The organism is Citrobacter sp. GW821-FHT02E08, assembly GCF_059421685.1.
In genome coordinates, this window is record NZ_JBWKVL010000014.1 from 57,672 (window position 1) to 115,342 (window position 57,671).

Annotated in this window: 52 protein-coding genes, 2 tRNA genes, 1 other RNA gene and 1 other annotated feature (2 of these 56 cut by a window edge); of the genes, 24 read left to right on the forward strand and 31 right to left on the reverse strand. The window is 52.5% G+C overall.

Features of this window, described 5'->3' with window-relative positions:
- The 3 genes from rluB to rnm all read right to left on the reverse strand — a co-directional run.
- A protein-coding gene (rluB, locus tag AC07UY_RS17025; RefSeq protein WP_192612393.1) for a 23S rRNA pseudouridine(2605) synthase RluB crosses the window boundary here: on the reverse strand, positions 1–737 show its 5' portion. Its footprint begins 139 nt before the window's first position; only the first 737 of its 876 coding nucleotides appear in the window; it begins with the start codon at positions 735–737; its stop codon lies off the left edge, out of view.
- Between the two features lie 100 nt (positions 738–837).
- Positions 838–1,458 carry an L-threonylcarbamoyladenylate synthase gene (locus AC07UY_RS17030; RefSeq protein ID WP_203361022.1) on the reverse strand — a complete coding sequence of 207 codons (621 nt, stop codon included), beginning with the start codon at positions 1,456–1,458 and terminating at the stop codon, positions 838–840.
- A complete protein-coding gene (rnm, locus tag AC07UY_RS17035; protein ID WP_494660583.1) occupies positions 1,455–2,336 on the reverse strand; it encodes an RNase RNM in 882 nt (293 codons plus the stop codon). The genes AC07UY_RS17030 and rnm overlap by 4 nt, the downstream gene beginning before the upstream one ends.
- A 157-nt stretch (positions 2,337–2,493) precedes the next feature.
- Positions 2,494–2,587: a sequence feature (Trp leader region), on the forward strand.
- A gap of 23 nt (positions 2,588–2,610) precedes the next feature.
- Here rnm and AC07UY_RS17040 point away from each other — a divergent pair.
- The 5 genes from AC07UY_RS17040 to trpA are packed head-to-tail and all read left to right on the forward strand — an operon-like array spanning position 2,611 to position 9,141.
- Positions 2,611–4,173: an anthranilate synthase component 1 gene (locus tag AC07UY_RS17040; protein ID WP_494660584.1), complete on the forward strand. Its 1,563-nt coding sequence runs from the start codon at positions 2,611–2,613 to the stop codon at positions 4,171–4,173.
- Positions 4,173–5,768 (forward strand): bifunctional anthranilate synthase glutamate amidotransferase component TrpG/anthranilate phosphoribosyltransferase TrpD, encoded by a 1,596-nt coding sequence (gene trpD, locus AC07UY_RS17045; protein ID WP_203361019.1) that lies wholly within the window; start codon positions 4,173–4,175, stop codon positions 5,766–5,768. The genes AC07UY_RS17040 and trpD overlap by 1 nt, the downstream gene beginning before the upstream one ends.
- A 3-nt stretch (positions 5,769–5,771) precedes the next feature.
- Positions 5,772–7,130, forward strand: coding sequence for a bifunctional indole-3-glycerol-phosphate synthase TrpC/phosphoribosylanthranilate isomerase TrpF (gene trpCF, locus AC07UY_RS17050; protein WP_494701631.1), 1,359 nt, complete (start codon positions 5,772–5,774; stop codon positions 7,128–7,130).
- A gap of 11 nt (positions 7,131–7,141) precedes the next feature.
- The gene (gene trpB / locus AC07UY_RS17055; protein WP_192612398.1) at positions 7,142–8,335 is read left to right on the forward strand and encodes a tryptophan synthase subunit beta; all 1,194 of its coding nucleotides are present in this window, start codon (positions 7,142–7,144) and stop codon (positions 8,333–8,335) included.
- On the forward strand, positions 8,335–9,141 hold the full coding sequence (trpA, locus tag AC07UY_RS17060; RefSeq protein WP_494701632.1) for a tryptophan synthase subunit alpha: 807 nt from the start codon (positions 8,335–8,337) through the stop codon (positions 9,139–9,141). Before trpB ends, trpA begins: the two co-directional genes overlap by 1 nt.
- Positions 9,142–9,173: 32 nt before the next feature.
- Here the strand turns inward: trpA and AC07UY_RS17065 are convergent, their stop codons facing one another.
- Both AC07UY_RS17065 and ompW read right to left on the reverse strand, forming a co-directional pair.
- A complete protein-coding gene (locus AC07UY_RS17065; RefSeq protein WP_494660588.1) occupies positions 9,174–10,643 on the reverse strand; it encodes a GGDEF domain-containing protein in 1,470 nt (489 codons plus the stop codon).
- Between the two features lie 216 nt (positions 10,644–10,859).
- Positions 10,860–11,498, reverse strand: a complete 639-nt coding sequence (gene ompW / locus AC07UY_RS17070) for an outer membrane protein OmpW (protein ID WP_192612401.1) — start codon at positions 11,496–11,498, stop codon at positions 10,860–10,862.
- Positions 11,499–11,780: 282 nt separating this feature from the next.
- On the opposite strand from ompW, the gene AC07UY_RS17075 reads away from it, so the two are divergent.
- The 4 genes from AC07UY_RS17075 (at position 11,781) to yciA (ending at position 14,170) form a co-directional block, all read left to right on the forward strand.
- Positions 11,781–12,185, forward strand: a complete 405-nt coding sequence (locus tag AC07UY_RS17075; RefSeq protein WP_494660590.1) for a YkgJ family cysteine cluster protein — start codon at positions 11,781–11,783, stop codon at positions 12,183–12,185.
- Between the two features lie 25 nt (positions 12,186–12,210).
- The gene (locus AC07UY_RS17080) at positions 12,211–12,954 is read left to right on the forward strand and encodes a YciC family protein (protein ID WP_494701633.1); all 744 of its coding nucleotides are present in this window, start codon (positions 12,211–12,213) and stop codon (positions 12,952–12,954) included.
- A 54-nt stretch (positions 12,955–13,008) separates the two neighbouring features.
- Complete coding sequence (locus AC07UY_RS17085) at positions 13,009–13,548, forward strand: septation protein A (RefSeq protein ID WP_192612404.1); 540 nt, start codon at positions 13,009–13,011, stop codon at positions 13,546–13,548.
- Positions 13,549–13,768: 220 nt separating this feature from the next.
- Entirely contained in the window at positions 13,769–14,170 is a 402-nt protein-coding gene (gene yciA, locus AC07UY_RS17090) for an acyl-CoA thioester hydrolase YciA (protein WP_203361013.1), read from the forward strand.
- Positions 14,171–14,214: 44 nt separating this feature from the next.
- Here the strand turns inward: yciA and tonB are convergent, their stop codons facing one another.
- Entirely contained in the window at positions 14,215–14,940 is a 726-nt protein-coding gene (gene tonB, locus AC07UY_RS17095) for a TonB system transport protein TonB (RefSeq protein WP_494701634.1), read from the reverse strand.
- Positions 14,941–15,154: 214 nt separating this feature from the next.
- Here tonB and AC07UY_RS17100 point away from each other — a divergent pair, with 214 nt between their 5' ends.
- Entirely contained in the window at positions 15,155–15,451 is a 297-nt protein-coding gene (locus AC07UY_RS17100; RefSeq protein ID WP_181630875.1) for a YciI family protein, read from the forward strand.
- A gap of 56 nt (positions 15,452–15,507) precedes the next feature.
- Here AC07UY_RS17100 and AC07UY_RS17105 read toward each other — a convergent pair whose 3' ends face one another.
- On the reverse strand, positions 15,508–15,681 hold the full coding sequence (locus AC07UY_RS17105) for a YciY family protein (protein WP_192612408.1): 174 nt from the start codon (positions 15,679–15,681) through the stop codon (positions 15,508–15,510).
- A gap of 143 nt (positions 15,682–15,824) precedes the next feature.
- Here AC07UY_RS17105 and cls point away from each other — a divergent pair, with 143 nt between their 5' ends.
- Both cls and AC07UY_RS17115 read left to right on the forward strand, forming a co-directional pair.
- Positions 15,825–17,285, forward strand: coding sequence for a cardiolipin synthase (cls, locus tag AC07UY_RS17110; RefSeq protein ID WP_494660592.1), 1,461 nt, complete (start codon positions 15,825–15,827; stop codon positions 17,283–17,285).
- A 34-nt stretch (positions 17,286–17,319) separates the two neighbouring features.
- Positions 17,320–17,649: an HI1450 family dsDNA-mimic protein gene (locus AC07UY_RS17115; RefSeq protein ID WP_162383145.1), complete on the forward strand. Its 330-nt coding sequence runs from the start codon at positions 17,320–17,322 to the stop codon at positions 17,647–17,649.
- Between the two features lie 32 nt (positions 17,650–17,681).
- Here the strand turns inward: AC07UY_RS17115 and AC07UY_RS17120 are convergent, their stop codons facing one another.
- The 7 genes from AC07UY_RS17120 to AC07UY_RS17150 form a co-directional block, all read right to left on the reverse strand.
- Positions 17,682–18,518: an ion transporter gene (locus AC07UY_RS17120; protein WP_494701635.1), complete on the reverse strand. Its 837-nt coding sequence runs from the start codon at positions 18,516–18,518 to the stop codon at positions 17,682–17,684.
- A gap of 46 nt (positions 18,519–18,564) precedes the next feature.
- Positions 18,565–19,569 carry a murein tripeptide/oligopeptide ABC transporter ATP-binding protein OppF gene (gene oppF, locus AC07UY_RS17125; protein ID WP_203361009.1) on the reverse strand — a complete coding sequence of 335 codons (1,005 nt, stop codon included), beginning with the start codon at positions 19,567–19,569 and terminating at the stop codon, positions 18,565–18,567.
- On the reverse strand, positions 19,566–20,579 hold the full coding sequence (oppD, locus tag AC07UY_RS17130) for a murein tripeptide/oligopeptide ABC transporter ATP-binding protein OppD (RefSeq protein ID WP_192612412.1): 1,014 nt from the start codon (positions 20,577–20,579) through the stop codon (positions 19,566–19,568). Before oppD ends, oppF begins: the two co-directional genes overlap by 4 nt.
- Positions 20,580–20,590: 11 nt before the next feature.
- On the reverse strand, positions 20,591–21,499 hold the full coding sequence (gene oppC / locus AC07UY_RS17135; RefSeq protein ID WP_203361008.1) for an oligopeptide ABC transporter permease OppC: 909 nt from the start codon (positions 21,497–21,499) through the stop codon (positions 20,591–20,593).
- Between the two features lie 14 nt (positions 21,500–21,513).
- Complete coding sequence (gene oppB / locus AC07UY_RS17140; protein ID WP_203361007.1) at positions 21,514–22,434, reverse strand: oligopeptide ABC transporter permease OppB; 921 nt, start codon at positions 22,432–22,434, stop codon at positions 21,514–21,516.
- A 121-nt stretch (positions 22,435–22,555) separates the two neighbouring features.
- Positions 22,556–24,187: an oligopeptide ABC transporter substrate-binding protein OppA gene (oppA, locus tag AC07UY_RS17145; protein ID WP_203361006.1), complete on the reverse strand. Its 1,632-nt coding sequence runs from the start codon at positions 24,185–24,187 to the stop codon at positions 22,556–22,558.
- A gap of 763 nt (positions 24,188–24,950) precedes the next feature.
- Entirely contained in the window at positions 24,951–25,598 is a 648-nt protein-coding gene (locus tag AC07UY_RS17150) for a YchE family NAAT transporter (protein ID WP_494660595.1), read from the reverse strand.
- 477 nt (positions 25,599–26,075) lie between these two features.
- On the opposite strand from AC07UY_RS17150, the gene adhE reads away from it, so the two are divergent.
- The gene (gene adhE, locus AC07UY_RS17155) at positions 26,076–28,754 is read left to right on the forward strand and encodes a bifunctional acetaldehyde-CoA/alcohol dehydrogenase (RefSeq protein WP_203361004.1); all 2,679 of its coding nucleotides are present in this window, start codon (positions 26,076–26,078) and stop codon (positions 28,752–28,754) included.
- 244 nt (positions 28,755–28,998) lie between these two features.
- Here adhE and tdk read toward each other — a convergent pair whose 3' ends face one another.
- Complete coding sequence (gene tdk / locus AC07UY_RS17160) at positions 28,999–29,616, reverse strand: thymidine kinase (protein ID WP_203361003.1); 618 nt, start codon at positions 29,614–29,616, stop codon at positions 28,999–29,001.
- A gap of 860 nt (positions 29,617–30,476) precedes the next feature.
- Between tdk and hns the strand changes: the two genes are divergently transcribed.
- Complete coding sequence (gene hns / locus AC07UY_RS17165) at positions 30,477–30,890, forward strand: histone-like nucleoid-structuring protein H-NS (protein WP_192612418.1); 414 nt, start codon at positions 30,477–30,479, stop codon at positions 30,888–30,890.
- 136 nt (positions 30,891–31,026) lie between these two features.
- Here the strand turns inward: hns and galU are convergent, their stop codons facing one another.
- The 3 genes from galU to rssA form a co-directional block, all read right to left on the reverse strand.
- Positions 31,027–31,935, reverse strand: coding sequence for a UTP--glucose-1-phosphate uridylyltransferase GalU (gene galU / locus AC07UY_RS17170; RefSeq protein ID WP_203361002.1), 909 nt, complete (start codon positions 31,933–31,935; stop codon positions 31,027–31,029).
- A 201-nt stretch (positions 31,936–32,136) separates the two neighbouring features.
- A complete protein-coding gene (gene rssB, locus AC07UY_RS17175) occupies positions 32,137–33,150 on the reverse strand; it encodes a two-component system response regulator RssB (protein ID WP_203361001.1) in 1,014 nt (337 codons plus the stop codon).
- A 90-nt stretch (positions 33,151–33,240) separates the two neighbouring features.
- A complete protein-coding gene (gene rssA, locus AC07UY_RS17180) occupies positions 33,241–34,146 on the reverse strand; it encodes a patatin-like phospholipase RssA (protein ID WP_192614357.1) in 906 nt (301 codons plus the stop codon).
- A gap of 111 nt (positions 34,147–34,257) precedes the next feature.
- Here rssA and AC07UY_RS17185 point away from each other — a divergent pair, with 111 nt between their 5' ends.
- The 5 genes from AC07UY_RS17185 (at position 34,258) to AC07UY_RS17205 (ending at position 36,128) form a co-directional block, all read left to right on the forward strand.
- Positions 34,258–34,713 (forward strand): YchJ family protein, encoded by a 456-nt coding sequence (locus AC07UY_RS17185; protein ID WP_494660517.1) that lies wholly within the window; start codon positions 34,258–34,260, stop codon positions 34,711–34,713.
- A gap of 53 nt (positions 34,714–34,766) precedes the next feature.
- Positions 34,767–35,609, forward strand: coding sequence for a formyltetrahydrofolate deformylase (purU, locus tag AC07UY_RS17190; protein ID WP_203361000.1), 843 nt, complete (start codon positions 34,767–34,769; stop codon positions 35,607–35,609).
- 158 nt (positions 35,610–35,767) lie between these two features.
- Positions 35,768–35,852: transfer RNA gene (locus AC07UY_RS17195), tRNA-Tyr, on the forward strand.
- 26 nt (positions 35,853–35,878) lie between these two features.
- Positions 35,879–35,963 (forward strand) — tRNA-Tyr (locus AC07UY_RS17200).
- 41 nt (positions 35,964–36,004) lie between these two features.
- A non-coding RNA gene (locus AC07UY_RS17205) (RtT sRNA) lies at positions 36,005–36,128 on the forward strand.
- 181 nt (positions 36,129–36,309) lie between these two features.
- Here the strand turns inward: AC07UY_RS17205 and narI are convergent.
- From narI to AC07UY_RS17230, 5 genes are all read right to left on the reverse strand, one after another.
- On the reverse strand, positions 36,310–36,987 hold the full coding sequence (gene narI / locus AC07UY_RS17210) for a respiratory nitrate reductase subunit gamma (protein ID WP_494660516.1): 678 nt from the start codon (positions 36,985–36,987) through the stop codon (positions 36,310–36,312).
- Positions 36,987–37,697, reverse strand: coding sequence for a nitrate reductase molybdenum cofactor assembly chaperone (narJ, locus tag AC07UY_RS17215; protein ID WP_494701636.1), 711 nt, complete (start codon positions 37,695–37,697; stop codon positions 36,987–36,989). The genes narI and narJ overlap by 1 nt, the downstream gene beginning before the upstream one ends.
- Entirely contained in the window at positions 37,694–39,229 is a 1,536-nt protein-coding gene (gene narH / locus AC07UY_RS17220; RefSeq protein ID WP_494701637.1) for a nitrate reductase subunit beta, read from the reverse strand. Before narH ends, narJ begins: the two co-directional genes overlap by 4 nt.
- On the reverse strand, positions 39,226–42,969 hold the full coding sequence (locus AC07UY_RS17225; RefSeq protein ID WP_494701638.1) for a nitrate reductase subunit alpha: 3,744 nt from the start codon (positions 42,967–42,969) through the stop codon (positions 39,226–39,228). The genes narH and AC07UY_RS17225 overlap by 4 nt, the downstream gene beginning before the upstream one ends.
- 391 nt (positions 42,970–43,360) lie before the next feature.
- Entirely contained in the window at positions 43,361–44,752 is a 1,392-nt protein-coding gene (locus AC07UY_RS17230; protein WP_276294888.1) for a NarK family nitrate/nitrite MFS transporter, read from the reverse strand.
- A 353-nt stretch (positions 44,753–45,105) separates the two neighbouring features.
- Here AC07UY_RS17230 and narX point away from each other — a divergent pair, with 353 nt between their 5' ends.
- The gene (gene narX / locus AC07UY_RS17235; protein WP_494701639.1) at positions 45,106–46,902 is read left to right on the forward strand and encodes a nitrate/nitrite two-component system sensor histidine kinase NarX; all 1,797 of its coding nucleotides are present in this window, start codon (positions 45,106–45,108) and stop codon (positions 46,900–46,902) included.
- On the forward strand, positions 46,895–47,545 hold the full coding sequence (gene narL / locus AC07UY_RS17240; protein ID WP_079804583.1) for a two-component system response regulator NarL: 651 nt from the start codon (positions 46,895–46,897) through the stop codon (positions 47,543–47,545). The genes narX and narL overlap by 8 nt, the downstream gene beginning before the upstream one ends.
- On the opposite strand, the gene AC07UY_RS17245 is transcribed toward narL, so the two are convergent.
- Positions 47,546–48,952 (reverse strand): YchO/YchP family invasin, encoded by a 1,407-nt coding sequence (locus AC07UY_RS17245; protein WP_494701640.1) that lies wholly within the window; start codon positions 48,950–48,952, stop codon positions 47,546–47,548.
- Positions 48,953–49,165: 213 nt separating this feature from the next.
- Here AC07UY_RS17245 and AC07UY_RS17250 point away from each other — a divergent pair, with 213 nt between their 5' ends.
- Together AC07UY_RS17250 and AC07UY_RS17255 are read left to right on the forward strand one after the other, a co-directional pair.
- Positions 49,166–49,519 (forward strand): DsrE/DsrF/TusD sulfur relay family protein, encoded by a 354-nt coding sequence (locus AC07UY_RS17250; protein ID WP_162382828.1) that lies wholly within the window; start codon positions 49,166–49,168, stop codon positions 49,517–49,519.
- 324 nt (positions 49,520–49,843) lie between these two features.
- On the forward strand, positions 49,844–50,089 hold the full coding sequence (locus tag AC07UY_RS17255; RefSeq protein WP_276294884.1) for a DUF1883 domain-containing protein: 246 nt from the start codon (positions 49,844–49,846) through the stop codon (positions 50,087–50,089).
- Between the two features lie 30 nt (positions 50,090–50,119).
- On the opposite strand, the gene AC07UY_RS17260 is transcribed toward AC07UY_RS17255, so the two are convergent.
- Positions 50,120–50,815, reverse strand: coding sequence for a gamma-glutamylcyclotransferase (locus AC07UY_RS17260; RefSeq protein ID WP_494701641.1), 696 nt, complete (start codon positions 50,813–50,815; stop codon positions 50,120–50,122).
- A 531-nt stretch (positions 50,816–51,346) separates the two neighbouring features.
- Here AC07UY_RS17260 and chaA point away from each other — a divergent pair.
- Positions 51,347–52,447 (forward strand): sodium-potassium/proton antiporter ChaA, encoded by a 1,101-nt coding sequence (gene chaA / locus AC07UY_RS17265; RefSeq protein WP_494701642.1) that lies wholly within the window; start codon positions 51,347–51,349, stop codon positions 52,445–52,447.
- Positions 52,448–52,536: 89 nt separating this feature from the next.
- Here the strand turns inward: chaA and kdsA are convergent, their stop codons facing one another.
- The 6 genes in view from kdsA to hemA are tightly spaced (at most 40 nt apart) and all read right to left on the reverse strand, a layout consistent with a single transcriptional unit that may run on beyond the window.
- Entirely contained in the window at positions 52,537–53,391 is an 855-nt protein-coding gene (kdsA, locus tag AC07UY_RS17270) for a 3-deoxy-8-phosphooctulonate synthase (RefSeq protein ID WP_003020772.1), read from the reverse strand.
- Between the two features lie 36 nt (positions 53,392–53,427).
- Entirely contained in the window at positions 53,428–54,237 is an 810-nt protein-coding gene (gene sirB1, locus AC07UY_RS17275) for an invasion regulator SirB1 (RefSeq protein ID WP_494701643.1), read from the reverse strand.
- A gap of 3 nt (positions 54,238–54,240) precedes the next feature.
- The gene (gene sirB2, locus AC07UY_RS17280) at positions 54,241–54,633 is read right to left on the reverse strand and encodes an invasion regulator SirB2 (protein WP_494701644.1); all 393 of its coding nucleotides are present in this window, start codon (positions 54,631–54,633) and stop codon (positions 54,241–54,243) included.
- Positions 54,630–55,463: a peptide chain release factor N(5)-glutamine methyltransferase gene (gene prmC, locus AC07UY_RS17285; protein WP_494660506.1), complete on the reverse strand. Its 834-nt coding sequence runs from the start codon at positions 55,461–55,463 to the stop codon at positions 54,630–54,632. The genes sirB2 and prmC overlap by 4 nt, the downstream gene beginning before the upstream one ends.
- Positions 55,463–56,545, reverse strand: coding sequence for a peptide chain release factor 1 (gene prfA, locus AC07UY_RS17290; RefSeq protein ID WP_276294878.1), 1,083 nt, complete (start codon positions 56,543–56,545; stop codon positions 55,463–55,465). Before prfA ends, prmC begins: the two co-directional genes overlap by 1 nt.
- Positions 56,546–56,585: 40 nt before the next feature.
- A protein-coding gene (gene hemA / locus AC07UY_RS17295) for a glutamyl-tRNA reductase (protein WP_203360984.1) crosses the window boundary here: on the reverse strand, positions 56,586–57,671 show its 3' portion. The gene runs 171 nt beyond the window's last position; only the last 1,086 of its 1,257 coding nucleotides appear in the window; its start codon lies off the right edge, out of view — the gene reads right to left on this strand; its stop codon occupies positions 56,586–56,588.

The window sequence follows — 57,671 nt, forward strand, 5'->3', positions numbered from 1 at the left end:
AACTCCACCAGTTCACGCAAATAGTTAGTCTGCGCGAGATCCAGCTCAGTCCAGCCGCCACGCGGAAGACCTTTTGGCAGCGGAATGTCACCGTAACGTACGCGAATCAAACGACTCACCTGCACGCCTACGGCTTCCCACAGGCGGCGTACTTCACGGTTACGCCCTTCGGTCAACGTCACGTTGTACCACTGGTTAATCCCTTCACCGCCGCTGAACTTAATGGTTTTAAAGGCCGCAGGGCCATCTTCCAGCTGCACGCCACGGCTCAGATCGCGCAGTTTGGTCTCATCGACCTGACCAAAGACACGCACAGCGTATTCGCGCTCAACTTCACGGCTCGGGTGCATCAGACGGTTTGCCAGTTCGCCATCCGTCGTAAACAGCAGCAAACCGCAGGTGTTAACGTCCAGACGCCCTACCGCAATCCAGCGTGCGCCACGCAGTTTTGGTAAACGATCAAAAACCGTAGGACGACCTTCCGGGTCGTTACGGGTACACAGTTCGCCTTCAGGCTTGTAATAGGCCAGAACACGACAAATTTGTTCCGCAGACTCTTTCACCGAGATCAGGTGACCGTCGATACGAATTTTCAGACCCGGAGTCACTTCAACGCGATCGCCAAGCGTGGCAATTTTGCCGTCTACGCTCACACGACCTGCTTCAATAATCGATTCGATTTCACGGCGAGAGCCGTGGCCAGCGCGAGCCAGCACTTTCTGTAACTTTTCGCTCATAGAGCTTCCTTTAGGTGTCGCCTTCACAGGCGTCGAACAGGAGAATCAACGGCGCTGTACAGCGCCATTTTAAGGCCGCGTAGTATACAGAGTTGCGCCCTTATAAGAAAGGTTTAACGTCGCCGACGCCTTCGCGCAAGACCACCGGAGAATCATCGGTTAAATCAATGACCGTTGTGGGTTGTTGACCGAGATAGCCCCCGTGGATAATCAAATCAACCAGCTTCTCAAGCCTGTCTTTGATCTCTTCCGGATCCGACTCGGTAAAATCACTGCCCGGTAACATCAACGATGTCGACAGCATCGGTTCACCCAGTGCGGCCAGCAACGCCAGCGCAATCGGGTTTGATGGCACGCGCAGACCGATGGTTTTGCGTTTTTCCTGCAACAGGCGACGCGGCACTTCTTTGGTTCCTTTCAGGATAAAGGTGTAGTTGCCCGGCGTGTTGTTTTTAATTAAACGAAACGCGACGTTATCCACGAAGGAATAGGTCGACAGTTCCGACAGATCCCGACACATCAGCGTAAAGTTATGCCCGTCTGGCAGATGACGAATACGGCAAATGCGCTCCATGGCGCCTTTATCTTCGATTTTGCAGCCAAGCGCATAACCGGAATCGGTTGGATAAACGATCACCCCGCCTTTACGCACAATCTCGACAGCCTGGTTAATCAGGCGTGGCTGCGGGTTTTCCGGATGAATATAAAAAAACTGGCTCATACTTCCCTCACTGTAGTGTCTTCGGGCTGCTCCCATAACTGCCATACGCCTTCGACGCCTGCTGGCAGCCAGAGCTTACGACCCAACTCAATCCACGGGCACGGTTGATGAAAATCAGACCCTTGCGATGCCCATAATTGATTCTGGCGCGCCAATGTCGCCAGTTGAGTACGTTCATTGGGAGATTGCTGGCATTGCGCGACTTCCATCGCGTCACCGCGGTGTTCAGCAAAATGCGCAACCAATCTTTTCAGCCACTTAGCGCTAAGGTCGTATCGCCCAGGATGGGCCAGCACCGCCTTACCGCCAGAATGATGAATCACATCAATAGCTTGTTCTATTGTACACCACTGTGGGGGAACGTATCCGGTTTTCCCACGCGCAAGATACTTTTTGAACACATCCGCCATGGTGGTTGCTTTACCGCATTCCACCAAAAAGCGGGCAAAATGCCCGCGTGTCACCGCCCCGCCGTCCGCAAGGCGTAACGCCCCTTCCCACGCGCCGGGAATATGGGCCTTGTCCAGTCGCTCAGCAATCAAACGCGCACGCTGCTGGCGACGCTCCGTTTGTTCGGCCAGGAAATCACACATCGCCGGATCGGCAATATCGATATTCAGCCCCACGATATGGATTTCGTGATTTTCCCAGACCGTCGAGATTTCGACGCCGGCAATCAAATTCAGGGCTAACCCGGAACGTGAAATTTCTTCTCTTGCCGCCGGAATAGCGGCTGTGGTGTCATGATCGGTGATCGCCAGCGTGCCGACTCGCATCTCAACTGCACGGTGTACCAACGCTTCTGGCGTCAACCGTCCATCGGACGCCGTTGTATGACTGTGCAGGTCATAAATCACTGCGTAATTCGTGTCGCTCAAGGCGAGCTCCCGTCTTAATAATGGCTCTTTCACAGACATCATAGCGTTTCCGGCAAATATACTGAAATCAGGTGTTGACAAAAATCCATCGAACTAGTTAACTAGTACGAAAGTTCACATGAAGAAGGTATCTGAAATGAAAGCTCAATTCGTACTGCAAAGTTGGTGGCGCACTTCCTGATTTCGGGCAGTGTCTTCGCAGCTATATGCAACCAGATACCCGGCCCGCCAATTTGAGCGGGCTTTTTTTTGAACAGAATGAATGAGAAGAACAATGCAAATACAAAAACCGACACTCGAACTGCTCTCCTGTGATGCCGCTTACCGCGAAAATCCGACGGCACTGTTCCATCAGGTCTGCGGCGATCGCCCTGCCACACTGTTACTGGAATCCGCCGACATCGACAGTAAAGATGACCTCAAAAGTCTGCTGCTGGTCGATAGCGCGTTGCGCATTACCGCATTAGGTGACACCGTCACTATTCAGGCGTTATCAGATAACGGTGCTTCCTTACTGCCACTGCTGGATGCCGCACTGCCTGCCGGGATCGACAACGAGCAACTTGCATCAGGTCGCGTTCTCCATTTTCCTCCGGTTAGCCCGCTGCTGGATGAAGACGCCCGCCTGTGTTCACTCTCCGTGTTTGATGCGTTCCGTCTGCTGCAAAATCTGGTGAATGTGCCCGCACAGGAGCGGGAAGCGATGTTCTTCGGCGGCCTGTTTGCCTATGACCTGGTGGCCGGTTTTGAAGACTTACCGCAGCTCGAAGCCGGTAATCGTTGCCCGGACTACTGCTTCTACCTGGCCGAAACGCTGATGGTGATTGACCATCAAAAGAAAAGCACCCGCATTCAGGCCAGCATCTTTACCGCGGATGCGGCTGAACGCCAGCGTCTGGCGCAGCGTCTGGCACAATTAACCCAGCAGTTGACCGAGACCGCGCCGCCGTTACCTGTCACCGCCGTTCCGCATATGCGTTGCGAATGCAATCAGAACGATGAAGAGTTCGGCGCCGTTGTACGCAATATGCAAAAAGCCATTCGTGCAGGTGAGATTTTTCAGGTGGTCCCGTCCCGCCGTTTCTCGCTTCCCTGCCCGTCGCCGCTCGCGGCCTATGATGTACTGAAAAAGAGCAACCCCAGCCCGTATATGTTCTTTATGCAGGACAATGAATTCACGCTGTTTGGCGCATCGCCAGAAAGCTCGCTGAAATACGATGCCACCAGCCGTCAAATTGAGATCTACCCCATCGCCGGAACGCGCCCGCGCGGCCGTCGCGCGGATGGTTCTCTGGATCGGGATCTGGACAGCCGTATTGAACTGGAGATGCGTACCGATCACAAAGAGATGTCCGAACATCTGATGCTGGTTGACCTTGCCCGCAATGATTTGGCGCGGATCTGTACGCCAGGCAGTCGCTACGTCGCCGACCTGACGAAAGTTGACCGTTACTCCTTTGTAATGCACCTGGTCTCCCGCGTGGTGGGAGAACTACGCAGCGATCTGGATGTCCTGCACGCCTACCGCGCCTGCATGAATATGGGCACCCTTAGCGGTGCGCCAAAAGTCCGCGCCATGCAGCTCATCGCGAATGCCGAAGGGCGTCGTCGCGGCAGCTATGGCGGCGCCGTCGGCTATTTCACCGCCCACGGCGATCTGGATACCTGCATTGTGATTCGCTCCGCCCTTGTCGAAGACGGCATTGCCACCGTGCAAGCTGGCGCCGGGGTTGTTCTCGATTCTGTTCCGCAGTCTGAAGCCGATGAAACCCGTAACAAAGCGCGCGCCGTGTTGCGCGCTATCGCCACCGCGCATCATGCACAGGAGACTTTCTAATGGCTGACATTCTGCTGCTCGATAACATCGACTCTTTTACGTACAACCTGGCAGATCAGCTACGGACCAACGGTCATCATGTGGTGATTTACCGTAACCACATCCCTGCCCAGACGCTGATTGACCGTCTTGCGACGATGAAAAACCCGGTGCTGATGCTCTCTCCGGGCCCCGGCGCGCCAAGCGAAGCCGGTTGCATGCCGGAGCTGTTGACCCGTCTGCGCGGAAAACTGCCGATTATCGGTATCTGCCTCGGTCATCAGGCGATTGTTGAAGCCTACGGTGGCTACGTCGGTCAGGCGGGCGAAATTCTGCATGGCAAAGCGTCAAGCATTGAGCATGACGGCCAGGCGATGTTTGCCGGTCTGGCAAATCCGCTGCCCGTCGCGCGTTATCACTCTCTGGTGGGCAGCAATGTGCCTGCCGGACTGACCATCAACGCCCATTTTAACGGGATGGTGATGGCGGTACGTCACGATGCGGATCGCGTCTGCGGCTTCCAGTTTCATCCGGAATCCATTCTGACTACGCAGGGTGCCCGCTTACTGGAACAAACGCTGGCGTGGGCGCAACAGAAGCTGGAGCAGACCAACACGCTGCAGCCCATTCTGGAAAAACTGTACCAGGCACAAACGCTTTCTCAGCAAGAGAGCCATCAGTTGTTCTCTGCCGTGGTGCGCGGCGAACTGAAGCCGGAGCAACTGGCGGCGGCGCTGGTCAGCATGAAAATTCGTGGCGAACATCCTAACGAGATTGCCGGGGCAGCCACCGCTTTGCTGGAAAACGCGGCGCCATTTCCACGCCCGGACTATCTCTTCGCCGATATCGTCGGTACTGGCGGTGACGGCAGCAACAGCATCAATATTTCCACCGCCAGCGCCTTCGTTGCGGCGGCGTGCGGCATGAAAGTGGCGAAACACGGCAACCGTAGTGTTTCCAGTAAATCCGGCTCTTCCGATTTGCTGGCGGCTTTCGGTATTAATCTGGATATGAATGCCGACAAGTCGCGCCAGGCGCTGGACGACCTCGGTGTCTGCTTCCTGTTTGCACCGAAGTACCATACCGGTTTTCGCCATGCAATGCCGGTGCGCCAGCAGTTAAAAACGCGCACGCTGTTCAACGTGCTGGGACCGTTGATTAACCCGGCACACCCGCCGCTGGCTCTGATTGGCGTCTACAGCGCTGAACTGGTGCTGCCGATTGCCGAGACATTGCGCGTCCTGGGATACCAGCGCGCCGCGGTGGTCCACAGCGGCGGAATGGATGAAGTTTCCTTGCACGCGCCGACTATCGTTGCCGAGTTAAACGAGGGTGAAATCAAAAGCTATACGTTGACGGCGGATGACTTTGGCCTCACTCCTTATCATCAGGAACAGCTGGCAGGTGGTACGCCAGAAGAAAACCGTGACATTCTGACACGCTTACTACAAGGTAAAGGTGAAGCCGCCCACGAGGCTGCTGTCGCTGCGAATGTCGCTATGTTAATGCGCCTGCATGGCGAGGAAGATTTGAAAGCCAATGTGCAAACCGTGATCACCGTTCTGCGCAGCGGCGCAGCGTATGACCGGGTCACCGCACTGGCGGCAAGAGGGTAAATAATGCAAACCGTTTTAGCGAAAATCGTCGCAGATAAGGTGATTTGGGTAGAAGCCCGTAAGCAGCAGCAACCGCTGGCCAGTTTCCAGAACGACATCCAGCCGAGTTCGCGACACTTTTATGATGCCCTGCAGGGCGCGCGTACCGCGTTTATCCTGGAGTGCAAAAAGGCCTCCCCCTCGAAAGGCGTAATTCGGGAGAATTTCAACCCTGCGCAGATTGCGGGCGTCTACAAGCACTATGCGTCGGCGATTTCCGTACTGACCGACGAGAAATATTTTCAGGGCAGTTTTGACTTTCTGCCGGTGGTCAGCGCCATCGCGCCGCAGCCGATTCTGTGTAAGGATTTCATTATTGATCCTTACCAAATCTACCTGGCGCGCCATTATCAGGCGGATGCCTGCCTGCTAATGCTTTCGGTGCTGGATGACGAGCAGTATCGCCAGCTTGCTACCGTAGCGCACAGCTTAAAAATGGGCGTGTTGACCGAGGTGAGCAATGAAGAAGAGCTGGAGCGCGCCATTGCGCTGGGCGCAAAAGTGGTCGGTATCAATAACCGCGACCTGCGCGACCTGTCGATTGATTTGAATCGCACCCGACAGCTTGCGCCACGACTGGGTCATGGCGTGACCGTGATCAGCGAATCCGGGATCAACACCTACGGTCAGGTGCGTGAACTGAGCCACTTCGCCAACGGTTTCCTTATCGGCTCTGCGCTGATGTCCGAAGACAATCTCCACGCCGCCGTGCGCCGGGTGTTGCTGGGTGAGAATAAAGTGTGCGGCCTGACGCGTCCCCAGGATGCAAAGGCGGCGTATGACGCTGGCGCCGTTTATGGCGGTTTGATTTTTGCGGCTACCTCTCCTCGTGCCGTGAGCACTGAGCAGGCACGGGACGTTATGGCGGCCGCACCACTGCAGTATGTTGGCGTCTTTCGTGATGCACAGATTGCAGAGGTTTGCGAGAAAGCCACCACCCTGTCGCTAGCCGCGGTGCAACTGCACGGTCACGAAGATCAGACTTATGTGAATGCGCTACGCGCTGCACTGCCTGAACAGGTGCAAATCTGGAAAGCGTTGAGCGTCGGCGACACGCTCCCTGCCCGCGATTATCAGCAGGTCGATAAGTACCTTCTGGATAACGGCCAGGGCGGTACAGGCCAACGTTTTGACTGGTCCTTATTGCAGGGTCAGACGCTCGACAATGTTTTTCTGGCTGGCGGATTAAGCGCAGACAACTGCGTAGACGCGGCTAAAACCGGCTGTGCCGGCCTCGATTTTAATTCTGGTGTAGAGTCGCAGCCGGGCATCAAAGATGCGCGTCTTCTGGCCTCGGTCTTTCAGACACTGCGCGCTTATTAAGGAAGAAACACATGACAACATTACTGAATCCGTACTTTGGTGAATTTGGCGGCATGTATGTGCCACAAATTCTGATGCCTGCATTGCGTCAACTGGAAGAAGCGTTCGTCAGCGCGCAGAAAGATCCAGAGTTTCAGGCCCAGTTTACCGACCTGCTCAAAAACTACGCCGGTCGCCCGACCGCGCTCACCAAATGCCAGAACATCACGGCGGGTACCAAAACCACCCTTTACCTGAAGCGTGAAGATCTGCTGCACGGCGGCGCGCACAAAACCAACCAGGTGTTGGGTCAGGCGCTGCTGGCCAAGCGGATGGGCAAAACCGAAATTATTGCCGAAACCGGTGCGGGTCAACACGGCGTAGCCTCCGCGCTTGCCAGTGCGCTGCTGGGTCTGAAATGCCGCATTTATATGGGCGCGAAAGATGTTGAACGCCAGTCGCCTAACGTGTTCCGTATGCGTTTGATGGGGGCTGAAGTAATCCCGGTTCACAGCGGTTCCGCAACCCTGAAAGATGCCTGTAACGAGGCGCTGCGCGACTGGTCTGGCAGCTATGACACCGCGCACTATATGCTCGGTACTGCCGCGGGTCCGCATCCGTTCCCGACCATTGTGCGTGAGTTCCAGCGCATGATTGGGGAAGAAACCAAAGCCCAGATCCTGGAAAAAGAAGGTCGTTTGCCCGACGCGGTTATCGCCTGTGTCGGTGGCGGTTCAAATGCGATCGGTATGTTTGCTGATTTCATTGACGAAACCAGCGTCGGACTGATTGGCGTAGAACCTGGCGGTCACGGGATCGAAACTGGTGAGCATGGCGCGCCGCTCAAACACGGTCGCGTCGGCATCTACTTCGGTATGAAAGCACCGATGATGCAGACGGAAGAAGGCCAGATTGAAGAGTCTTACTCGATTTCTGCCGGGCTGGATTTCCCGTCCGTCGGACCGCAACACGCGTACCTGAACAGTATCGGTCGTGCCGATTACGTGTCGATCACCGATGACGAGGCGCTCGAAGCGTTCAAAACCCTGTGCCTGCATGAAGGTATTATCCCGGCGCTGGAGTCATCCCACGCCCTGGCGCATGCGTTAAAAATGATGCGCGACAACCCGGAAAAAGAGCAACTGCTGGTGGTTAACCTTTCCGGTCGCGGCGACAAAGACATTTTCACCGTACACGATATTCTGAAAGCGCGAGGGGAAATCTGATGGAACGCTACGACAATTTATTTGCACAGTTGAAGGATCGTAAAGAAGGCGCATTTGTTCCCTTTGTCACGCTGGGCGACCCTTCGGTTGAGCAATCGCTGAAGATTATTGATACGCTGATCGCGGCCGGTGCCGATGCCCTTGAACTCGGGATACCGTTCTCCGACCCGCTGGCTGACGGCCCGACGATTCAGGAGGCCACGCTGCGCGCGTTTGCCTCGGGCGTTACCCCAACGCAATGTTTTGAAATGCTGGCGTTAATTCGCCAGAAGCACCCTGACATTCCTGTGGGCCTGCTGATGTACGCCAACCTGGTCTTCAGCAAAGGGATCGACGCATTTTACGCCCAGTGCGAAAAGGTCGGCGTCGATTCCGTGCTGATTGCCGACGTACCGGTGGAAGAGTCTGCGCCTTTCCATCAGGCGGCACTGCGCCACAATGTCGCGCCGATTTTCATCTGCCCACCGAATGCCGATGATGAGCTTCTGCGCCAGATTGCCTCCCGGGGCCGGGGTTATACCTATTTGCTCTCCCGGGCGGGGGTGACGGGTGCGGAAAATCGTGCCGCGCTACCGTTACACCATTTGGTCGAAAAACTGAAAGAGTACAATGCGGCCCCGCCGTTGCAGGGGTTCGGGATCTCTTCACCGGAACAGGTCACCGGGGCAGTTGAAGCCGGTGCGGCAGGAGCCATTTCCGGTTCAGCGATTGTTAAAATCATCGAGAAAAACCTCGATAAACCCGAACAGATGCTGGCCGAGCTAAAAACGTTCGTCACGGCAATGAAAGCGGCAACGCGCGCGTAATGTCCGGCAACCGCCAGAGCACGTCTGGCGGTTTACCCTTTCGCCTGTTTCATTTTGTACATTTCATTATCCGCAACCTGGATCGCCGCATCCAGGGCGCCGTTCACTTCCGCAATTCCCCATGACACCGACAACGGTACCTGATTACCGCCAACCCAAAACGCATATCCCTGCACCTGGCTGGCAATGCGTTCTGCAACCGCAATAGCATCACTGGCTTTTGCCCGGTAAAGCAGAATCACAAATTCATCACCGCCCGTGCGTATCACCATGTCATTGCTGGTTCGGGTATTGGAAAGCATACGGTTCGCGATAACCTGGAGCGCCCTGTCGCCAGCCACATGTCCCCAGATATCGTTGATCGCTTTGAATTTATTGCAATCCAGCAGAATCACAGCGCAACGCGAGAGATCACGGCGTTTAATAATATCGAGGATCTTGCGGTTAAAGCAGCCGGTCAAAGAGTCGATATAAATCTTGAGGTCACTTTCGTTGAGCCATCCCTTCAGCCCCAGACTGATCATAATAAAAAAGAACGGCGCCAACAGAATCGCAATACCCGCCTGGATGTCATGCGTGACAAAACGCCCAAGTGAGATGGTGTATTTGAACACATACTTTTCAGACACTATTTTGACGATGCTTTTCCCCATCGACGAGCAGTTCCCGGTTAGGCACAACGACTCTTTGTTGGTGACATTCACCAGCGCCACATTAAGCCCATGGGGTATCTGGTTATCAAAAGCTTTAGCCAGGGCTTCCTGCAACTCTGGCCTGGCGTGGTCGTAGACAAGATAGGCCACAATATGGTCGGAGATCTCTTTTCCGGAAAGGTCGTAAATATAGCTCACCACGCTAAAGGCTTTTTCGCCGGTGATTTTATCGGTATAGAAATTGGTTGAGCTCAGCGCCTTGGTTTTGACGTTTTTTTCCAGCAGACGGGTATAAAAATCAACGGGGGGGTAAAAAAAGCTGCGAATATCTCTCGCCATCTCCGAGTCAGAGAAATGAAACATCCGGGAATCTGCGGGCGTAAACCAATAAAAGTAATCGGCATCTTTGGCGATGATATACCGGTGCGCGTCATAATTTCCGGGATTGAGGGCATTGACCCTGTCGCGGATAAATTCTGCCGCGGTAAACATACATAGCGCGTTAACACCGGTATGTTTTGCCACCATCGCGCCTGTCGCCGAATGGATTCGTTTTTTGTCGGCATTGATTCCCCAGGCGTCGTTATCTCTGGGAATAAAGAGCGAAGTATCGCCACACATGCCGGCATTTTTAATCTGGTGATAACGTTCACCCGTCGCATCGGCGATCAGTTCGTTGTCATTAAAAATGTCTACCATCCGCGTCTGCAGACGATTCATGCCATCACTGGCCGCCGCCAGTCGCTGTTCATAAATCACAAAAATGAACAGTGAGGTAAAAAGCAAGGTGATAAGCCCTGATATGAACAATGCCTGCCGGTTTCTCAGCCCGTCCTGCACAATCTTCACGCGTCCACCCAGATCATTAACAGTACTGCAAAACCGGTCGCCCGTTTATGTTGTTGCATAGCATCCCTGAAATCTGCTTGCCAGAGACGGCGATAATTTTACTAATGTTAGCATTTCAGAGAGTTAAGCGAGGGGAAAAATAAAAATAGCCGTTGCAAGAGACGAAAAAAAAGCCGGTAGCAATGCAACCAGCCTTTTTCGATAGCGATGAGGATTTTAGAAGCGATAACCCGCAGAGAACATAAACACCCACGGATCGAGGCGAACGCTGTCATGCTGCTGAGCGCCGCCAAGTTTATAGTTCGCGGTCGTGTCGATATCCATATACCAAACCGACATGTTGATCAGCCAGTCACGGTCGATCAGGTAATCCATACCCACTTGCCCTGCTGCGCCCCAGGAGTCTTTCAGGCTCAGGTCAGACAATCCAGTCTCTTTTCCTTTGTCGTTAAAGCCCGTGTCAAAGAAGGTGGTGTAGTTAATACCGGCTCCAACGTACGGACGCAGTTTGCTGCTGGAATCACCAAAGTACCATTGCGCCATCAGCGTCGGCGGCAAATGGTGAACGGTAGCGATATCACCGGTTGATGAGGTTCCAATCTTATGACGGAACGGCGTCGCGCCCAGCAGTTCGATACCGATATTGTCCGTTGCCATATAGGTGAATGTCAGGCCAAGTTGCGTATTGTTGCTAACATCAAATCCGCCCAGGCTGCCTAACGTACCACCCGCCCCTTCGGTCGGGCGAACGGTTGCCGAACCTGCACGAATGAAGAACTCGCCCGCTTCATGCGCATAAACCCCGCCAGAGAGAAGAGTACTTACTGCCAACGCCGCCACTGTTAATTTTTTCATGTCCGCTCCATCGTTATGGTTATAAAAGCGTGACGAATATACCTACAATGGAGTAAAAAGTGATCTAACACAGATCACATTACATCTTGTAATTTAACATTTATTGATCTGGATTAATTTAGAACTTGCATTCAAAATCCTAGTTAAACTGATACAGATCAAATTCGATATATTTTCGAACTGAAAATATTCAGATGCTTCCCTCTTGCCCTTCCTGAAACTGGGCGCTAATTTAGCTTTCTCACAATTGAATTGATGCGTTATCTTGTTGCAGGTGAAATCATGAGCGATCTCAACCCGTGCATGACGTGCGGTGCCTGTTGTGCGTTTTTTCGTGTCTCTTTTTATTGGGCGGAAGCCAGTGATGCTGGCGGCCCTGTCCCGGTTCATCTGACGGAACCGGTGAGTCCCTTTCTACGTTGTATGGCGGGCACCAACCAAAAACAGTCCCGCTGCGTGGCGCTTTCCGGTTCTCCCGGCGAAAATGTCAGCTGTACGATCTATGAAAACCGCCCCTCCGCCTGCCGGGAATTTGCCATGTCAGGGGAAGATGGCGAGGTCAACGAAGCCTGTAACCGCGCCCGCGCCCGATACGGATTACCTCCGCTTTACAAAGATATGCTTTTCCATACAAGCCTTGATGCTGCCACTCACGGGTTATCCAGGGTACAATTGCCCGCTAATTAACACCTGCAGAACTCAAGGAGAGTGCATGTCTATCACGGCGAAGTCCGTATACCGTGACACGGGGAATTTTTTCCGTAATCAATTTGTTACCATCTTACTGGTATCGTTGCTGTGCGCGTTTATCACGGTGGTTTTAGGTCATGCCTTTTCCCCCAGCGACGCGCAAATTGCACAACTCAGCGAAGGCGACCATCTGGCGGGTAGCGTTGGATTGTTCGACCTGGTGCAAAACATGACGCCGGAACAGCAGCAAATCTTGTTACGTGCTTCTGCAGCCTCGACGTTTTCAGGTCTCATTGGCAATGCCATTCTGGCAGGCGGCGTCATGCTGATGATTCAATTGATTTCGGCCGGTCATCGGGTAAGTGCATTACGCGCCATTGGCGCCAGCGCCCCTGTTTTGCCTAAGCTGTTTATTCTGATTTTCCTGACGACGCTGCTGGTGCAGATTGGCATTATGCTGGTGGTGGTTCCTGGTATTCTCATGGCCATCCTCCTCGCACTTGCGCCAGTCATGCTGGTTCAGGACAAAATGGGTGTTTTTGCTGCAATGCGCAACAGCATGCGTCTTGCGTGGTCTAATATGCGATTGGTCGCGCCCGCTGTGATCGGTTGGTTGCTGGCAAAAACGTTGCTTCTGCTCTTTGCACCTAACTTTGCTGTACTGACCCCGAACGTGGGCGCGGTGGTGGCGAATACGCTGAGCAATTTGATCTCTGCCGTTTTGCTCATCTATTTATTCCGCCTGTATATGTTGATTCGCCAATAACCCTATGTGCGTCGGCGCTTTCCGGCCGATGCATGTTAATTACGGAATCGAAGAATGAAGCAGTTTCTTGATTTTTTACCGCTGGTTGTCTTTTTTGCCTTTTACAAGCTTTATGACATCTATGCGGCAACCTCAGCCCTGATCGTCGCCACCGCAATTGTCCTGATTTACAGTTGGGTACGCTATCGCAAGGTTGAGAAGATGGCGTTGATCACCTTTATTCTGGTTGCAGTGTTTGGCGGCCTGACCATTTTCTTCCATAACGATGAATTTATTAAATGGAAGGTGACGGTGATTTACGGCTTGTTTGCGGGCGCCTTGCTGGTAAGCCAGTGGATTATGAAAAAGCCATTAATTCAGCGCATGCTTGGGAAAGAACTTACGCTCCCTCAACCTGTGTGGTCGAAGTTAAATCTGGCGTGGGCGGTCTTTTTCATCCTGTGCGGCCTTGCGAATATCTACATCGCGTTCTGGCTGCCGCAAAATATTTGGGTCAATTTTAAAGTCTTTGGCCTGACCGCATTAACGTTGATTTTCACCCTGTTGAGCGGCGTTTATATTTACCGCCATCTCCCCCAGGAAGACAAATCGTAATCTTAACAGCGCCAGACCTTTTCTCTGGCGCTTCTCTTTTCTGCGTTGTTCCCCGTATTTCGCTGCACAGATTGTATGAATCATAAAGCGATGGTGGAAATGTCACCCTTTCCTTCTGAGCTGCCGGGGCACCCGCGGTGCGCGGCGTATCTCCTCTGTTCTCAATCTGCAAATCATAGTAGCATCGCGCCTGTAATTTTTTTCTATAGTCGGTTCTACAATGACAACAACGAATAATGTCCCCCAGGGCGAACTTGTTTTACGCACGCTGGCCATGCCTGCTGATACGAATGCCAATGGCGATATTTTTGGCGGCTGGCTAATGTCGCAAATGGATATTGGCGGTGCCATTCAGGCCAAAGAAATTGCCCATGGCCGCGTGGTGACCGTGCGCGTCGAGGGAATGACGTTTTTACGCCCTGTCGCGGTGGGAGATGTGGTGTGCTGTTACGCTCGCTGTATAAGACGCGGAACAACCTCTGTCAGCATCAACATTGAAGTGTGGGTTAAAAAGGTGGCCTCTGAGCCGATTGGGCAGCGTTACAAAGCGACCGAGGCGCTGTTTATTTATGTTGCGGTAGACAAAGACGGTAAACCCCGCGCTCTGCCAGTTCAGAAGTAAAAAAAAGCCTCCGGATGTGGAGGCTTTTTTAATCATCATCACGCTTATTCTATCTGCGTTGTGCCATTGAGGCGGAAAACAATATTCACCACCAGCCCGGTACCTGGCTTCCCGGCTTCATAGCGCCATTTACGCATCGCGTTTTTCACTTCCCGTTCAAACATGTTAGCCGGTTGTGCTGAGAGTATTTCAACATCGTCAACACGTCCGTCGGACGTCACGTTGAATTTCACCTTGACCCGCCCTTCGATACGCAACGCTTGCGCACGCGGCGGATACTGCGGTTGATTACGGCTCAGGGCGCGAGGGCCCGCAGGCGCACTGACCACGGGTTTGCTGGTCGCGGGTGCGGTACTGGTCGTCGGACGCGCAGGCGCGGTGTTTTCAGATGGCGTCAATGGACGCGACTCGACCGGCTTCACATCACGCTTCGGCTGCTCCTGAACCTTCTTCACAGGTTTAGGTTTGGGTTTCGGTTTTGGCTTCGGTTTCTCAATCACTACCGGCGCTTCTTTTGGCGGTTCCGGGATCGGCTCAGGCTCGGGTTCAGGCTCAACAACAGGTTGTGGCGGCGGCTGAACAGCCTGGGGGGGATCAAGATCGGCAGGCGCGACCATGGTGACGGAGATCGGCTGCGCAGGCGCAGGCAGTTCAATAACCTGATGTACCGAGGTATACAGCAGTCCCGCCACTACAGCACCATGAACGCCAACGGAAAGTAACGTCGGCCAGGGAAAGCGACGAGGTAGATCAAGGGTCATTGAAGTCATAATCGTTTCAGTTAAAAAACCAGGCCCTGATTTTAAATGCAAATAGCAATCATATTCAATAAGACATCACAATGAGGTGCATTTAAAACGCAATATTATCCTAAAAAAGCCCTGCAAAGTGTACGTCTTAACAAAGCCGTCATCTTTGCGTTGCAGTTGAGAGTCCTTTCCAATAACGTAATTAACGACTTTTACCTATTAAGGAGCTCTACCCGTGCTGTATGTCATCTACGCTCAGGATATCGCCGACTCTCTCGAAAAGCGCCTTTCGGTTCGCCCCGCACATCTGGCGCGTCTGCAACTTCTGCACGATGAAGGCCGCCTGCTCACGGCGGGTCCAATGCCTGCCGTTGACAGCAACGATCCCGGTGCAGCAGGTTTTACCGGCTCAACGGTCATTGCTGAATTTGAATCTCTGGAAGCTGCGCAATCCTGGGCAGAAGCGGACCCGTATGTTGCCGCGGGTGTCTACGCACAGGTTTCCGTCAAGCCCTACAAAAAAGTATTCTAAGTCCGATTGGACACCACTGAAGTCGTTGGGCACCGGATGCGGTGCCCTTATTTTAATCAGATGCTGTGGATCGCAAACAGCAACGAGTTACGTTGATGATTGAGAACACACTTTCTGATTGAGTGGATACGCATATTGCGACGCGACTGCCCTTCAAGCCAACGCGCTTTACGGCGGCTAGCCTGACGTAACATACGCCAGCGTCCCACTTCCGTTCTACTACGTTTCATGTTAACGACTCTTACAGTGCTGGAGGCGAGCATTATACGCCCTCACCAAACTCAGACCAGCGCTTTTCCTGTGTTTTTATTTGCCAGATGAATCCTGATGCGTAAACTCATAACAATACGCTTTCAAAAGGATTTTTAATGTTATGACAACCTTCTACACAGTGGTGAGTTGGCTGGTCATTCTCGGATACTGGGTTCTGATTGCCGGCGTGACGTTGCGCATTTTGATGAAACGACGTGCAGTGCCTTCCGCGATGGCATGGCTGCTGATTATCTATATTCTGCCGCTGGTAGGGATTATTGCTTATCTCTCGTTTGGTGAACTCCACCTGGGGAAACGTCGGGCCGAACGCGCCAGAGCCATGTGGCCGTCGACCGCCAAATGGCTGAACGATCTCAAGGCCTGCAAACATATTTTCGCGCAGGAAAACAGTAGCGTTGCTTCATCATTGTTTAAACTTTGTGAGCGTCGTCAGGGAATTGCGGGCGTTAAAGGAAACCAACTTCAGCTACTGACCGATTCCGACGATGTGATGCAGGCGCTGATCCGCGATATCCAACTCGCGCGCCATAATATTGAGATGGTGTTCTACATCTGGCAGCCAGGCGGGATGGCCGATCAGGTCGCGGAGTCTTTGATGGCCGCTGCCCGCCGCGGTATTCACTGCCGTCTGATGCTGGATTCCGCTGGCAGCGTCGCCTTCTTTCGCAGCCCGTGGGCAGCCATGATGCGTAATGCAGGCATTGAGGTCGTCGAAGCGCTCAAAGTCAATCTGATGCGTGTTTTTTTACGCCGTATGGATTTACGCCAGCATCGCAAAATGGTGATGATCGACAATTACATTGCGTATACCGGCAGCATGAATATGGTCGACCCGCGTTTTTTCAAACAGGATGCGGGCGTCGGGCAATGGGTCGATTTGATGGCAAGGATGGAAGGTCCCGTCGCGACGGCAATGGGTATCGTCTACTCCTGCGACTGGGAAATCGAGACCGGTAAACGCATCCTGCCTCCCCCGCCGGATCAGAATATTATGCCGTTTGAAGAGGCCAGCGGGCATACCATTCATACTATCGCGTCCGGGCCTGGCTTCCCTGAAGACCTGATCCACCAGGCGCTGCTGACCGCCGCCTACTCTGCACGCGAATATTTGATTATGACCACCCCGTACTTCGTCCCCAGCGACGATCTGCTGCACGCGATTTGCACCGCGGCGCAACGCGGAGTGGATGTCAGTATTATTCTTCCGCGTAAAAATGATTCCGTGCTGGTCGGCTGGGCGAGCCGCGCCTTTTTCAGCGAACTGCTGGCAGCCGGGGTCAAAATTTACCAGTTTGAAGGGGGCCTGTTACACACCAAGAGTGTACTGGTTGACGGCGAATTGAGTCTGGTCGGCACCGTGAATCTGGATATGCGCAGTTTATGGCTCAACTTTGAGATAACGCTGGTCATTGACGATGCGGGATTCGGCGGCGATCTCGCCGCCGTTCAGGATGATTACATCTCGCGTTCACGCCTGCTTGATGCGCGGTTGTGGGTAAAACGCCCGCTGTGGCAACGAATCACCGAGCGACTGTTTTACTTCTTCAGCCCGTTGCTGTAAAACGTGCGCAAGCGACGATAAACAGGTAGTCATTATGGATATGGATCTGAACAATCGCCTGACCGAGGATGAAACCCTTGAGCAGGCTTACGATATTTTTCTCGAGCTGGCTGCGGATAACCTCGACCCGGCAGACATTATTCTGTTCAACCTGCAGTTCGAAGAACGCGGCGGCGCAGAACTGTTTGACCCGGCAGAAGACTGGCAGGAACACGTTGATTTTGACCTGAATCCTGACTTTTTTGCCGAAGTGGTGATTGGTCTGGCAGACAGCGAAGACGGTGAAATTAACGACATCTTTGCCCGCGTGCTGCTGTGTCGCGAGAAAGATCACAAGCTCTGCCATATTCTCTGGCGTGAGTAAGTGAAAAGCCGCTAACGCGGCTTTTTTTTCATCTACTCCGGGAGCTTACTCCCGCAGCGGTTACAATACTGCGCGCTGTATTCGTGCTGCCCCTGCTGACACGTCGGGCATTTCCGCTGTTGATTACGTTTCAGAAACGCCGTGCTCATATGCGTGGTAATTAAGCCTGTTGGAATCGCAATAACAGAGTAACCAATTAAAATCAGCACCGATGCCACGATACGCCCCAATGGAGTATGCGGCGTAATATCGCCATAGCCTACCGTTGTTACCGTTACGATCGCCCAATAAACCGACGCATTCAGCGTCGTAAACCCATATTGCGGCCCTTCAATCAAATACATCAGCGCGCCAAAAATAATCATCACAATGGCAATAAACGAATAAAACAGAATCAACTGATGACGCGCGCTAATGATCGCCCCCCAGAACACCCGCAGCGAGGGCATGAAACGCAACAGTTTCAGGATCCGCAGAACACGAATCGCCCGCATCGCCCGCCAGGCAAAAACATAATTGAGGCTGATCTCCGGCCATAACCACATGACATACAGAGGCAGTATGGTGGCTAAATCAATGAATCCCCAGAAGCTGAAGACGTATTTCGCCGGATTCGGCCAGGTCAATAACCTCAGGAGATATTCGCAGGTGAATACCAGCGTCACGAATAACTCCAGCCAGACAAAGGTATGCCATTCGCTATAGGTCAGGTGATATTGCGTCCCTAGCCCCGATTCAATAAAGATGATTAAGACGCTAATCAGTGCGAACAGACCGCATAGCCCTTCAAAGCGGCGACCAGAACGTGTATTCAGATCGAATAAGAGATGATAAAGACGTCCACGAACGGAAGAGATGTTGAGCGACACAGTGACCTCGAAATGATAAGGGCTGACATAATGTCAGCCCTTGCGATTATAACGGGTCTACTTTCAGGCAGGAAACAGCATGTCGGAAACTGCCCTCCAGAACGGGCCGCGTTTTAGCACATTCAGGCCCGGCAATGGGACAACGGGTGCGAAATACACAGCCTGATGGAGGATTGATTGGCGACGGCAACTCCCCTTCCAGCAGTTGAATGGTTTTGTTCTTTTCCAGATCCGGATCCGGGATCGGCACTGCCGACATTAACGCTTTGGTATAGGGATGCAGAGGATTGTGGTACACCTCGTCATAGGTACCCAGTTCCACAGCATGACCCAGATACATCACCAGAACACGGTCGGAGATATGTTTCACTACCGCCAAATCGTGGGCGATGAAAATCAGCGACAGCCCCATTTCGCGCTGTAATTGCTGCAGCAGGTTAACCACCTGAGCCTGAATGGAGACATCCAGCGCGGAAACCGGCTCATCACAAATAATCAGTTTCGGCTCAAGGATCAGCGCGCGTGCAATACCGATACGCTGACATTGTCCGCCTGAAAACTCGTGTGGATAGCGGTTGATCAGGTTGGGCAGAAGCCCCACTTTCATCATCATCGCCTTCACGCGGTCGCGGACTTCCTGACGCGACAGTTTGGGGTGATACGTCCGCAGAGGTTCGGCAATAATTTCCCCAATCGTCATACGCGGATTCAGCGAGGCCAGCGGGTCCTGGAAAATCATCTGAATATCGCTACGTACCGCGCGCCATTCTTCCGGTTTCATTCCCAGTAGATCTTTACCCAACCAGGCCACTCTGCCGTCAGTGGCTTTTACCAGCCCAATAATCGCCCTGGCGAAGGTTGATTTTCCGCAGCCAGATTCGCCCACGACGCCCAGCGTTTCCCCTTCATACAGTCGCAGCGTCACGCCATCGACCGCCTTCAGGGTTTTTGCGGGTTGCCAGAACCATTGCTTGCCGTCTTTGATGTCAAAATGCACTTTCAGATCGGCAATTTCGAGAAGCACTTTTCGTTGTTCAGTCACCGCGTTCATACCAGATCCTCCACCGCTTTGAAGCAGGCGCGCAGACGGCCAGGGCTAAATTCCTCAAGTGGAGGCGCACTGCTGCATATTTCCATCGCATGAGGGCAGCGAGGCTGGAATGGGCAGCCTTTTGGCAAACGCAGCAGGTTCGGCGGGTTGCCTGGAATCGTCAACATAGATTCCCCTTCCGCATCCAGACGCGGTACAGCGTTGAGCAAGCCAATGGAATACGGATGAACGGGTTGATAAAACACGTCACGCGCGTTTCCATATTCCATCGTACGGCCTGCGTACATCACCAGAACTTTGTCGCAAATACCTGCCACCACACCGAGGTCATGCGTGATCATGATAATAGCGGTGTTAAATTCACGTTTAAGTTCATTCAACAGCGTCATTATTTGCGCCTGCACGGTGACGTCAAGCGCCGTGGTAGGTTCATCGGCAATCAGTAATTTAGGACGGCAAAGCAACGCCATCGCGATCATAACGCGCTGGCGCATACCCCCAGAAAACTCATGCGGGAACATTTTCATGCGCTTACGCGCTTCCGGCATTTTTACCGCATCCAGCATTTTCACTGACTCTTCAAATGCTTCGGCTTTACCCATCCCTTTATGCAGCATCAGAACTTCCATTAACTGCTCCCCGACCCGCATGTACGGGTTCAGTGAGGTCATCGGGTCCTGAAAAATCATCGAAATTTGTTCAGCGCGCAACTTGTTAAGCTCACGCTCGGGTAAGTTCAGTATTTCGCGCCCATTAAACTTTGCAGAACCGCCAATGTGTCCATTTGCCGCCAGCAGCCCCATCAACGCAAACGCCGTCTGAGATTTGCCAGAACCTGACTCACCAACAATCCCTAACGTTTCCCCTGCGCGAAGCGAAAAGTTTAAATCGTTAACCGCAGTGACATCACCGTCTGGCGTACTGAATGTCACGCGAAGATCTGTCACGTTCAGCAGTGCGTTAGCCTGTTGCTGCGCGAGCGGCGCGGTTGAGGTTTCAATTACACTCATGGCTGCACTCCTTAACGGTCTTTCGGGTCGAGGGCATCACGCAGGCCATCGCCAATAAAGTTAAAACAGAATAACGTCACCACAAGGAAACCTGCCGGGAAGAGTAGCAGCCACGGTGAAACTTCCATTGAGTTGGCGCCATCGCTCAACAAGGCTCCCCAACTGCTCAACGGCTCCTGGGTACCTAACCCGAGGAAACTCAGAAAGGATTCGAACAGGATCATGCTCGGCACCAACAGTGAGGCATACACCACCACCACACCCAGCACGTTAGGGACGATATGACGAATCACGATACTGCCCGTGGAAACACCCCCCACCTGAGCCGCTTCAATAAACTCTTTACGTTTCAGGCTTAATGTCTGCCCCCGAACAATACGCGCCATATCCAGCCAGGAGACCATCCCGATCGCCACAAAAATCAGCAGGATATTTTGTCCAAAGAAGGTCACCAGCAAAATAACAAAGAACATGAACGGAAAGGAGTTGAGGATCTCAAGCAAACGCATCATGACTGAGTCAATTTTGCCGCCAAGATAGCCCGATAACGAACCATATAGCGTCCCCACGATCACCGCCACCAGCGCAGCCGCGATCCCAACCATCAGCGAAATTCGCCCACCAATCGCCACGCGCACCAGCAGATCGCGTCCGGAAGAGTCGGTGCCGAAATAGTGCCCCGATTCCCTATCTGGCGCACTCGACATCATGCCCCAGTCGGTATCGAAATAGGTAAACTGCGACAGCATCGGCGCCAGCGCGACAAACAGCGCGATGATCACCAGAACCACGAGACTGGCCACCGCCGCACGGTTGTGCATAAAACGACGACGGGCGTCCTGCCAAAGACTGCGGCCCTCGACCTCCAGCTTTTCACTGAAATTTTCCAGCGTCTCGCTGTTTTTCTTACTTAACATCATAGCGAGCTCCAGTATCAGTAACGAATCTTCGGATCGATGACGGCGTATAGCACATCGACGATGGCGTTAAACACAATGGTCAGCGCCCCCACCAGAATGGTGAGACTCAGCACCAGTGAATAGTCACGGTTCAATGCCCCGTTAACGAACAACTGGCCGATCCCCGGCAAACCATAGATTGTCTCAATGACCATCGAGCCCGTGATAATGCCGACAAATGCCGGGCCCATATAAGACAGAACAGGCAACAACGCGGGTTTTAACGCGTGACGGAAAATAATCCGTCGCATCGGCAACCCTTTCGCCCGGGCGGTACGAATAAAGTTGGAGTGCAGCACTTCAATCATCGAGCCGCGAGTAATACGGGCGATACTGGCGATATAGGCAAGTGACAGCGCCACCATAGGCAAAATCATAAATTTCAGCGCCCCGCCGTTCCAGCCTCCGCCGGGCAGCCATTTGAGCGTGATAGCAAATATCATGACCAATAAGGGTGCCACGACGAAGCTGGGGATAACCACCCCGGTCATGGCTACCCCCATCACCGTGTAATCCCAGCGCGTGTTCTGGTTAAGCGCGGCAATGACCCCTGCGCTTACACCGAGAATCACCGCAAGGAGAAAGGCGGCGGCCCCCAGTTTTGCGGATACCGGGAAGCTTGAAGCGACCAGGTCGTTGACCGTGTAATCTTTGTATTTGAAAGAAGGCCCAAAATCACCGTGCGCCAACTGCTTCAGATAGCTGAAGTATTGCGTACTGATGGGGTCATTCAGATGATATTTCGCTTCAATATTCGCCAGTACCTCTGGCGGCAGCGCGCGTTCACCGGTGAAAGGACTTCCCGGCGCAAGGCGCATCATAAAGAATGAAATCGTGATAAGAATGAAGAGTGTTGGAATCGCTTCCAGACAGCGACGTAAAATAAATTTCAACATTGCCCGTACCTTCTGGCGTGTGCCTTTACACCTCTGTGTCAAACGAACTCAGGTGAGGTGTTTATAGTGCGATGAAAAAAAGACACTGTGGGGCAAAAATCGCTTGCCCCACGTCTTGCCATTAATGCTTGATAATATACAAGTTTTTAACGTAGATATTATCCATCGGGTCTTTACCGGTGTAACCGCCTACCCAGGGTTTCACCAGGCGCGCGTTAACGTAATAATATACCGGTACAATTGCAGAGTCTTTATCAAGTTGCTGCTCTGCTTTCGTGTACAGCTCGGTACGCTGCGCTTCGTCAGTGACTTTCAGCGTGTCGCCAATCAGTTTGTCGAACGCAGGGCTCTTATAGTGAGCCGTGTTGTTTGAACTGTCTGACAGCATGGTATTCAGGAAGGATGTCGGTTCATTATAATCCGCACACCAGCCGGCACGTGCCACATCAAAGGTGCCCTGATGACGCGTGTCGAGGAACGTTTTCCATTCCTGGTTTTCCAGCTTCACGTTAGCGCCCAGATTTTTCTTCCAGATGGAAGCCACTGCGATCGCCAGCTTTTTATGCAGGTCGGAGGTGTTGTAAAGCAGGTCAAACGTCAACGGCTTGTCTGCGGTGAAGCCCGCTTCGGCCAGCAGTTTTTTCGCTTCTTCGTTACGTTTTTCTTGTGACCACTTAAACCACTCCGGCTCAACCAGTTTCGCGCCATCGGTGTACGGAGGGGTGTAGCTATAGGCTGGCAGATCGCCCTGATTTTTCACTTTGTTGACAATGATATCGCGATCCAGCGCCATTTTCAGCGCGGTACGAACGCGAACATCATTAAACGGTGCTTTCTGGTTATTGATTTCGTAGTAGTAAGTACACAGATAAGGATCGACGCGGACTTCATCCGGGATCTCTTTTTTCAGCTTCTGGAATAATTCAATCGGCATGTTGTTATAGGTCATGTCGATTTCGCCGCTGCGATAGCGGTTAACATCAGTAACTTCGGAAGAGATCGGCAGATAAGTGACCTGATTAATGACGGTCTTGTCGTTATCCCAATAGTTGGTATTGCGCTCAAGCTCAATACGCTCGTTCACCACCCAGTTTTTCAGTTTGTACGCACCATTGGTGACAATATTGGCGGGCTGAGTCCACTTCTCACCGAATTTTTCGACGGCAGCTTTAGGTACTGGAGAAACGGACGGGTGAACCAGCAGTTTATAGAAATAGGGAACCGGCTCGCTCAGGGTGACTTCGAATGTATTATCATCAATCGCTTTTACGCCGAGATCGGTTGATGGCTTTTTACCTGAGATAATGTCGTCGATATTGGCGATATGGCCATACTGGAGATAACTGGCATAAGGTGACGCGGTATTCGGGTTAGCGAGACGCTGCCAGCTATAAACAAAGTCATGTGCAGTAACCGGCGTGCCGTCTGACCATTTTGCATTTTTACGCAGATGGAACGTCCAGACTTTAAAATCTTTGTTTTCCCATTTTTCCGCAACACCTGCTGACGGATGTCCTTCGACATCGCTTACCAATAAACCTTCAAACAGATCGCGGCTAATGTTTGACTCCGGCACACCTTCAATTTTGTGCGGGTCGAGAGACTGAACTTCGGAACCATTATTACGCACCAGAGTTTGCTTATCGGAGAGTTGAACGCCGGCCGGTACGTCCGCAGCCATTGCAACGTTTCCGGCGACTAGCGCAGTTAAAATCCCCGCAGCTACTAAACTTTTTTTTGTGATGTTAGACATTGTGTTTGTACTCCACTCATTATAATTACTGGCTTTTTAACCAGCCTGTTTAATCCCGTTTGGGTTTCTGTACAGCACCGGAGATTTTGCTGCTGTCAGTTCGTTTACTACGTTGCTATCACCGACTTTATTTATTTTGACGATTCGAATGATCGCCTTACGTCGATTCCGTCTACGCCTCCCCTGTCAGAGACGCGCTTTTATTCTGTAAATCATTTTATTGACAATAGTTCTCAACAACGTGAGATCTTCTGAAAATATCTGGCCGGAAAGTACCAAATGCGTTTCTTAACCGCCAATACAATTTACAGATTTGTTAACCAATTCTCTTTTGTAGAAAAAATACGCCAAGCTGAAGACATCATTTGAGAGAATAACTTCCATAAAAAATCACTCTCATCAATAGGTTATTGTAAACACACCACCTTCGACCACCCCAGGCATCGGGCAGATGTTAAGATACACATAAATTTAACAATTGGTCATTCTTTAGCACATTCATCTGATGTGGCGCTGAAATAACTAATAACATTTCAATAATCCTTCATCAAGCCCCTTAGTATGATGTTAATAAAATAACAGCGAGACGCGAGACGTTAAGACATAAATATTGAATAAAATCCTGCTAAATCAACAGGGAACCAAATTAAAAAGACCGTTGTGTTGATTCCTTTTTCGCATTAATTTTTAACGTGAGTGAGCGCTTTTACTGATGACGAAACAAAACGGAGCCAATATTGACTCCGTCTATATGAAAGGAGGGTTAGCTGAGGAGGCCAGGGAAAATGGCTTTAAGCCCTGTCACGATGAACTCAATGCCCAACGCCATCAGCAACAGGCCCATGATACGGGTAATGACGTTAATGCCGGTTTGCCCAAGCAACCGCACCAGCCACGGCGCCATACGGAATAAGCCCCAGCAACACAGCGCAAAAACGGCGATAGCAATGAAAAAACCCACCAGGTGCATAATGCTGTTATATCGCGTACCCCAGACTATCGTCGAACTGATAGCACCCGGCCCTGCCATTAAGGGTAACGCCAGCGGCACAACACCGATGTTTTCGCGTATTGCGGTTTCTGATTTTTCCTGTGTGTTCTGCTTATCTTCGCCCAGTTTCCCGCTGATCATCGACATTGCAATCGTGACAACCAGAATCCCACCCGCGATCCTGAACGAATCAATCGAAATCCCGAAGAGTTGCAAAATGCCGTCACCCAGAAAGAGTGACGTCCACAAAATAATGGCGACCGACAAGTTGGCGGTCAGGTTTGTCTTGTTGCGCGCCGCCGCCGTTTGGTAGCTGGTCATACTGATAAAGACAGGAATAATCCCGACCGGGTTAACCAGCGCAAATAACCCGATGAAAAATTTAAAGTAAACAGGAAAGTCAAATAACGTTTGGATCACGGTTAGCTCCGAAGCGTTAGCCGTATGAAGTTAGTCGTCAATAATGGTAAAAACCGCGCTGAAGATACGCCTTTTAGCAGCATACTTCACCTCAAATCTGCGTTATCCCTCTATATTCTCCACTGTTATTAATATGTATGGATTATGCTAATGTAACCTTCATTCACCACAACAATTCACCAACAGGTAATGCGAACTGCTAAAAGGGCATGCTGAAAGGTGTCAGCTTTGCATAAATTTGACACAGATCACGTAATAACTACTCAGAAGTGAGTAATCTGGCTTCCGCCACCTGGAAGTAATGCGCTAGAATCAGTTAACGCTAACGCATAAGCTCTTTTAGTAAATCAGAGCAAAATGGACGTTAAGTAACCGTTTGATTTTCAGACTTTTATACAAACTTTCGTCGATCTGTCTATACTCTCGTATCGAGCAGATGATTTACTAAAAAAGTTTAACATTATCAGGAGAGCATTTATGGCTGTTACTAATGTCGCTGAACTTAACGCACTCGTAGAGCGCGTAAAAAAAGCCCAGCGTGAATATGCCAGTTTCACTCAAGAACAGGTTGACAAAATCTTCCGCGCCGCCGCTCTGGCCGCTGCAGATGCTCGAATCCCCCTCGCTAAAATGGCCGTTGCCGAATCCGGCATGGGTATCATCGAAGATAAAGTGATTAAAAACCACTTCGCTTCTGAATACATCTATAACGCCTACAAAGATGAAAAGACCTGTGGTGTGCTGGATGAAGACCACACCTTCGGGACTATCACCATTGCTGAACCGATTGGTATCATCTGTGGTATCGTTCCGACCACTAACCCGACGTCTACCGCGATCTTCAAATCTCTGATCAGCCTGAAGACCCGTAACGCCATCATCTTCTCTCCGCACCCGCGTGCTAAAGATGCAACGAACAAAGCTGCCGACATCGTTCTGCAGGCTGCTATCGCTGCCGGGGCACCGAAAGATCTGATCGGCTGGATCGATCAACCTTCCGTAGAACTGTCAAACGCGTTGATGCACCACCCGGACATCAACCTGATCCTTGCTACCGGTGGCCCGGGCATGGTTAAGGCTGCGTACAGCTCTGGTAAACCGGCTATCGGTGTAGGTGCAGGCAACACTCCAGTTGTTATTGACGAAACGGCGGACATCAAACGTGCGGTAGCTTCCGTGCTGATGTCTAAAACCTTCGATAACGGCGTAATTTGTGCTTCTGAACAGTCTGTTGTTGTTGTTGATTCCGTATACGATGCCGTTCGTGAACGTTTCGCCAGCCACGGCGGCTACATGCTGCAGGGCAAAGAGCTTAAAGCCGTTCAGGACATCATCCTGAAAAATGGCGCGCTGAACGCAGCGATTGTGGGTCAGCCGGCGTACAAAATCGCTGAACTGGCTGGCTTCACCGTACCAGAAACCACCAAGATTCTGATCGGCGAAGTGAAAGTGGTTGACGAAAGCGAGCCGTTTGCTCACGAGAAACTGTCACCTACGCTTGCGATGTACCGCGCTAAAGATTTTGAAGACGCCGTGCTTAAGGCAGAGAAACTGGTCGCCATGGGCGGTATCGGTCACACCTCTTGCCTGTACACCGACCAGGATAACCAGCAGGATCGCGTCAACCACTTCGGTCAGATGATGAAAACTGCACGTATCCTGATCAACACCCCGGCTTCTCAGGGTGGTATCGGTGACCTGTACAACTTCAAACTCGCACCTTCCCTGACTCTGGGTTGTGGTTCCTGGGGTGGTAACTCCATCTCTGAAAACGTTGGTCCGAAGCACCTGATCAACAAGAAAACCGTTGCTAAGCGAGCTGAAAACATGTTGTGGCACAAACTTCCGAAATCTATCTACTTCCGTCGTGGCTCACTGCCAATCGCACTGGATGAAGTGATTACCGATGGTCACAAACGCGCGCTGATCGTAACTGACCGCTTCCTGTTCAACAACGGTTACGCTGACCAGATCACCTCTGTTCTGAAAGCCGCTGGCGTTGAAACTGAAGTGTTCTTTGAAGTTGAAGCTGACCCGACGCTGAGCGTAGTTCGTAAAGGCGCAGAGCTGGCTAACTCCTTCAAACCAGACGTGATCATCGCGCTGGGTGGCGGTTCCCCGATGGACGCCGCGAAAATCATGTGGGTCATGTACGAACATCCGGAAACTCACTTCGAAGAACTGGCGCTGCGCTTTATGGATATCCGTAAACGTATCTACAAGTTCCCGAAAATGGGCGTGAAAGCGAAGATGGTTGCGGTCACCACCACGTCCGGTACCGGTTCTGAAGTTACCCCGTTTGCGGTTGTAACCGACGACGCTACTGGTCAGAAATATCCGCTGGCTGACTATGCACTGACGCCGGACATGGCGATTGTTGACGCCAACCTGGTTATGGAGATGCCTAAGTCTCTGTGTGCCTTCGGTGGTCTGGATGCGGTAACTCACGCACTGGAAGCTTACGTTTCTGTACTGGCATCTGAGTTCTCTGACGGTCAGGCTCTGCAAGCGCTGAAACTGCTGAAAGATAACCTGCCAGCGTCCTACAATGAAGGGTCTAAAAACCCGGTAGCACGTGAGCGTGTACACAGTGCAGCGACTATCGCCGGTATCGCGTTTGCTAACGCCTTCCTGGGTGTATGTCACTCCATGGCGCATAAACTGGGTTCTCAGTTCCACATTCCTCACGGTCTGGCGAACGCCCTGCTGATCTGTAACGTTATTCGTTACAACGCAAACGACAACCCGACCAAACAGACGGCATTCAGCCAGTACGACCGTCCGCAGGCACGTCGTCGTTATGCTGAAATCGCCGATCACCTGGGTCTGAGTGCTCCGGGCGACCGTACCGCAGCGAAAATTGAAAAACTGCTGGCATGGCTGGAAAGCCTGAAAGCTGAACTGGGTATTCCTAAGTCCATCCGCGAAGCGGGCGTACAAGAAGCTGACTTCCTGGCAAACGTGGACAAACTGTCTGAAGATGCGTTCGATGACCAGTGTACTGGCGCTAACCCGCGTTACCCGCTGATCTCTGAACTGAAACAGATTCTGATGGATACCTTCTACGGTCGTGAATTCAGCGAAGGTGAGACGGCAGCGAAGAAAGACGTTGCTGCCGCACCAAAAGCTGACAAAAAAGCGAAAAAATCAGCTTAATTTACTCACGTAAATATCAGCAAATACATTAAACGGTCCCTCTGGGGCCGTTTTTTTATTTCGTTTTTTTAATGTTAGCCCGATGCACAATGGGTATGAAGGCAGATACCCTCATATACGAGCATTGCGCGGGATCTTACAGGGGAACGTCAGGGAACAACGAGAGAAGAGGTTTCAGGGCAGAAGCGGTTTGTGATAGCCAACAACCTACCCTGTTTGTTTCATCGCGTAGGAGGAGCCTGTATTAGTCGTATCGATGCTTTTCCTGAATAGACGTCAAAGACCCTACCTCAAGCGCTTCTTTGTAATGCTTACGACACACGGAAACGTAGCGTTCATTGCCGCCGATAACAACCTGTTCACCTTCATTATAAGGTCTGCCAGCCTGATCAAGGCGTAAAACCATGCTCGCTTTACGGCCACAAAAACAGATGGTTTTTAATTCCACCAGTTTGTCCGACCAGGCAAGCAGGTATTGGCTACCGCCGAACAGCTCACCACGAAAATCAGTACGTAATCCATAACACAGAACCGGAATATCAAGTTGGTCAACGACCTCTGATAATTCGTAGACCTGCTGGCGGGTCAGAAACTGACACTCATCAACCAGTACGCAGTGTATTGGCTGTTGTGCGTTATCCGCACGAATCTCTTCAAACAATGATGAATTCTGGTTAAACAACTTAGCGGGTGAGGACAGCCCAATACGTGAGCTGACTTTTCCGGCACCATAGCGGTCATCAATTTCCGCCGTATACACGACGGTGCGCATCCCTCGTTCCTGATAATTGTATGAAGATTGCAGCAATGCAGTCGACTTACCCGCATTCATTGCCGAATAGTAGAAATATAGCTGTGCCATTAGCCGCAGGCCCTCACCTGAGAGAAATAAAAATCCGGGGGATTCTATCATAATTTTCGCGCCTGTCGGCTTCAGGAATTGTATACACGCCTGACGTCACAGTCTTGTTCGGATGACTGCCCACATTCATTACAGGCACGCACAGATATTGTTCTCAAGCAACGTTCCGTGTTTCTGACATGTTGTTTGTGAATAAATTGAAGTATATATAAGCGCTAACAAACACCACCCGATGATATACCCGCCATACTTAAGGTTGCCTGTTTGTCAGCAATACCTCACAGCCGGGTTCCCTTCTCGCTGCTCAACTTGACGATGCCAGTATCTCCAGGGATGAATGAGTAACAAGACGCCGCGCATCCGGGCCAACCTCTGATTGTTAAGATTCATTCTGCCGAATTTGACGCACATCGCTGACTTCCTGTACCCCGAATTATTTAGGTTGTACGCCATCTTCGCAATTTGTGCTTTAGACATTCATCAACTTTACTTAACATCCGCTTCATTATCTAAACCCTGTACTTATTGTTACTGTTCCTCATATCTACCCCAAAGTAATAGGTGAATTCGGTAAGCAAAACTAATACAAAAGGTTGAAATTACTGCAATGCGATACTATTCCAACACGATAAAATGTGACTCTAATCGCTGAAGTTTAGCACCCTGCCCGGAGTAACATCGCAACCAATAAGCTCTTTTTTGTGCGTCCCTTCAAGAAAAATTTAAGTTCGGATATTTAAAGACTGTCGTAAATAAAGAGCAATTTTGAATTCCTTACATTACTGGCTATTGCACATCTGAATTTATCGCTCTATTATTAGCTCAACAAACCACCCCAATATAAGTTTGAGATTACAAAAATGAGCGAAGCACTTAAAATTCTGAACAACATCCGTACTCTTCGTGCGCAGGCAAGAGAATGTACCCTTGAGACGCTTGAAGAAATGCTGGAGAAATTAGAAGTTGTTGTTAACGAGCGCCGTGAAGAAGAAAGCGCTGCCGCTGCTGAAGTTGAAGAGCGTACCCGTAAACTGCAACAGTATCGTGAAATGCTGATCGCTGACGGTATTGACCCGAACGAACTGCTGAATAGCATGGCTGCTGTTAAAACTGGCACCAAAGCTAAGCGTGCTGCTCGTCCTGCTAAATATAGCTATGTTGACGAGAACGGTGAAACTAAAACCTGGACTGGCCAGGGTCGTACACCGGCAGTGATCAAAAAAGCAATGGAAGAACAAGGTAAACAACTGGACGATTTCCTGATTCAGGAATAATTCATCACCTGTTTGCTTAAAATCCCGCCAATGGCGGGATTTTTTTTAGGGGTACTTTACCCGTCGTCATCTTACTGGCGAAAAAAAACGGCGCTGAGTGTTCAGCGCCGTTTTGTCGGGATTTATACCGTCTGGCTTACTTCTTAATACCCATTTCTTCTTCAAGCCATGCTTTAAATTCAGCACCAAGGGTATTATGGCGAATGCCATATTCAACGAACGCCTGCATGTAACCTAATTTATTACCGCAGTCATGGCTTTTGCCTTTCAAATGGTAAGCTTCAACCGTCTCTTTTTCGATCAGCATATCAATCGCGTCGGTCAGTTGAATTTCATCCCCGGCACCTGGAGGCGTTTTCGCCAGCAGTGGCCAAATATCAGCGCTCAGGACATAACGTCCCACAACCGCCAGATTGGACGGCGCAACGTCCGCTTTCGGTTTTTCAACGACACCGACCATTGGCACGCTCTCGCCCGGCGCTAACTCTACGCCCTTGCAATCGACCACGCCGTACGCGGTAACGTCAGCAACGGGCTCTACCATGATCTGGCTGCTACCGGTTTCGTCATAGCGACGAATCATTTCAGCCAGGTTATCCTGGGACAAATCAGATTCAAACTCATCGAGAATCACGTCCGGCAGAATGACCGCGACAGGTTCATCGCCAACGACCGGATGCGCGCACAATACGGCATGACCCAAACCTTTCGCCAGCCCCTGACGGACCTGCATAATGGTTACATGCGGCGGGCAAATAGATTGCACTTCTTCCAGCAACTGACGCTTAACGCGTTTTTCCAGCATCGCTTCCAGCTCAAAACTGGTATCGAAATGGTTTTCAATTGAATTTTTGGAAGAATGGGTTACCAGCACAATTTCAGTGATGCCAGCGGCAATACATTCGTTTACGACATACTGAATTAATGGCTTATCAACCAGCGGCAACATCTCTTTCGGGATGGCTTTCGTCGCCGGCAACATCCTGGTTCCTAAACCCGCAACCGGGATAACGGCTTTTCTGACTTTCGTATTAAGGGCAGCCATTTAAATTCTCCTGGACTGTTCATGTATTGAACGTGTTCATCAATCTGTATCGCATCCGAGTATATCAGTCGTGGAACAAACCCCAACTCCGAAAAGGACGCGCGTTCGTATAATTAAGATAAATTCGCAAAAATCTGGCGCTGATAGTAGCACCCGAAGAGTAAAGCAGGTATGTCAATTTCAGTCCGCCTTCTCGTTTGCTCATTCCGCAGACAACATAAGGCGAAGCCGTCCTCCGGCCCCCCAAATTTGACACTGCCAGGATTCACAGCGCTGGCTTAATTGGTTTAGATAAGTATTACCTAACGTCCCTAGCGGAACGCCATTACTGATCTGTATCTGATGCGTTGGTGTATTTAACGTTGCGTTCAGCCCTGCAGAAACCAGTGTCAGATTTTTAAGCCCACAATGGTAATAACCGACTAATAGCGGAAACTGTCCCGGTAAATTGGCTTGCCGCAGCAGATGATTAACTTGTTTCAGCAGTGTACCTAATTCGGGTAAGCGATGATCCTGATGCGCCAGCTGTTCTTGTAACAGACCATTAAATAACGCCCGCAGCAGTAATGCCGCCAAAACGCCATTATCGCCCGCACGAGTAACATCAAGACAATAAAAGGCAAGGTCACTGTCAGATAACGGCGCAATATCGAGCACCAGGCCGGGTTGGTCGGCAGCAACGAGTTGGCGATAATTTACCCGACAATGAGAAATAACCTGCTGAACCGGCGGCTGTAGTTCCTGCAGTAATTTTGCCGCTGCCGGTGGATTATCGACCAGCGCATCCCAGTCGCGAAACAGCCGCTCCTCTTCTTCAACCCTGGAATTAAACATATTGGGATAAAGGCAGGCGAAAACGGCTTGCTTGAGACGGTTAAGATCTTTCACTGGCTTAAGCAACACGTCCTCAACACCCAGACGCAGTGCTTTAGCAATGTCAGCCATATTTTCGGTCGCGGAAATAACCAGAATCGGCGTCTGGTCGCCACGGTTACGCATATGCTCAACCAGTTTGAGCCCATTCATTCTCGGCATGGCGATGTCGCAAATCATCAGGTCGGGGGTGAACGTACTGAGTAACTCAAGTGCATCCAGACCGTCTGCGGCTACCGCTGTCGTCGCTCCCAATGAGGAAAACCAGGAATCGAGAAGCGAGCGAAAAACAGGCTCGTCTTCAACAATAAGAATCTGTTTTCCGACCAATGGCTGCGTCATGTTCTCTCCCCTGACTGGCTTTAATCAATAGTGGCATGCTATTGCCACTCGTGCCTGTCAGATTTTGCTTAAGTGTTCGTAAAAGGTGTGTCAAACGTCGGTACGCACCAAGGGTAAAAGCTCATCCATCTTTTTCTCGACCGCCAACTGCCCTGCCGCAATGGCGGCATTGGCACGGTGGAAGTCCAGTGTGGAGATCTGCGGACAAAACGGCTGGATCAGAATATCCGGCGGGTCGCCCGCCATTCGGTTGCGCTTTAGTCTGTTTTCCAGCACCTGAATAGAGGTTGTCATGATCTCCATAGCCGTTGGCGCGCTTTCGACGCGTCGGGAAGTCATGTTGCTCAGACGCTCTTTCAAACGTGCATGCCAGGAAAGCGTATCCTCACTGTCATCAGCGTCATTGCTGACATTAAAAGAGAGAAGGTCTTGCTGCATGAGGTGCGCATCGTGCTGAAGGTCGACGGCAATAACAATGTCGGCCCCCATCGCGCGAGTCAGAGAGACAGGAACGGGGTTAACCACAGCGCCATCGACCAGCCAGTAACCATTATGGGCCACCGGAGCCATCAGGCCAGGCATACTGCAGGAGGCGCGCACAGCCAGGTGCAAATCGCCCTCGGTAAACCACAACTCCCGCCCGGTGCTGAGATTGGTTGCGACGGTGCCAAAACGGCGAGTACAGTGCTCAAAATCGTCGGCGGGCATGATCTCGCGGTATTGATTGAATACGCGTTCACCCCGCAAAAGTCCGCCTCTGCGCCAGGAGAGGTCCATCAGGCGTAGCACATCCCAGTAGCTGAATGAGCAAACCCACTGCTCAAGCGCGGTCAATTTATTACAGGCATAAGCGGCGCCAACAAGCGACCCAATGGAGCATCCCGCCACAATATCGATATCAATGCCCATGTGCTTTAGCGCCTTGATAACACCGATATGGGACCACCCTCGTGCTGCGCCGGAACCTAGCGCCAACCCTATTTTAATTTTTCTCATTGTCACGAAAGACTTCCCATGGCTTCAAGACGTGGCAACATCGCCACGGCTCAGTTAACATAGTGCTACCCAGGCGTTTGTACGCCGTTTTTTTATTCCAGGGAGATGATTGTGTCTCAGCTTTGTCCCTGCGGCAGCGATGTCGAGTATAGCCTATGTTGCCGCCCTGTTGTGTCTGGCGAGCAAGTTGCACTCGATCCGTCACAACTCATGCGTTCTCGCTACTGCGCTTTTGTGATGAAAGACGCAGATTATTTAATCAGAACCTGGCATCCCTCATGTGGCGCGGCAGCGTTTCGCGACGATATCAGCGCCGGATTTGCCCACACAGAGTGGCTGGGTCTGACCGTTTTTGAACACAGTTACTCTGAAACGGACAATACAGGCTATGTAAGCTTTGTCGCCCGCTTTTCCGAGCAAGGAAAAACAGGCGCCATCATTGAGCGCTCACGTTTCTTAAAAGAAAACGGCCAATGGTATTATATTGATGGTACGCGTCCTCAGTTTGGTCGAAATGATCCCTGCCCTTGCGGGTCAGGTAAAAAATTCAAAAAGTGCTGTGGTTAAACACATCCGACAGCAACGAAACAGCAAACACTCTCAACAGGATTTTCCCGGCAATGCATTCACTACAACGAAAAGTTTTGCGTACTATCTGCCCCGATCAGAAGGGCCTTATCGCGCGTATCACCAACATTTGTTACAAGCACGAATTAAACATTGTGCAAAACAATGAGTTTGTTGATCACCGTACCGGTCGCTTTTTCATGCGCACTGAACTGGAAGGCATTTTTAATGACTCCACGCTGCTCGCCGATTTGGACGGCGCCTTGCCGGAAGGTTCCGTTCGCGAACTGAATCTGGCCGGACGTCGCCGCGTTGTTATTCTGGTCACTAAGGAAGCACATTGTCTGGGCGATCTGTTAATGAAAGCCAACTATGGTGGGCTGGATGTTGAGATCGCCGCCGTCATTGGCAACCACGAAACATTGCGCTCACTGGTTGAACGTTTTGAGATCCCGTTTGAGCTGGTGAGCCATGAGGGATTAACTCGCGAAGAGCACGATCAGAAGATGGCGGATGCCATTGACGCGCATCAACCTGACTATGTGGTGCTGGCGAAGTATATGCGCGTTTTGACGCCTGAGTTTGTTTCACGTTTCCCGAATAAGATCATCAACATTCATCATTCGTTCCTGCCTGCCTTTATTGGCGCGCGTCCTTATCACCAGGCCTATGAGCGTGGCGTCAAAATCATCGGTGCAACCGCGCATTATGTGAATGACAACCTGGACGAAGGTCCCATCATCATGCAGGACGTAATTCATGTGGATCACACCTACACGGCGGAAGATATGATGCGCGCTGGCCGCGACGTTGAGAAGAACGTATTGAGCCGCGCGCTGTATCAGGTGCTGGCTCAGCGCGTGTTTGTTTACGGCAACCGGACGATTATTCTTTAATCGATAGATAAATTAATTGGTTACCTTTACGTCTTAACGCGTAAAAATCAGACGATTGGTTTATTTTTATCAACGGAATGCTTTACAGTGGCGCGTCATTTGATATGATGCGCCCCGCTTCCCACAAGGAAGCAGGCCAGTAACCAGTATTACCCCGTGGTGGGGTTCCCGAGCGGCCAAAGGGAGCAGACTGTAAATCTGCCGTCATCGACTTCGAAGGTTCGAATCCTTCCCCCACCACCATCTCAACGCTCAAGTATCATACCCCTGGCGGGGTTCCCGAGCGGCCAAAGGGAGCAGACTGTAAATCTGCCGTCATCGACTTCGAAGGTTCGAATCCTTCCCCCGCCACCATCTTTCAGACAAAATCCAGACATCCATACTTACGCGATATTTCATATTCCCACTGGGGAAGGATGAGAAGCTTCGACTAAGGTTCGATTCGAGCGCAGCGAGAAAGCGTTGCCGCAGGCAACGACCCGAAGGGCGTAGCGCTGAGTAATCCTTCCCCCGCAACCATCACTTCCATATCGAACCCAGGCAGGCAACATCGCCTTTGCCCGGTGGCACTTCGTTTACCGGGCCTACAAGATCTCCATCATGTAGGTCGGATAAGCGTAGCGCCATCCGACAATTCAGGTAGCACCACCCCATAAAAAAACCCCGCCGAAGCAGGGTTTAGCCTTACACCATTCACCGATTAGCGGCGTGCGCGCACGACCTGATACTTGCGCGTCAGATACTCAACTGGCGCACTCCAGATGTGTACCAAACGTGAGAACGGGAACAGCAGGAACAGCGTCATCCCCAGCACCAGGTGCAGACGGAAAATAAACGCCACGCCCTCCAGATGCGCGGACGCCCCGCCGTGGAAGGTCACTACAGACTGCGCCCAGCCGACCAGTTTCATCATCTCGCTCCCGTCCATATGCTGAGCAGAGAACGGAATGGTCAACAGGCCCAATGCACACTGAATCACCAGCAGAGAAAGGATCAGGATATCGGCACCGGTGGTGGTCGCACGCACGCGTGGGCTGAACAGACGGCGCTTGAGCAACAGCACGCCGCCGACGAGGCACATCAGGCCCGCCGCACCGCCGCCAATCATCGCCATCTTCTGTTTCACTTCAATGGGCAGCCAGGCTTCATACATCCAGTGCGGCGTCAGCATGCCGAGGAAGTGACCGGCAAAAATGCCCAGGATCCCGAAGTGGAACAGGTTGGAGGCCATGTTCATGCCTTTGCGATCCAGCATCTGGCTGGACGCTGCACGCCAGGTGTACTGACCGTAGTCATACCGCAACCAACTGCCAACCAGGAACACCGACCCTGCAATGTACGGATAGATGTCAAAGAAGAACATATTAAGGAAGTGCATTAGTGCTGTCCTCCAGTGGTGATATTCAGATATTGCGGCGCAACGGCACCGGCAAAACGACGCTGGTGAGCGGAGATTTCAGATTCGCCGCAGCCCTTATCGGCAAAGAATTTCACCTGTTCTTCTTCCCAGACCGCATCCAGCGCCTGCGGTGTATCGTCGCGAACTTCATCAGCAATTTTTTCAGCCACTTTGTCGCTGTCGATAGCCGTATTTGCCAGTTTCAGCAGCAGATCGAACAGCACCGCATAACGGCTTTCACGCTGTTGCAGGCGTGCGCCCAGTAGCGCCAGAATCGGCGCGATATCCTGCAACCCGCCCAGCGCTTCGTGTTTCGGCAGCTGTGCCAGATACTCCAGATACAGCGGCAGATGGTCCGGCAACTCGCGACTGTCGAGTACCAGGCCGTGCTGCTCGTACTGATTCAGCAGATCAACCATCGCCTGGCCACGATCGCGAGATTCCCCATGCACATGTTCAAACAGCAACAGAGACGTGGCACGACCACGGTCGAACAGCTCACTGTAGTTTGCCTGGACATCCAGGATGTCCTGTGCGGTGACGTCTCGCAGGAAGACGCCGAGGGCCTGGGCATCTTCTTTATCCAGGTTTTCAGATGACGCGAGTGCATCGAAAAGTTCCTGCTGATGCTGCCAGAGGGCAGCATCCGGGTACTCGAGCAGACGCGAAACAATGACGAGTTCAATCATGAGTGCGGCTCCGTTTTGCGGGTCACATCGACAGCATCGATGCGGCGGCTGTTGAACAAGTTGAGTTTGGTGTCGGAACCGTGGCAACCGTCACCGAAGGTAAAGCCACAACCGCTTTTCTCCGGGAACGCATCACGCGCCAGCTCACGATGGCTGCTCGGCACTACAAAACGATCTTCGTAGTTGGCAATCGCCAGGTAACGGTACATCTCCTGGGCTTGCGCTTCGCTTAAGCCCACCTCTTCCAGCGCACGGGTATCCACTTTGCCGTCAACGGTTTCCGCACGTTTATAGTGACGCATCGCCAGCATCCGTTTCAGCGCCAACAGCACCGGCTGGGTATCGCCTGCGGTCAGCAGATTCGCCAGGTACTGAACCGGAATACGCAGACTGTCCACGTCCGGCAGAATACCGTTACTGCCCAGTTCCCCGGCATCCGCCGCAGACTGAATCGGTGACAGCGGCGGCACGTACCAGACCATCGGCAGCGTGCGGTATTCCGGATGCAGCGGCAGCGCCAGCTTCCAGTCCATCGCCATTTTGTAGACCGGTGACTGCTGCGCCGCGTCAATTACGCTCAGCGGAATACCGTCTTTCAGCGCCTGTTCAATGACCGCCGGATCGTTCGGGTCGAGGAACACATCCAGTTGACGCTGATACAGATCTTTTTCGTTCTCGGTGCTGGCGGCGCTTTCGATGGCATCGGCGTCATACAGCAGTACGCCGAGGTAGCGGATACGGCCGACGCAGGTTTCCGAGCACACGGTCGGCTGACCGGCCTCGATACGCGGATAGCAGAAAATGCACTTCTCGGACTTACCGCTCTTCCAGTTGAAGTAGATCTTCTTGTACGGGCAACCGGTGATGCACATACGCCAGCCGCGGCATTTGTCCTGATCGATCAACACAATGCCATCTTCTTCACGCTTATAAATAGCGCCGCTCGGACAGGTCGCCACACACGCCGGGTTAAGGCAGTGCTCACACAGACGCGGCAGGTACATCATGAAGGTGTTTTCGAACTGGCCGTACATCGCCTTCTGCATGTTTTCGAAGTTCTGGTCTTTGGCGCGTTTTTCAAACTCGCCCCCCAGAATCTCTTCCCAGTTAGGCCCACTGGTGATTTTGTCCATCCGCTTACCGGTAATCAGTGAGCGTGGACGCGCGATCGGCTGGTGTTTGCTTTCCGGCGCGGTATGCAGGTTCTGATAGTCGTAGTCAAACGGCTCGTAGTAATCATCGATGCCCGGCAGATGCGGGTTCGCAAAGATTTTACCGAGCAACATCGCACGGTTACCCATGCGCGGCTGCAACTTGCCGTTGATTTTACGGATCCAGCCGCCCTTCCATTTGTCCTGGTTTTCCCAGTCATTCGGGAAGCCGACACCGGGTTTGCTTTCCACGTTGTTAAACCAGGCGTACTCCATGCCCTCACGGCTGGTCCAGACGTTTTTACAGGTGACTGAACAGGTGTGGCAGCCGATGCACTTATCGAGATTCAGCACCATGCCGACTTGTGAACGAATTTTCATTTTACGCTCTCCTGTACCTGGTCATTGCCTTCGCCATCCAACCAGTTAATGTTCTTCATCTTACGGACCACCACAAATTCATCGCGGTTTGAGCCGACAGTACCGTAGTAGTTAAAGCCGTAGGCCAGTTGCGCATAGCCGCCAATCATGTGGGTTGGCTTCGGCGTAATACGGGTGACCGAGTTATGGATCCCGCCGCGCTGTTGGGTAATTTCTGAACCCGGCAGGTTCACGATGCGTTCCTGCGCGTGGTACATCATGGTCATCCCGGCCGGTACGCGCTGACTTACCACCGCACGCGCGGTCAATGCACCATTGCTATTGAAGACTTCGATCCAGTCGTTGTCTTCAATGCCCAGATCTTTGGCATCAGCTTCGCTCATCCACACAATCGGACCACCACGCGAGAGCGTCAGCATCAGCAGGTTGTCGCTGTAGGTGGAGTGGATCCCCCACTTCTGGTGCGGCGTCAGGAAGTTAAGCGCTTTCTCCGGGTTGCCATTGGATTTCTCGCCCATCACGGCTTTCACCGAACGGGTGTCGATTGGCGGACGGTAGACCAGCAGGCTTTCACCGAAGTCACGCATCCACTGGTGATCCTGATACAGCTGCTGGCGGCCAGACAGCGTACGCCACGGGATCAGCTCATGAACGTTGGTGTAGCCAGCGTTATAAGAGACGTGTTCGTCTTCCAGACCAGACCATGTCGGGCTGGAGATGATCTTACGCGGCTGGGCCTGAATATCGCGGAAGCGGATTTTTTCCTCTTCTTTATTGGTCGCCAGGTGCGTGTGGTCGCGACCGGTAAACTCGCTGAGCGCAGCCCAGGCTTTCACGGCCACATGACCGTTGGTTTCCGGTGCCAGGGTCAGGATCATCTCTGCCGCATCAATCGCCGTGTTGAGCATCGGCTGGCCTTTCGCCGGGCCGTCTACCTTGGTGTAATTGAGCTTACGCAACAGATCCATTTCGCTCTGGGTGTTCCAGGCAATCCCTTTACCGCCGTTACCGATTTTCTCCATCAGCGGGCCGATAGAGGTGAAACGTTCGTAGGTGGCTGGATAGTCACGTTCAACGGTCATGATGTGCGGCGCGGTTTTACCTGGGATCAGGTCACATTCGCCTTTTTTCCAGTCCTTCACATCCAGCGGCTGCGCCAGTTCGGCGGCGGAGTCGTGCTGAATGGGCAGCGTCACCACGTCGGTTTCTTTACCCAGATGGCCTACGCAGACTTCCGAGAACTTCTTCGCGATGGCTTTGTAGATGTCCCAGTCGCTTTTCGATTCCCAGGCCGGGTCAACGGCGGCGGAGAGCGGATGAATAAACGGATGCATATCCGAGGTATTCATGTCGTCTTTTTCATACCAGGTGGCGGTCGGCAGCACGATGTCGGAATAGAGACAGGTGCTCGACAGACGGAAGTCCAGCGTCACCACCAAATCCAGTTTGCCGTCGAGACCGTTATCCTGCCATTCCACCTCTTCGGGTTTTACGCCACCCTGCTGACCGAGATCTTTCCCCTGAATACCGTGCTCGGTACCCAACAGATACTTGAGCATGTACTCGTGGCCCTTACCGGAAGACCCGAGCAGGTTAGAGCGCCAGATGAACAGGTTACGCGGATGGTTTTTGCCGTTTTCCGGCTGTTCGGCGGCAAAACGAATCGAACCTTCTTTCAGGGATTTAACGGTGTAATCCACCGGCGTCATCCCGGCTTTCTTTGCTTCTTCAGCAATAGTCAGCGGGTTGGTACCAAGCTGCGGCGCAGAAGGCAGCCAGCCCATGCGCTCAGCACGCACGTTAAAGTCGATCAGATGACCGCTGTAGCGGGATTTATCCGCCATCGGCGACAGCAGCTCCTGCGCGGTGACCGTCTCATAGCGCCACTGGCTGGAGTGGTTATAGAAGTAAGACGTACTGTTCATGTGACGCGCCGGACGCTGCCAGTCGAGAGCAAATGCCAGCGGCTGCCAACCGGTCTGCGGACGCAGTTTTTCCTGACCGACATAGTGCGCCCAACCGCCACCGCTCTGTCCGATACAGCCACAGAACACCAGCATGTTAATCAGCCCGCGATAGTTCATATCGAGGTGATACCAGTGGTTCAGACCGGCACCGACGATAATCATCGAACGGCCGTGCGTTTTGTCTGCGTTGTCGGCGAACTCACGGGCGATACGGGTGATCTGCGCACGCGGTACGCCGGTGATTTGTTCTGCCCACGCGGGGGTGTACGCTTTGATATCGTCGTAGCTGGTCGCGCAGTTTTCGTCGTTCAGGCCGCGTTCCAGACCGTAGTTGGCCATGGTCAGGTCATAAACGGTGGTGACCAGCGCAGAGGTGCCGTCCGCCAGTTGCAGGCGTTTTACCGGCAGTTTGTGCAGCAGAACATTTTCCAGTTCCACTTTATTGAAGTGCTCGGTACCCTCGCCGCCAAAGTACGGGAAGCCGACGTCGGCGATCTCGTCCTGGCTACCCAACAGGCTGAGCTGCAGTTCCGTTTCCTGGCCCGTCGTCCCGTCGCGTTGTTCGAGGTTCCATTTGCCTTTTTCGCCCCAGCGGAAACCGATAGAGCCGTTCGGTGCCACCATGTCGCCATTGTTATTGATGGCGACGGTTTTCCATTCCGGGTTATTTTCCTGACCGAGCGAATCCACCAGATCGGCGGCACGCAGCATACGACCCGCCGCGTAATAACCGTCACGCTGTTCCAGCATCACCAGCATTGGCATATCGGTGTAGCGACGGACGTAATCCGTGAAGTACTGGCTGGGGTTGTCGAGATGGAATTCGCGCAGCATCACGTGGCCCATTGCCAGCGCCATTGCCGCATCGGTCCCCTGCTTCGGTGCCAGCCACAGATCGCACAGTTTGGCGATTTCGGCGTAATCCGGCGTTACCGCAACGGTTTTCGTCCCTTTGTAACGAACTTCGGTGAAGAAGTGGGCGTCCGGGGTACGGGTCTGAGGAACGTTAGAACCCCAGGCGATGATATAGCTGGAGTTGTACCAGTCCGCCGATTCCGGTACGTCGGTCTGTTCGCCCCAGGTCTGCGGAGAGGCGGGCGGCAGATCGCAGTACCAGTCGTAGAAACTCAGGCAGGTACCACCAATCAGAGAGAGGTAACGTGCGCCAGACGCGTAAGAGACCATCGACATCGCCGGGATGGGCGAGAAGCCTGCCACGCGATCCGGACCGTAGGTTTTCACGGTATAGACGTTGGATGCCGCAATCAGCTCATTCACTTCCTGCCAGGAGGAGCGAACAAATCCACCGCGACCACGCGCTTGTTTGAAACTTTTGGCTTTATCGGCGTCTTCAATGATAGATGCCCATGCGTCAACCGGATCGCTGTGCAGTTTTTTCGCTTCACGCCACATCTTCATCAGGCGTTTACGCATCAGCGGATATTTAAGGCGGTTAGCGCTGTAGAGATACCAGGAGTAGCTCGCGCCGCGAGGACAGCCGCGCGGTTCGTGGTTTGGCATATCGGGACGGGTGCGCGGGTAGTCGGTTTGCTGGGTTTCCCAGGTCACCAGACCGTTTTTCACATAAATTTTCCAGCTGCATGAGCCGGTGCAGTTTACCCCGTGGGTTGAACGCACTACTTTGTCGTGCTGCCAACGTTGGCGGTATCCATCCTCCCAGTCCCGGTTGGTTTCGAGAAGCTGGCCGTGCCCATCGGCAAAGGTTTCGCCCTTCTGTTTGAAGTAGCGAAACCGGTCCAGGAATTTACTCATCGGTTCTCTCCTGTGGGAGCCTGACGGCTCTCTGATAAATCGACATTGCTTGATTAACAGCGAAGGTAACGCTCTGAAAGGGCGTCAGAATTGATAACGATCAAGGCGGGCGGGGTTGAAAATCAGAGTGAAATCAATGACTACCCCCAAAGTGGGATAACAACAATCAGATTAAATAATTGAAATTAAAGATAATTATTGAACACCAAAGATTATTGCAGGCAAGTTTCTTTACAGGTGGGTATTAAGGGGTATGCCCCTGCCACGCACAACGTATGATCATGCCGCTTCTCTGCTCCCATTGTTCAAACACATAAGTATGTTGTAACTAATTAAGGGCAAAAAAAAGCGCGGTCTAACGCCGCGCAAAGGATAATCAACTGCGAGTTTTTTATTTTTTAGAATGACGTCCGTATACCACCCAGGTGATGACCACGCAGGCGATATAGAAGATGAGGAACACTTTCATCGCACCGACGGGTGTGCCGGTTAGCGCCAGCGAAGTGCCAAATGCTTTCGGGATAAAGAAGCCGCCAATGGCGCCAATCGCCGAGATAAAGCCGAGCGCTGCCGCAGTATCGGTCGCCGCTTCACGCATCGCTTTCTCTTCCGTTCCCCCTTCGGCTTTGACACGATCCATCGTCAGCTTACGGAAAATAACGGAGATCATCTGGAAAGTTGACCCACTCCCGAGCCCGGCCGTCATGAACAACGCCAGGAACACAACGAAGAAGGCGATAAAACTGCCCCCGGTGCCGTTCGTCGGCAGGGTCAGGAACAGCAGCGCGCTAAAGAGGGCCATCAGGACAAAGTTAACCAGCGTCACGCGAGTCCCGCCTAAACGATCGGAAATAGCGCCCCCAGCGGAACGCGCCAGCGCGCCAATAAACGGACCGAAGAAGGCATAATGCAGGATCTGCACGTCCGGGAATTGCGTTTTCGACAGCATGGCAAACCCGGCCGAAAAGCCGATAAAGGAACCAAAAGTCGCCAGATACAGCAGGCTCATAATCCACAGATGACCCCGTTTGAGTACCGGCAACTGCGCCTTGAGAGAGGCTTTTGAGGTCGCCAGTTCATTCATGCCGAACCAGGCAGCAAGGGTGAAAATGGCGAGGAACGGCACCCAAATCCACGCGGCATTCGCCAGATACAGCTGAGAGCCGTCCGGCTGTTCCACGCCGTGGCTGCCAAACACGGCAAAGATAGACAAGGAAACCACCAGCGGTGCAACCAGTTGCATCACACTGACGCCCATATTACCCAGCCCGCCGTTCAAACCCAGCGCGCCACCCTGCTTTTGCTTCGGAAAAAAGAAGCTGATGTTGGCCATACTGGAGGCGAAGTTTGCCCCGGCAAAACCGCACAGCAGCGAAATCACAATGAACGTACTGAACGGCGTGGAGGTATCCTGTACCGCAAAACCTAACCACACACACGGGATAATTAGGATCCCGGTGCTGAACGCCGTCCAGCGGCGACCGCCAAACAACGGCACCATAAAGGAGTATGGCACGCGTAATAACGCACCCGAAACGGAGGGTAATGCCGTTAGCATAAAGAGCTGATCGGTGGTGAAGTTAAAGCCCACCTTCGGCAAATTTACCGCAACAGCACTGAACAACATCCATACACAAAACGCCAATAGCAAGCAGGGAACGGAAATCCACAGGTTTCGACTGGCGATCCCCTGACCACGCTGTTCCCAGAATGCCGGATCTTCCGGTCGCCATTCGGTAATGACTGCGCCTGATGCCCCTTCCGGGGCGGATGAGTGACTCATAGACACCTCTGATATTCGATTCGATGTCTGCCACATTAGGGTTTACAGCCGGAGGTAAGTTGATATAAATCAAAGGAAAATGCGTCATTATTGCCACCGAAAAATCATCATCACCCTAAGTGAGTAGGCTTTTTCGACAAAAAAGATGTGGTTTTTCACGGCCCTGTCTGCCCCTCGTCCTCCCCTGCCGATCACTCCCCCACCCACGGCAATTAAGAGGTAACCCGTTGTGGGTATGGGTATACTCCAGGGGATAGCCGAGAATAACGCCACAGCCGTGGTATCCCGGCAACATCATCATTCATTAAGGCTTTCCACAGACAGGAAGCGAAGGCCCGAAGGACGCAGTCACCATGTTTAAACGTTGTCTCTCCCCGCTCACGCTGGTTAACCAGGTAGCGCTCATCGTCATGCTCTCCACCGCCATTGGCCTCGCCGGTATGGCGGTCTCTGGCTGGCTGGTTCAGGGGGTACAAGGCAGTGCTCACGCCATCAACAAAGCCGGTTCGCTACGTATGCAGAGTTATCGCCTGCTGGCGGCGGTGCCGCTGGATGCCAGCGATCAAAAATGGCTCGATGAGATGGACAAAACGGCATTCAGCCCGGAGCTAACCCGTGCGGCAGAACGCGACGGACAACATGAACAGCTTAAAGCGCTACAGAATTACTGGCGCGACGAGCTGTCGCCAGGATTACAAAAAGCGCAGAGCGCGCATGCCGTCGCGGAGGATGTCAGCCGCTTCGTAGCCGGGCTGGATCAGCTGGTGACGGCCTTCGACCATACCACGGAAATGCGTATTGAGCGCGTGGTCATGGTGCACCGGGTGATGGCGGTGTTTATGGCGCTGCTGCTGGTCTTCACGATTCTCTGGCTGCGCGCCCGTCTGCTTCAACCGTGGAAACAGTTACTGTCGATGGCCCGCGCCGTCAGTCAGCGCGATTTTACCCAGCGCGCCCACATTAGCGGTCGCAATGAGATGGCCGCGCTGGGAACCGCCCTCAACAATATGTCGGAAGAGCTGGCCGAAAGTTATGCGGTGCTGGAGCAGAGAGTCCAGGAGAAAACAGCCGGTCTGGAGCATAAAAACCAGATCCTCTCCTTCCTGTGGCAGGCTAACCGTCGTCTGCATTCACAGGCGCCACTGTGTGAGCGGCTGTCGCCAGTCCTCAATGGTTTGCAAAATTTAACGCTGCTGCACGATATTGAGCTGCGCGTTTATGACTTCGAAGATGAAGACAATCATCAGGAATTCACCTGTCAGTCTGACATCAGTTGTGACGATAAGGGCTGTCATCTCTGCCCTCGCGACGTCCTTCCGGGCATTGAAGGGGGAACGCCCCTGAAATGGCGACTGACCGACGCCCATACCCAGTACGGAATTCTGCTGGCCACGTTGCCGCAGGGTCGCCATCTGAGTCACGATCAACAGCAACTGGTCGATACGCTGGTCGAGCAACTCACCGCCACGCTGGCGCTGGACAGGCACCAGGAGCGCCAGCAGCAATTGATTGTCATGGAAGAGCGTGCCACCATTGCCCGCGAATTGCATGATTCGATTGCACAATCGCTCTCCTGCATGAAAATGCAGGTCAGTTGTCTGCAGATGCAGGGGGAAACATTGCCAGAGAGCAGCCGGGAGCTGCTCAGTCAGATCCGCAATGAGCTGAATGCCTCGTGGGCACAGTTACGTGAGCTGTTAACCACCTTCCGTTTACAACTGACAGAAGCCGGGCTTCGGCCTGCACTGGAGTCCAGTTGCCAGGAATACAGCGCCCGGTTTGGTTTTACGGTCAAGCTTGATTATCAATTGCCGCCCCGACTGGTGCCTTCACATCAGGCCATTCACCTGTTGCAAATTGCCCGCGAAGCGCTCAGTAACGCCCTCAAACATTCACAGGCGGACGAGGTGATGGTGACGGTGGAGCAAAATGGCAATCAGGTTAAACTGACCGTCCGGGATAACGGCTGCGGCGTACCGGAAAATGCAGAACGCAGTAATCACTATGGCATGATTATTATGCGCGATCGCGCCCAAAGTTTGCGCGGCGATTGTCGTGTACGCCGCCGTGAGACTGGCGGTACAGAAGTTTCTGTCATCTTTATTCCCGAAACACACTTCAAAGAAGTTCAAGGAGATACCCATGAATAATCAGGAACCTGCAACCATTCTGTTGATCGACGATCATCCGATGCTGCGTACCGGTGTAAAGCAGCTTGTCAGTATGGCGCCCGATATTAGCGTGGTGGGCGAAGCCAGCAACGGCGAACAGGGTATCGAACTGGCGGAATCACTCGATCCCGATCTGATCCTGCTTGACCTGAATATGCCGGGGATGAACGGGCTGGAGACGCTCGACAAACTGCGTGAAAAAGCGCTTTCCGGGCGGATCGTGGTGTTTAGCGTTTCCAACCATGAAGAAGATGTCGTGACGGCGCTGAAACGCGGTGCGGACGGTTATCTGCTGAAAGACATGGAGCCGGAAGATCTGTTAAAAGCCCTGCAACAAGCGGCGGCAGGCGAAATGGTGCTAAGCGAAGCCCTGACCCCCGTGCTGGCGGCCAGCCTGCGCGCCAATCGCGCAACGTCCGATCGTGACGTGACCCAACTGACGCCACGTGAACGCGATATTCTTAAACTTATCGCCCAGGGTTTGCCAAACAAGATGATTGCCCGTCGCCTCGACATTACCGAAAGTACGGTAAAAGTGCATGTGAAGCATATGCTGAAGAAGATGAAGCTGAAATCTCGCGTTGAAGCCGCCGTATGGGTGCATCAGGAACGTATTTTCTGATTACTCCTCCGGGAGCAGTTGCCAGCGAGGGTCATTCTCCGGCATTGCCATAAACGGCTCGGTCAGTGATAGCGTGACCTCATTGGAAGAGACGCGCTGGCCCTGCTCGTCCTCAATGACCACCGACAACCGCCAGCGGTTTGTCGCTCCATCACGACTGTCCCAGGCAGGCATAATGATGGTCCAACCCTCTGTGCTGTCGGCACTGGCGCCCGCCGTCAGGCTCAGCGCATGCGTGTCTCCCTGCCACGTCACATGCCGAATTCCGTGCAGGCTGCGCACCTGCAGTTTGAGCGGCACCGTTTCGCCCGACTGAAGATCCCAGGGCGGCGTCGCCAGAAACACCGTCAACGTTTTGCGCTGCCGGTACTCCATCGTCGGCAGATTATTACGCTGCGGCGTATCATAACGGCTTCCGCGCAGCGATTTGCTGTCTGCCACTTCGCTGGCCGCCAGCTGTTTTTTGAGCGGTACGCCAAAGCGATAGTTGAGGTTCAGTCCAAAATTATTTTGACTCACTCCGCTTTCGCCCTGTTTATGCTGGGCTGTCACGGTCACCAACGGCACAGGTGTGTAATTTAATCCCAGTTTTACCGCCACCGGATTATGGTAGCCCGTACCGGAATCGAAGAGATCCACACTGTCGCCAAAGTATTGTTCGACGCTAACGCTGGTGTTGAGATACTGATAAAACGGCATGCGCATTTGCGCCGTAATATCGTATCCCGGTGCCATACGCTGTTCGACGGTCGGTGTATCCTCGCGCCAGGAGGCAAAGGGTTGATAGTAGTTGGCAGAAAGCCGCAGATTTTCTCCCCATGCTTCTGCCCCGACGCCGGCACGCTGCAAATTCTCATCCAACAGATTGTCGTAAAACGTGTTATACCCCAGTAACCAGCCGTCATGCGCCCAGCGTTGTCCGATACCGACATTGCTGACCAGCCCCTCATCCTGCTGGGTGAGCCCCAGTTGACTCCAGGTGAGGTAACGCGCGTTATCCTGCCAGGGGATAAACCAGCTGCCACGGCTGCCGTTGAATTTCCCCTCGTTGTCTATTTGCATATCCACACTGGCATTGCCCCACGGCGAAAGCCAGGTTTCCAGCTGATGATTCACCTCTTCGCTGACCACATCGCGTACCTGCCCGAGCGCGAACTGGCGTGCCTGTTCGCCCGTGTCCAGACCGTTATCCGTCATGCTGGCTTCGCCAAACGCTTTGACCACCTCAGCGAAGTGTTTTTCGCCGTCACGGGATTCTGGCGCCATGCCTAAATCAGGCAGGCCATCATGATTGTTGTCAAAGGGGTTTTCCGCCTGCTGGATATACGAAGACTGGGCACTGGCAATACCGCCTGCCAGCAGCAAGAGTAACGGGAGGGGGAGTAAACGAAAAACAATACGGCTCAAATCGTCAGCGGCTTCTTACATCAGTGAATTCAGACGTCACAACGTTAAAAGATACCTGCTCAACGTCCATTTTGCAGCTTTTTCTCACGCTTTCAGGAATATCCTTACGCTTTACCGGGGTGGTAATTCTCCCAGACTTTCATTGGTAATGCTCCGCTTGCGCGGTAACATACCCAAAGGAAGATTAGCTTATCCCGGAGAACAGGAGTCAAAATGCAAAAGATAGTGATCGTCGCCAACGGCGCGGCTTACGGCAGTGAGTCGTTATTCAACAGTTTGCGTCTGGCCATCGCACTGCGCGAACAGACCAGCGACCTGGATCTGCGTCTGTTTCTGATGTCCGATGCGGTGACGGCTGGCCTGCGTGGGCAAAAACCTGCCGAAGGCTACAACATTCAGCAAATGCTGGAAATTCTGACCGCCCAGAATGTACCGGTGAAATTATGTAAGACCTGCACCGACGGTCGCGGGATCACCGCCCTGCCACTCATTGATGGCGTGGAAGTCGGAACGCTTGTCGAACTGGCGCAGTGGACGCTGGCAGCCGATAAAGTGCTCACCTTCTGAGGTTCGTCGCTGGAATGACCTGCCTATTTCAGCGAACTTTTCATTGCCCGAACTTGCCTGCCAGTGGTCGTCGACAGGCAAGCTCGCTGAAAATGTACGGCATTTTCGAATTTAATCTTATACAGACATCTATTCACCAAAAGTTATCACGCCTCTGAAACGTTTCTGAGAAATTTTATCAGTTTTGTTGAATCGTCATGCCATTTTTTGATCAAAATCAGCATCCGCAACTCTCCCCTTTGGTGTTATGCAATGAGCGAAATGTGAACAACATCACGCAGTTCTTCCGCAAGGAAGTCAGTTGATTTCAGGACGGGGTGAAAAATGGCATTAGTGAAAACAAGTTTGAAATTGTTTGGCGGGGATACCGTGGTGGTTCGCTGTTCCGGGCGTTGCCACATCCATTTAATGAGTGACAGCACACACGCCAAAGACACGCAGACCGATATTTTAAGCGTGCAGGATCGTGACAACGCCTGGCTGACCGTACCGTACACCGGTGTATGGAATGTGCTGATCGACGCCCACAGTCAATCGCTGGAGCACTCGATCAGTTATATTGCAGCCTGATAATCTGGCCCCTGATTGCAGGGGCCAGGTTTAGGCAAAACCGGGTCTGAGAACGCCTTCTGATGGCGCATCCCCCAGCAGCGCTTTGACATTCGCCACCAGCTCGTTCAGGCAATCATCCTGCATACCCAACTTAACCAGCGCCTGTTCAAGGGAGAACAGGTATTGCGCGTTGCTGCCTAAGGGGCCGCTGGCGCGGGCAATCAATGGCGCAATGATTTGCGCCCGGGTATCGGATTCAAACAACGGATGACGGGGGTCCATAATAAAGACCAGCGCATTCACCGTCCGGCCATCATCAAGCGCTAACTGACACCATGTCGGCAGATAGCACCCGGTGATCATCTCTCGCTTCCACAAGAGCGTGAGCTCCTGTTCAAGCGTGTCATCAGGTAGCCGGTACGCAACGCCGGTGGTGCGCCCGCCCTCTTTCAGCGCCAGCATGCGGCCAGGCCGACACGCCGTACCGCGCCCCGCCGTCAGACGAAGACAAAATGCCCGATGCCAGCCGACTAAGGTGCCGGTACAGGACTCATCAAACTCTAACGCCGGATTCCAAATCAACGATCCATAACCAAAGATCCACACCGGTCCATCATCTGGTCTACCTGCAAGCGTGGCCGCCAGTGAGGCTGCCCGTTGTTCTGCTGACCAGAGTAGTGATTCTTCAATAGCACCAAATGCCGTCTTACAGTCGGCATTTAATAAAAAATCACGCGTTAACACCTTACACCTCCGCCACTGCATACTTCCCTGTGACACTTTTTTGACGCCTTCCGGGCATTTTTGCTGTTCATTATGAAACCAATAACAGGACAATATGCAATTCACCGGCCGCACGCAAGACAACTGCCCTGCTGCGGCGCACCAATTGCTCATCGTGCGTATCGCAGGAATCACTAACTCTCTGGAAACGATACTATTCGGTTTTTCTCCTCATCTGGCATCGTTACATTTTCGTACTCTTTTCTCACGCCCCTTTCGTCTGCACACAACGTCTTTTCCGGGAGTGAAATGATGTACAGCGCATCGCACATATTAATTTGCTGCGCTTATTTTTTGTTTTATCTAAATACTAATCTGCTGTTATTTAAATACTCTATAAACAAGATAGATGCTTTTATTCACTTTGCCTGCACCAGGCGGCAATGCGGTAAAATTTCGTAAAACCACTCTGGTCAGACTCCGTTTTCTGTTACTTTTCACAATCTTTGTTACATTTATAATTAAAAGCACCTGCACAGATGGAGAATCATAATGACGCATGCGCATGAGGCGGTAAAAACCCGCCACAAGGAGTCTTCGCTTATTTTCCCGGTTGTAGCCCTGGTGGTACTGTTCCTGTGGGGAGGCAGTCAGTCACTACCAGCGGTCATCGGAATTAATATTCTTGCCCTTATTGGTATTTTAAGCAGCGCGTTCAGCGTTGTCCGTCACGCGGATGTATTAGCCCATCGACTCGGCGAACCCTATGGCTCACTGATTTTAAGCCTTTCGGTGGTTATTCTCGAAGTGAGTTTAATTTCTGCCCTGATGGCAACCGGCGATGCTGCGCCAACCCTGATGCGTGACACGCTCTATTCGATCATTATGATCGTGACGGGTGGCCTGGTCGGTTTTTCTTTACTGCTGGGCGGCCGTAAATTTGCCACGCAATATGTGAATTTGTTTGGTATTAAGCAATATCTTATTGCCCTGTTTCCGCTGGCGATTATCGTTCTGGTCTTTCCAATGGCGCTGCCGGGTGCGGATTTCTCCACCGGTCAGGCACTGTTGGTTGCCGCGATTTCCGCAGCAATGTATGGCGTATTTTTACTGATTCAAACCAGAACGCACCAAAACCTTTTTATCTACGAGCATGAAGATGAGGGTGACGACGATGACCCGCATCACGGCAAACCTTCAGCACACAGCAATATGTGGCATGCGATATGGTTGATCGTCCATCTGATTGCCGTGATTGCCGTGACAAAAATGAACGCCAACCCGCTGGAAATGTTATTGACCGAAATGAATGCGCCCGTGGCATTTACCGGTTTCCTGGTGGCGCTGTTGATTCTCTCCCCTGAAGGATTGGGGGCACTGAAAGCGGTATTAAGCAACCAGGTTCAGCGCGCTATGAACCTGTTCTTTGGTTCCGTGCTGGCAACCATTTCCCTGACAGTCCCGGTTGTCACGCTGATTGCATGGGCAACCGGCAACGATCTGGTCTTTGGGTTAGGCGCACCCGAAATGATTGTGATGGTGACATCGTTAGTCCTCTGCCACATTTCATTTTCAACGGGGCGCACCAACGTTTTGAACGGCGCTGCGCATCTGGCACTGTTTGTCGCCTATTTGATGACAATATTTGCCTGACCCACAAATGTAAAAAAACCCGCAGCGCGGGTTTTTTTATGTCGTTACATCGGGCGCTTAAACGCCAGTCGACGTACAAACGAGACAACTTAGTTCTCGGTGTCGAGCTCGTCGAAGCTTTTCACCAGATCGTCAATCGCTTTAATCTGGGTCAGGAATTGCTCCAGTTTAGCCAGCGGCAGCGCAGACGGACCGTCACATTTTGCGTTGGCTGGATCCGGATGCGCTTCAATAAACAGACCCGCCAGACCCACCGCCATACCGGCACGCGCCAGTTCGGTAACCTGAGCACGACGACCGCCAGAGGCTGCGCCAAACGGATCGCGGCACTGCAGTGCGTGGGTGACGTCGAAAATAACCGGAGAGTTACCGGAGACTTTCTTCATCACGCTAAAGCCCAGCATATCGACAACCAGGTTGTCGTAACCAAAGTTAGCGCCGCGGTCGCACAGAATAACCTTGTCGTTGCCGCCTTCGTGGAATTTGTCGACGATGTTACCCATCTGACCCGGGCTTACGAACTGGGGTTTTTTCACGTTGATAACGGCACCGGTTTTCGCCATCGCTTCAACCAGGTCGGTTTGACGCGCGAGGAACGCTGGCAACTGAATCACGTCAACGACATCCGCAACAGGCTGCGCCTGACTGGCTTCATGAACGTCGGTGATCACTTTCACGCCAAACGTCTGCTTCAGTTCCTGGAAGATTTTCATCCCTTCTTCCAGGCCTGGGCCACGGTAAGAGTGAATCGAGGAACGGTTGGCTTTATCAAAAGAGGCCTTGAACACATAAGGAATACCCAGTTTCTGAGTAACAGTCACATAGTGCTCACAAATGCGCATCGCAAGATCGCGGGATTCCAGCACGTTCATACCGCCAAACAGCACGAACGGCAGGTCATTTGCCACGTTGATGTCGCCAATGCTAACCACTTTTTGTTTCATAGGATCGCCTTAGTGATGAGTAAGAATGTCGATAAATTAATGCAGTACAATTTGCTTGTGCGAAATAGTATTAATCTGCGCACGAATCATTTCGCTGATCGGGTCTTCCGGACACTGTTCAACGAAATAGCTTAAATCGGTCAGCGCAACATGTTCACATTCCAGCTGCGCGTAAATCAATCCGCGGTCACGTATCTCATACGGATCTTCTGGATTAAATTGCAGTAACGCTTCACTGGCACGCAATGCCAGCTCCATCTGCCGCTCTTCCATTAATGATGACTTCAGAGTGTCCAACAATTTACGGATTACTTCAGCGTTATCGGCTTCATCTAAATCCTCATTGAACAGTTCCGCCACCGGGCTGATATTGCCCTTCAGCCAGACTTCCAGCGTATGTTCATCAAGCGTTTCACCGTTGAACGGGTTAATCAGCCACATTTCCCCTTCCAGTGATTCAATTCGCAGAATCAGCTGCGTCGGAAAAATCACCGGAACCAGAGGGAGATCCAGGCGGTTAGCCACCCACAGTAAAATAGCCCCCAGCGAGACTGCGCTGCCCTGCCGGTTCTTCAGAACCTGATCGAGCCATAATGCATCAGAAAGACGATAGACGCCCTGGGTATCCGTAAATCCCCATTCGCCATAAAACAGTGCCAGCAGTTTTTCCAGCTGCTCATCCTGAGACAAGAGCTGGCTAATTTCTTCGTGCGCCAGACTGACCAGTTGTTCCAGCTCGTCGTAGACAGATTGCGTCGGGAAATCCAGACGGATCGACTCCGATGCCAGGATCATCCCATCGCACAATGGCGCGTTATTAAATTCGAAATCAGCTAACGACTTCATGACTTACCCCAGTAACGGTATTTTTGTGGTGGCGAGTTTAATGATGATGTACAGCACCACCAGCGCCAGCGGGAAAGCGATCACACGCACCTGCTGGCTGCGCGCCTGACGGTAATCAAGCGCAATAAAACCCAAAACGATGTAAATGATAACTCCAAACAACTTCTCAGTCAGCCATGTACCTTGTTCGGTGAATGGCAGGACGTGCGTTTTAAGGATTAACGCCACGCCGCTCAGCAGCAATATGGTATCAATGACTGGCGGCACAATCCGTGTCCAGCGGGCCATTGCCCGCGGATTACCGCTGTAACGCCACCAGTAACGTAGCGTCAGCAGACTGACTGAAAGCGCAATACTGATGAGATGAACACCAAGAAGCAGGTTAAACGTCGTCATAACGCGATACGCCCAAGCGTGATACGCTCGTTATCGCCATAATCACGGCAGGTCTCAATCTGCGTGTACCCCGCCTGACTGAACGCGTCTCTGACCAGCGCCCCCTGCTGCCAGCCGTGCTCCAGCAGCAGAAAGCCGCCGGGGGTCAGCGCATGACGCGCCTGCGCAATTATGTGCGCAATATCCGCCATCCCTTGATCACCAGCAACCAGCGCCGACAGCGGTTCGAATCGTACATCGCCCTCAGAAAGATGCGGGTCCTGCGCGTCGATATACGGCGGATTGCTGACAATCATCTCAAACGACTGCCCCTGCAATGCGCTGAACCAGTCGCTCTGCAGGATTCGTACATTGGGGATCGCCAGATGCGCTTTATTACGCAATGCCAGCGCGACCGCGTCGGCCATCCGATCGACCGCAACCACATCGCAGTCCGGGCGTTCGCTCGCCAGCGCCAGCGCAATGGCGCCAGTACCGGTTCCCAAATCAAGAATGCGGCATGCGGTGGCAGGCAAACGCGCCAGCGCCTGCTCGACCAGACACTCGGTATCAGGACGCGGGATCAACGTAGCCGGAGAGACAAACAGCGGCAGCGACCAGAATTCACGCACCCCAATCAAATGGGCAATGGGTTCTCCCCGCTGGCGGCGAGCAAGTAACTCAGCCAGTTGATCGCACTGCGCATCGGTTAACGCCGTCTCGCCAAACGCCAGGATAAAGGTACGCGTTTTGCCGGTCACATGCTCCAGAAGGATCTCGGCATCGCGACGCGGGCTTTCGCTCTGCGCTAATTGGCTTATCGCGTCACGCAGCCAGTGCTGGTAATCCATTATTCCTGCTCAGACAACGCTGCCAGTTGGTCGGCCTGGTATTCCTGGACAATCGGCTCAATGAGCATATCCAGTTTACCTTCCATTGTTTCATCCAGACGGTAAAGCGTCAGGTTAATGCGATGATCGGTCACGCGCCCCTGCGGGAAGTTATAGGTGCGGTTACGATCGCTGCGATCGCCGCTGCCCAACAGGTTACGACGCTCAGACGCTTCCGCCTGCTGACGTCTTGCCACTTCGGCTGCGCGAATGCGCGACCCCAGCACCGACATCGCTTTGGCTTTGTTCTTATGCTGTGAACGTTCGTCCTGACACTCGACGACAATGCCGGTCGGCAAGTGGGTAATACGGATTGCCGAATCGGTGGTGTTAACGTGCTGACCACCCGCCCCTGATGAACGGAAGGTATCAATACGCAGGTCGGCCGGATTGATGTCCGGCAGTTCCGCTTCGGGTACTTCCGGCATCACCGCTACGGTACAGGCGGAAGTATGGATACGCCCCTGTGACTCCGTCGCCGGGACGCGCTGCACACGATGGCCGCCGGATTCGAATTTCAGTCTGCCGTAAACGCCGTCGCCGCTCACTTTGGCAATGATCTCTTTATAACCGCCGTGCTCGCCTTCGTTAGCGCTCATGATCTCCACCCGCCAACGGCGAGCTTCGGCATAGCGGCTGTACATACGGAACAGATCGCCGGCAAACAACGCCGCCTCATCACCACCGGTCCCGGCACGCACTTCGAGGAATGCGTTACGTTCGTCGTCCGGATCTTGTGGCAACAGCAGAACCTGCAGCTGTTGCTCCAGTTGTTCACATTTATCTTTTGCTTCGCGCAGTTCATCCTGCGCCATTTCACGCATTTCAGGATCGTCGAGCATCATCTGTGCTGTTTCAATATCGTCCTGAATCTGTTGCCAGTCCGTAAAACAGCGAGAAACATCGCTTAATTGCGCATACTCACGCGACAATGCGCGAAAGCGTTCCTGATCTGCGATGGTTCCCGCATCACCCAACAATGCCTGAACTTCTTCATGGCGTTCATGCAGGGCTTCCAGTTTGGCAACGATAGAAGGCTTCATAGGCGTAAATGCACCCTGTAAAAAATAGATTGGTGTGCTGCTACTCCAGCCCGAGGCTGTCGCGCAGAATATTCAGGCGTTCGTCATCCCCGTCACGGGCGGCCTGCTGAAGAGATTTGGTTGGCGCATGAATCAGGCGGTTGGTCAGTTTCCACGCCAGATCCTGCATAATAGCCTGCGGGTCTCCGCCCTGTTCAAGGGAGGCTAACGCTTTTGCGGTTAATTCATCACGAACATGTTCTGACTGGCTGCGATATTCGCGAATAGTCTCACTGGCGCTTTGAGCGCGCAGCCAGGCCATAAATTCGCTGGTTTCCTGTTCAACAATGGTTTCCGCTTCCACGGCCGCCGCTTTACGCTGCGCCAGGTTGTGGGAAATAATGCTTTGCAGGTCATCCACACTGTAAAGATAAGCGTTCGCCAGCTTCCCAACTTCCGGTTCAACATCGCGCGGAACGGCGATATCGACCAGCAATATCGGTTGGTTGCGGCGATTTTTCAACGCCCGTTCGACCATCCCTTTACCGATTATCGGCAACGGACTGGCCGTCGAACTGATAATAATATCCGCATCCTGCAAACGTTCGTCGATCTCGCTGAGCGAGATAACATCAGCGCCTACTTCATCTGCCAATACCTGCGCACGTTCGCGGGTACGGTTGGCGATGATCATTTTCTTCACTTTGTGTTCGCGCAGATGGCGCGCAACCAGTTCGATGGTCTCCCCCGCCCCGACCAGCAACACGGTCACGGTGGACAGCGATTCAAAGATTTGCCGCGCCAGCGTACAGGCAGCAAATGCCACAGAGACAGCGCTGGCGCCGATTTCGGTTTCCGTACGAACGCGTTTCGCCACAGAAAACGACTTCTGGAACATGCGCTCCAGATCGCTGGCGTTCAGGTGGCCCCGGCTGGAATCAGCAAACGCTTTTTTCACCTGCCCCAGGATTTGCGGCTCGCCCAGCACCAGTGAATCCAGACCGCTGGCAACGCGCATCAGATGGCTTACGGCGTCGTTATCCTGATGCCAGTAGAGGCTGTTGCGCAGGTCTTCTTCGTTCAGGTTATGGTAATTGCATAACCAACGAATCAGCGCTTCTTGCAGGTTTTCTTGTTCTTCAACGCT

Bases quoted from the DNA above. Each gene is read 5' to 3' on its own strand.
- trpD (WP_203361019.1), top strand. From the start codon at position 4,173: ATGGCTGACATTCTGCTGCTCGATAACATCGACTCTTTTACGTACAAC.
- sirB2 (WP_494701644.1), bottom strand. From the start codon at position 54,633: ATGACGACGTTTAACCTGCTTCTTGGTGTTCATCTCATCAGTATTGCG.
- tdk (WP_203361003.1), bottom strand. From the start codon at position 29,616: ATGGCACAGCTATATTTCTACTATTCGGCAATGAATGCGGGTAAGTCG.
- AC07UY_RS17085 (WP_192612404.1), top strand. From the start codon at position 13,009: ATGAAGCAGTTTCTTGATTTTTTACCGCTGGTTGTCTTTTTTGCCTTT.
- oppB (WP_203361007.1), bottom strand. From the start codon at position 22,434: ATGTTGAAATTTATTTTACGTCGCTGTCTGGAAGCGATTCCAACACTC.
- trpA (WP_494701632.1), top strand. From the start codon at position 8,335: ATGGAACGCTACGACAATTTATTTGCACAGTTGAAGGATCGTAAAGAA.
- rssB (WP_203361001.1), bottom strand. From the start codon at position 33,150: ATGACGCAGCCATTGGTCGGAAAACAGATTCTTATTGTTGAAGACGAG.
- prmC (WP_494660506.1), bottom strand. From the start codon at position 55,463: ATGGATTACCAGCACTGGCTGCGTGACGCGATAAGCCAATTAGCGCAG.
- AC07UY_RS17030 (WP_203361022.1), bottom strand. From the start codon at position 1,458: ATGAGCCAGTTTTTTTATATTCATCCGGAAAACCCGCAGCCACGCCTG.
- AC07UY_RS17230 (WP_276294888.1), bottom strand. From the start codon at position 44,752: ATGAGTCACTCATCCGCCCCGGAAGGGGCATCAGGCGCAGTCATTACC.
- oppD (WP_192612412.1), bottom strand. From the start codon at position 20,579: ATGAGTGTAATTGAAACCTCAACCGCGCCGCTCGCGCAGCAACAGGCT.
- narH (WP_494701637.1), bottom strand. From the start codon at position 39,229: ATGAAAATTCGTTCACAAGTCGGCATGGTGCTGAATCTCGATAAGTGC.
- narX (WP_494701639.1), top strand. From the start codon at position 45,106: ATGTTTAAACGTTGTCTCTCCCCGCTCACGCTGGTTAACCAGGTAGCG.
- AC07UY_RS17105 (WP_192612408.1), bottom strand. From the start codon at position 15,681: ATGAAACGTAGTAGAACGGAAGTGGGACGCTGGCGTATGTTACGTCAG.
- purU (WP_203361000.1), top strand. From the start codon at position 34,767: ATGCATTCACTACAACGAAAAGTTTTGCGTACTATCTGCCCCGATCAG.
- galU (WP_203361002.1), bottom strand. From the start codon at position 31,935: ATGGCTGCCCTTAATACGAAAGTCAGAAAAGCCGTTATCCCGGTTGCG.
- narI (WP_494660516.1), bottom strand. From the start codon at position 36,987: ATGCACTTCCTTAATATGTTCTTCTTTGACATCTATCCGTACATTGCA.
- AC07UY_RS17115 (WP_162383145.1), top strand. From the start codon at position 17,320: ATGGATATGGATCTGAACAATCGCCTGACCGAGGATGAAACCCTTGAG.
- oppF (WP_203361009.1), bottom strand. From the start codon at position 19,569: ATGAACGCGGTGACTGAACAACGAAAAGTGCTTCTCGAAATTGCCGAT.
- trpCF (WP_494701631.1), top strand. From the start codon at position 5,772: ATGCAAACCGTTTTAGCGAAAATCGTCGCAGATAAGGTGATTTGGGTA.
- chaA (WP_494701642.1), top strand. From the start codon at position 51,347: ATGACGCATGCGCATGAGGCGGTAAAAACCCGCCACAAGGAGTCTTCG.
- narJ (WP_494701636.1), bottom strand. From the start codon at position 37,697: ATGATTGAACTCGTCATTGTTTCGCGTCTGCTCGAGTACCCGGATGCT.
- ompW (WP_192612401.1), bottom strand. From the start codon at position 11,498: ATGAAAAAATTAACAGTGGCGGCGTTGGCAGTAAGTACTCTTCTCTCT.
- oppA (WP_203361006.1), bottom strand. From the start codon at position 24,187: ATGTCTAACATCACAAAAAAAAGTTTAGTAGCTGCGGGGATTTTAACT.
- narL (WP_079804583.1), top strand. From the start codon at position 46,895: ATGAATAATCAGGAACCTGCAACCATTCTGTTGATCGACGATCATCCG.
- rssA (WP_192614357.1), bottom strand. From the start codon at position 34,146: ATGAGAAAAATTAAAATAGGGTTGGCGCTAGGTTCCGGCGCAGCACGA.
- sirB1 (WP_494701643.1), bottom strand. From the start codon at position 54,237: ATGAAGTCGTTAGCTGATTTCGAATTTAATAACGCGCCATTGTGCGAT.
- AC07UY_RS17080 (WP_494701633.1), top strand. From the start codon at position 12,211: ATGTCTATCACGGCGAAGTCCGTATACCGTGACACGGGGAATTTTTTC.
- yciA (WP_203361013.1), top strand. From the start codon at position 13,769: ATGACAACAACGAATAATGTCCCCCAGGGCGAACTTGTTTTACGCACG.
- adhE (WP_203361004.1), top strand. From the start codon at position 26,076: ATGGCTGTTACTAATGTCGCTGAACTTAACGCACTCGTAGAGCGCGTA.
- AC07UY_RS17075 (WP_494660590.1), top strand. From the start codon at position 11,781: ATGAGCGATCTCAACCCGTGCATGACGTGCGGTGCCTGTTGTGCGTTT.
- cls (WP_494660592.1), top strand. From the start codon at position 15,825: ATGACAACCTTCTACACAGTGGTGAGTTGGCTGGTCATTCTCGGATAC.
- oppC (WP_203361008.1), bottom strand. From the start codon at position 21,499: ATGATGTTAAGTAAGAAAAACAGCGAGACGCTGGAAAATTTCAGTGAA.
- kdsA (WP_003020772.1), bottom strand. From the start codon at position 53,391: ATGAAACAAAAAGTGGTTAGCATTGGCGACATCAACGTGGCAAATGAC.
- trpB (WP_192612398.1), top strand. From the start codon at position 7,142: ATGACAACATTACTGAATCCGTACTTTGGTGAATTTGGCGGCATGTAT.
- hns (WP_192612418.1), top strand. From the start codon at position 30,477: ATGAGCGAAGCACTTAAAATTCTGAACAACATCCGTACTCTTCGTGCG.
- AC07UY_RS17250 (WP_162382828.1), top strand. From the start codon at position 49,166: ATGCAAAAGATAGTGATCGTCGCCAACGGCGCGGCTTACGGCAGTGAG.
- AC07UY_RS17225 (WP_494701638.1), bottom strand. From the start codon at position 42,969: ATGAGTAAATTCCTGGACCGGTTTCGCTACTTCAAACAGAAGGGCGAA.
- AC07UY_RS17040 (WP_494660584.1), top strand. From the start codon at position 2,611: ATGCAAATACAAAAACCGACACTCGAACTGCTCTCCTGTGATGCCGCT.
- prfA (WP_276294878.1), bottom strand. From the start codon at position 56,545: ATGAAGCCTTCTATCGTTGCCAAACTGGAAGCCCTGCATGAACGCCAT.
- tonB (WP_494701634.1), bottom strand. From the start codon at position 14,940: ATGACTTCAATGACCCTTGATCTACCTCGTCGCTTTCCCTGGCCGACG.
- AC07UY_RS17255 (WP_276294884.1), top strand. From the start codon at position 49,844: ATGGCATTAGTGAAAACAAGTTTGAAATTGTTTGGCGGGGATACCGTG.